Origin of the sequence: Micromonospora sp. NPDC007230 (genome assembly GCF_042869115.1) — a bacterium.
GTDB lineage: Bacteria > Actinomycetota > Actinomycetes > Mycobacteriales > Micromonosporaceae > Micromonospora.
In genome coordinates this window covers 1-46,653 of sequence record NZ_JBIAFE010000041.1, presented here as the reverse complement: position 1 = coordinate 46,653, position 46,653 = coordinate 1, and the positions used below count along the sequence as shown (strand labels likewise).

General features: G+C 72.6%; 38 protein-coding genes and 1 pseudogene. 27 read left to right on the top strand and 12 right to left on the bottom strand.

Features of this window, described 5'->3' with window-relative positions; all coding sequences use genetic code 11:
* Positions 1-146: 146 nt before the first annotated feature.
* From ACFYML_RS34405 to polA, 8 genes are all read left to right on the top strand, one after another.
* Positions 147-1,097: a branched-chain amino acid ABC transporter permease gene (locus ACFYML_RS34405; RefSeq protein WP_357446366.1), complete on the top strand. Its 951-nt coding sequence runs from the start codon at positions 147-149 to the stop codon at positions 1,095-1,097.
* Positions 1,094-2,239 (top strand): branched-chain amino acid ABC transporter permease, encoded by a 1,146-nt coding sequence (locus ACFYML_RS34400; protein ID WP_387424613.1) that lies wholly within the window; start codon positions 1,094-1,096, stop codon positions 2,237-2,239. Before ACFYML_RS34405 ends, ACFYML_RS34400 begins: the two co-directional genes overlap by 4 nt.
* Positions 2,232-3,077, top strand: coding sequence for an ABC transporter ATP-binding protein (locus ACFYML_RS34395; protein WP_387424612.1), 846 nt, complete (start codon positions 2,232-2,234; stop codon positions 3,075-3,077). The genes ACFYML_RS34400 and ACFYML_RS34395 overlap by 8 nt, the downstream gene beginning before the upstream one ends.
* Entirely contained in the window at positions 3,067-3,777 is a 711-nt protein-coding gene (locus tag ACFYML_RS34390; RefSeq protein WP_073833833.1) for an ABC transporter ATP-binding protein, read from the top strand. The genes ACFYML_RS34395 and ACFYML_RS34390 overlap by 11 nt, the downstream gene beginning before the upstream one ends.
* A gap of 29 nt (positions 3,778-3,806) precedes the next feature.
* A complete protein-coding gene (locus ACFYML_RS34385; protein WP_387424611.1) occupies positions 3,807-4,718 on the top strand; it encodes an ABC transporter substrate-binding protein in 912 nt (303 codons plus the stop codon).
* 2 nt (positions 4,719-4,720) lie between these two features.
* Positions 4,721-5,701 carry an amino acid ABC transporter permease gene (locus tag ACFYML_RS34380; protein WP_387424610.1) on the top strand — a complete coding sequence of 327 codons (981 nt, stop codon included), beginning with the start codon at positions 4,721-4,723 and terminating at the stop codon, positions 5,699-5,701.
* A gap of 5 nt (positions 5,702-5,706) precedes the next feature.
* Positions 5,707-6,507 carry an amino acid ABC transporter ATP-binding protein gene (locus ACFYML_RS34375; RefSeq protein WP_387424609.1) on the top strand — a complete coding sequence of 267 codons (801 nt, stop codon included), beginning with the start codon at positions 5,707-5,709 and terminating at the stop codon, positions 6,505-6,507.
* 135 nt (positions 6,508-6,642) lie between these two features.
* Entirely contained in the window at positions 6,643-9,342 is a 2,700-nt protein-coding gene (polA, locus tag ACFYML_RS34370; protein WP_387424608.1) for a DNA polymerase I, read from the top strand.
* Between the two features lie 144 nt (positions 9,343-9,486).
* On the opposite strand, the gene ACFYML_RS34365 is transcribed toward polA, so the two are convergent.
* The 3 genes from ACFYML_RS34365 to ACFYML_RS34355 are packed head-to-tail and all read right to left on the bottom strand — an operon-like array spanning position 9,487 to position 10,969.
* Complete coding sequence (locus ACFYML_RS34365; protein WP_387424607.1) at positions 9,487-9,918, bottom strand: DUF3140 domain-containing protein; 432 nt, start codon at positions 9,916-9,918, stop codon at positions 9,487-9,489.
* A complete protein-coding gene (locus ACFYML_RS34360; RefSeq protein WP_073833827.1) occupies positions 9,905-10,123 on the bottom strand; it encodes a DUF2945 domain-containing protein in 219 nt (72 codons plus the stop codon). The genes ACFYML_RS34365 and ACFYML_RS34360 overlap by 14 nt, the downstream gene beginning before the upstream one ends.
* A gap of 39 nt (positions 10,124-10,162) precedes the next feature.
* Positions 10,163-10,969 (bottom strand): class I SAM-dependent methyltransferase, encoded by an 807-nt coding sequence (locus tag ACFYML_RS34355; protein ID WP_387424606.1) that lies wholly within the window; start codon positions 10,967-10,969, stop codon positions 10,163-10,165.
* 350 nt (positions 10,970-11,319) lie between these two features.
* On the opposite strand from ACFYML_RS34355, the gene rpsA reads away from it, so the two are divergent.
* Positions 11,320-12,807 carry a 30S ribosomal protein S1 gene (gene rpsA / locus ACFYML_RS34350; protein WP_387424605.1) on the top strand — a complete coding sequence of 496 codons (1,488 nt, stop codon included), beginning with the start codon at positions 11,320-11,322 and terminating at the stop codon, positions 12,805-12,807.
* Between the two features lie 352 nt (positions 12,808-13,159).
* Entirely contained in the window at positions 13,160-14,338 is a 1,179-nt protein-coding gene (coaE, locus tag ACFYML_RS34345) for a dephospho-CoA kinase (RefSeq protein WP_387424604.1), read from the top strand.
* A 6-nt stretch (positions 14,339-14,344) separates the two neighbouring features.
* On the opposite strand, the gene ACFYML_RS34340 is transcribed toward coaE, so the two are convergent.
* Complete coding sequence (locus ACFYML_RS34340) at positions 14,345-16,426, bottom strand: hypothetical protein (protein WP_387424603.1); 2,082 nt, start codon at positions 16,424-16,426, stop codon at positions 14,345-14,347.
* A gap of 296 nt (positions 16,427-16,722) precedes the next feature.
* On the opposite strand from ACFYML_RS34340, the gene uvrB reads away from it, so the two are divergent.
* Positions 16,723-18,831, top strand: coding sequence for an excinuclease ABC subunit UvrB (uvrB, locus tag ACFYML_RS34335; protein ID WP_387424602.1), 2,109 nt, complete (start codon positions 16,723-16,725; stop codon positions 18,829-18,831).
* A gap of 118 nt (positions 18,832-18,949) precedes the next feature.
* Positions 18,950-19,864: a DUF5753 domain-containing protein gene (locus ACFYML_RS34330; RefSeq protein ID WP_387424601.1), complete on the top strand. Its 915-nt coding sequence runs from the start codon at positions 18,950-18,952 to the stop codon at positions 19,862-19,864.
* Between the two features lie 273 nt (positions 19,865-20,137).
* Here the strand turns inward: ACFYML_RS34330 and ACFYML_RS34325 are convergent, their stop codons facing one another.
* Positions 20,138-20,431, bottom strand: a complete 294-nt coding sequence (locus tag ACFYML_RS34325) for an antibiotic biosynthesis monooxygenase family protein (RefSeq protein WP_387271899.1) — start codon at positions 20,429-20,431, stop codon at positions 20,138-20,140.
* A 102-nt stretch (positions 20,432-20,533) separates the two neighbouring features.
* Between ACFYML_RS34325 and pnuC the strand changes: the two genes are divergently transcribed.
* The 3 genes from pnuC to ACFYML_RS34310 all read left to right on the top strand — a co-directional run bounded on the left by pnuC (position 20,534) and on the right by ACFYML_RS34310 (position 23,811).
* Positions 20,534-21,187: a nicotinamide riboside transporter PnuC gene (gene pnuC, locus ACFYML_RS34320; protein WP_387424600.1), complete on the top strand. Its 654-nt coding sequence runs from the start codon at positions 20,534-20,536 to the stop codon at positions 21,185-21,187.
* A gap of 55 nt (positions 21,188-21,242) precedes the next feature.
* Positions 21,243-22,361 (top strand): AAA family ATPase, encoded by a 1,119-nt coding sequence (locus ACFYML_RS34315; protein WP_387424599.1) that lies wholly within the window; start codon positions 21,243-21,245, stop codon positions 22,359-22,361.
* Positions 22,362-22,812: 451 nt separating this feature from the next.
* On the top strand, positions 22,813-23,811 hold the full coding sequence (locus tag ACFYML_RS34310) for a TerC family protein (protein ID WP_387424598.1): 999 nt from the start codon (positions 22,813-22,815) through the stop codon (positions 23,809-23,811).
* 61 nt (positions 23,812-23,872) lie between these two features.
* On the opposite strand, the gene ACFYML_RS34305 is transcribed toward ACFYML_RS34310, so the two are convergent.
* Both ACFYML_RS34305 and ACFYML_RS34300 read right to left on the bottom strand, forming a co-directional pair.
* A complete protein-coding gene (locus ACFYML_RS34305) occupies positions 23,873-24,790 on the bottom strand; it encodes an NlpC/P60 family protein (protein WP_387424597.1) in 918 nt (305 codons plus the stop codon).
* A 56-nt stretch (positions 24,791-24,846) separates the two neighbouring features.
* Entirely contained in the window at positions 24,847-25,944 is a 1,098-nt protein-coding gene (locus ACFYML_RS34300) for a mandelate racemase/muconate lactonizing enzyme family protein (protein WP_387424596.1), read from the bottom strand.
* A gap of 44 nt (positions 25,945-25,988) precedes the next feature.
* Here ACFYML_RS34300 and ACFYML_RS34295 point away from each other — a divergent pair, with 44 nt between their 5' ends.
* Entirely contained in the window at positions 25,989-26,786 is a 798-nt protein-coding gene (locus tag ACFYML_RS34295) for a tyrosine-protein phosphatase (protein WP_387424595.1), read from the top strand.
* 44 nt (positions 26,787-26,830) lie between these two features.
* Here the strand turns inward: ACFYML_RS34295 and ACFYML_RS34290 are convergent, their stop codons facing one another.
* Positions 26,831-27,694 carry a serine hydrolase gene (locus ACFYML_RS34290; protein WP_387424594.1) on the bottom strand — a complete coding sequence of 288 codons (864 nt, stop codon included), beginning with the start codon at positions 27,692-27,694 and terminating at the stop codon, positions 26,831-26,833.
* Between the two features lie 65 nt (positions 27,695-27,759).
* On the opposite strand from ACFYML_RS34290, the gene ACFYML_RS34285 reads away from it, so the two are divergent.
* On the top strand, positions 27,760-28,425 hold the full coding sequence (locus ACFYML_RS34285; protein ID WP_387424593.1) for a class I SAM-dependent methyltransferase: 666 nt from the start codon (positions 27,760-27,762) through the stop codon (positions 28,423-28,425).
* A 174-nt stretch (positions 28,426-28,599) separates the two neighbouring features.
* On the opposite strand, the gene typA is transcribed toward ACFYML_RS34285, so the two are convergent.
* Positions 28,600-30,468: a translational GTPase TypA gene (gene typA, locus ACFYML_RS34280; RefSeq protein WP_387424592.1), complete on the bottom strand. Its 1,869-nt coding sequence runs from the start codon at positions 30,466-30,468 to the stop codon at positions 28,600-28,602.
* Between the two features lie 131 nt (positions 30,469-30,599).
* Between typA and ACFYML_RS34275 the strand changes: the two genes are divergently transcribed.
* The 4 genes and pseudogenes from ACFYML_RS34275 (at position 30,600) to ACFYML_RS34260 (ending at position 34,970) form a co-directional block, all read left to right on the top strand.
* Positions 30,600-32,069, top strand: coding sequence for a DedA family protein (locus tag ACFYML_RS34275; RefSeq protein WP_387424591.1), 1,470 nt, complete (start codon positions 30,600-30,602; stop codon positions 32,067-32,069).
* 29 nt (positions 32,070-32,098) lie between these two features.
* Positions 32,099-32,242, top strand: a complete 144-nt coding sequence (locus ACFYML_RS34270; protein ID WP_387424590.1) for a hypothetical protein — start codon at positions 32,099-32,101, stop codon at positions 32,240-32,242.
* A gap of 2 nt (positions 32,243-32,244) precedes the next feature.
* Positions 32,245-33,899 (top strand): annotated as a pseudogene (locus ACFYML_RS34265) (CocE/NonD family hydrolase).
* A gap of 168 nt (positions 33,900-34,067) precedes the next feature.
* Positions 34,068-34,970: a hypothetical protein gene (locus ACFYML_RS34260; RefSeq protein WP_387424589.1), complete on the top strand. Its 903-nt coding sequence runs from the start codon at positions 34,068-34,070 to the stop codon at positions 34,968-34,970.
* A gap of 73 nt (positions 34,971-35,043) precedes the next feature.
* On the opposite strand, the gene ACFYML_RS34255 is transcribed toward ACFYML_RS34260, so the two are convergent.
* Complete coding sequence (locus ACFYML_RS34255; RefSeq protein ID WP_073833810.1) at positions 35,044-35,247, bottom strand: cold-shock protein; 204 nt, start codon at positions 35,245-35,247, stop codon at positions 35,044-35,046.
* Between the two features lie 178 nt (positions 35,248-35,425).
* Between ACFYML_RS34255 and ACFYML_RS34250 the strand changes: the two genes are divergently transcribed.
* Positions 35,426-36,100, top strand: a complete 675-nt coding sequence (locus tag ACFYML_RS34250) for a class I SAM-dependent methyltransferase (RefSeq protein ID WP_387424588.1) — start codon at positions 35,426-35,428, stop codon at positions 36,098-36,100.
* A 100-nt stretch (positions 36,101-36,200) separates the two neighbouring features.
* Positions 36,201-36,824, top strand: a complete 624-nt coding sequence (locus ACFYML_RS34245) for a DedA family protein (RefSeq protein ID WP_387424587.1) — start codon at positions 36,201-36,203, stop codon at positions 36,822-36,824.
* A 63-nt stretch (positions 36,825-36,887) separates the two neighbouring features.
* Here ACFYML_RS34245 and ACFYML_RS34240 read toward each other — a convergent pair whose 3' ends face one another.
* Positions 36,888-37,541: an MBL fold metallo-hydrolase gene (locus tag ACFYML_RS34240; protein WP_357447744.1), complete on the bottom strand. Its 654-nt coding sequence runs from the start codon at positions 37,539-37,541 to the stop codon at positions 36,888-36,890.
* A gap of 7 nt (positions 37,542-37,548) precedes the next feature.
* On the bottom strand, positions 37,549-38,268 hold the full coding sequence (locus tag ACFYML_RS34235; protein WP_387424586.1) for a maleylpyruvate isomerase family mycothiol-dependent enzyme: 720 nt from the start codon (positions 38,266-38,268) through the stop codon (positions 37,549-37,551).
* Between the two features lie 406 nt (positions 38,269-38,674).
* Between ACFYML_RS34235 and rsgA the strand changes: the two genes are divergently transcribed.
* The 4 genes from rsgA (at position 38,675) to uvrC (ending at position 45,615) form a co-directional block, all read left to right on the top strand.
* Positions 38,675-39,754, top strand: coding sequence for a ribosome small subunit-dependent GTPase A (rsgA, locus tag ACFYML_RS34230; RefSeq protein WP_387424585.1), 1,080 nt, complete (start codon positions 38,675-38,677; stop codon positions 39,752-39,754).
* Between the two features lie 204 nt (positions 39,755-39,958).
* Complete coding sequence (gene uvrA, locus ACFYML_RS34225) at positions 39,959-42,901, top strand: excinuclease ABC subunit UvrA (RefSeq protein ID WP_387424584.1); 2,943 nt, start codon at positions 39,959-39,961, stop codon at positions 42,899-42,901.
* Positions 42,902-43,098: 197 nt separating this feature from the next.
* Positions 43,099-43,587: a Rieske (2Fe-2S) protein gene (locus ACFYML_RS34220; protein ID WP_387424583.1), complete on the top strand. Its 489-nt coding sequence runs from the start codon at positions 43,099-43,101 to the stop codon at positions 43,585-43,587.
* Between the two features lie 87 nt (positions 43,588-43,674).
* Positions 43,675-45,615 carry an excinuclease ABC subunit UvrC gene (gene uvrC / locus ACFYML_RS34215; protein WP_387424582.1) on the top strand — a complete coding sequence of 647 codons (1,941 nt, stop codon included), beginning with the start codon at positions 43,675-43,677 and terminating at the stop codon, positions 45,613-45,615.
* Positions 45,616-46,653 lie beyond the last annotated feature (1,038 nt).

Sequence of the window (46,653 nt, the reverse complement as noted above, 5' to 3'; positions counted from 1 at the left end):
GGCTCTTGCGGCCCCCAACCCATAAACCCCCCCGGGGGGGGGGGGGGGGTTTTGTGTTTTTTTTGGTGGGGGGGGGGGGGGGGGGGGCGCCGCCCCCCCCCCCCCCACCCCGTTTTTTTCGCCACACCTGATGGAGCGTCCCTCCCTTGAACTTCGACGGACTGTTCTCCAATTTCGGGGAACTCACCACGACCGGCCTGACACAGGGCGCCATCTACGCCCTGGTCGCGCTCGGCTACACGCTGGTCTACGGCGTGCTGAGACTCATCAACTTCGCCCACTCCGAGGTCTTCATCGCCGGCGCGTTCGCCGCACTGTGGACCTGGAACGGCTTCGGCCTCGACCAGAACTCACAGGTCAGCGGGGTCGGCTCGATCATGTTCTATCTGCTCGTGGCGGTGATCGCCGCGGCCATCGCCTCGGCGGGCACGGCGACCGTGATCGAGCGGGTGGCGTACCGCCCGTTGCGTAAGCGGAACGCTCCGCCGCTGGCCTTCCTCATCACGGCTATCGGCGCCTCGATCGCGATCTCGGAGGCGTTCGGCGTCTACACCCGCCGGCTCCCGCAGGGCGCGCCCGGGCTGGTCAACACCAAGCCGTTGTTCGAGATCGCCGGGGTGCCCATCGACGCGGTGCAGCTGCTCACCGTCGGTGCCGCGCTGGTGATGATGGTCGCGCTGGACCTGTTCATCAACCGCAGCCGGCTCGGCCGCGGCGTCCGGGCGGTGGCCCAGGACGCCAACACCGCCGCGCTGATGGGCGTGAACAAGGACCGCATCATCATGCTGGTCTTCATCGCCGGCGGGTCGATGGCCGGCGTGGCCGGCCTGCTCTACGACGTGAAGATCGGCACGCTGACCTACAGCGTCGGCTTCCTGCTGGGCCTCAAGGCGTTCACCGCCGCGGTGCTCGGTGGCATCGGCAACCTGCGCGGCGCGCTGGTCGGCGGCCTGCTGCTGGGCGTGGTGGAGAACTACGCCTCGGGTCTGTTCGGCTCCCAGTGGAAGGACTTCGCGGCGTTCGCCGTGCTGGTGGTGCTGCTGATGTTCCGGCCGACTGGTCTGCTGGGCGAATCGCTGGGGAGGGCACGGGCATGACGACGACCGTTAATCCGCCGAACCCGGAGCAACGGGACGCGGCAATGGACCGGCTGCGCCACGGCCGCGAGGCGATCGCGCAGCGGTGGCGCGACGCGCCGCGGTGGGTGCGCTGGGCGGTGCTGGCGGCGGTCATCGTGTTCTTCTACGCGTTGCCGAACAAGGAGTTCTACCAGTACCTCGGGCCGATCCCGACCCCGGGCGCGAACTTCACCCAGGTGATGTTCACCGTCTCGATCTACGTGCTGATGGCCGTCGGGCTCAACATCGTGGTCGGCTTCGCCGGCCTGCTGGACCTCGGCTACTTCGGCTTCTTCGCCGTCGGCGCGTACACCGTGGCGGTGCTGACCTCGCCGAGCAGCAACATCAAGACGCTCTGGCCGTGGCTGCTGGTGGTGCCGGTGGCGATCGCGCTGACCATGGTCTCGGGTGTCATGCTGGGCACGCCGACGCTGCGGCTGCGCGGCGACTACCTGGCCCTGGTGACGCTCGGCTTCGCCGAGATGATCCGGATCGCGGCGGTCAGCTCCGACTTCCTCAAGGGGCAGCGGGGCTTCAACCAGATCCCGCACCCGCCGGGCAAGTACGCCGACGGCAAGCCGTTCTTCGGCGTGCTCGACGCCAGGCCGTACTACTGGCTGGTGCTCACGCTGATCATCCTGGTGGTGATCGGGGTGCGGAACCTCACCCACAGCCGGGTGGGCCGGGCGTGGATCTCCATCCGGGAGGACGAGGACGCCGCCCAGCTGATGGGGGTGCCGACGTTCAAGTTCAAGCTCTGGGCGTTCGCGTCGGGCGCGGCGATCGCCGGCCTGGCCGGCGCGCTCTTCGCGGGCAAGCAGAACTTCGTCAACTCGCAGAACTTCGAGCTGCTGAACTCGATCATCATCCTGGCCGCGGTCATCTTCGGTGGCTCCGGCAACATCGTCGGCGCCATCGTCGGCGGTGGCCTGGTGGCGTACATGATCGAGCGGTTCCGCGGCATCGAGCTGTTCGGCCTGGAGCTCTACGAGTACCGGTTCCTCTTCTTCGGCCTGGTGCTCGTGGTGATGATGATCTTCCGGCCGCAGGGCCTCATCCCGAACCGACGACGGGCGGCGGAGTTCAAGGACCGCCGCAAGGAGGTGATCGTCGGTGAGTGACGTCGAGCAGACGCCGGCCGTCCCGGCGCAGGCCGCCGCACCCGCGGTGGAGGCGGTGCCCGCGCGGGAGCCGCTGCTGGAGGTCGACAACGTCACGCTGCGCTTCGGCGGTGTGGTCGCGCTGAACCAGGTGGACTTCACCCTCTACAAGGGCGAGATTCTCGGTCTGATCGGCCCGAACGGCGCCGGCAAGACCACCTGTTTCAACGCGATGACCGGCATCTACCAGCCCACCGAGGGGCAGATCCGGTTCCGCGGCGAGAAGATCAGCGGGAAGAAGCGCCACCAGATCACCAAGATGGGTATGGCGCGGACGTTCCAGAACATCCGCCTCTTCCCCGAGATGACCGCGCTGGAGAACGTCCAGGTCGGTGCCGACGCGCACCACAAGACCAGCGTCATCTCCGCGCTGCTCCGGCTGCCGCGGCACTGGCGGGAGGAGCGGGAGGGTCGCGAGAAGGCCGAGCGCCTGCTGGAGTTCGTCGGCATCCGCAAGCGGATGCACGAGTTCGCCCGCAACCTCTCCTACGGTGAGCAGCGGCGGCTGGAGATCGCCCGCGCGCTGGCCACCGAACCGGTGCTGCTCTGCCTGGACGAGCCGGCCGCCGGCTTCAACCCGGCGGAGAAGGAGGAACTGCTCCAGCTCATCCGGCAGATCCGGGACACCGGCGTGACCGTGCTGCTCATCGAGCACGACATGCGCCTGGTCATGGGGGTCACCGACCGGATCGTGGTGCTGGAGTTCGGAAAGAAGATCGCCGAGGGTCTGCCCGCCGAGGTGCGGGACGACCCGAGGGTGATCGCGGCGTACCTGGGGGTGCCGGACGATGCTGCTTGAGATCGACGATGTGAGCCTGCTGTACGGGCGGATCCAGGCGCTGCACGGCATCAGCCTCACCGTGGACGAGGGTGAGATCGTCGCCCTGATCGGCGCCAACGGGGCCGGCAAGTCGACCACCATGCGGGCCATCTCTGGGATCCGGCCGGTGGCCTCCGGGCGGATCCGGTTCAACGGCGAGGACATCACCAAGCTCCGGGCGGACCTGCGGGTGCGGCGCGGGCTGTGCCAGGCCCCGGAGGGGCGCGGCATCTTCCCGGGCATGACGGTGCTGGAGAACCTGGACATGGGGGCGTACACCCGGCGGGACCGGGCGGGCGTCGCACAGGACCTCAACCGGGTGATGGAGCTCTTCCCCCGGCTGGCGGAGCGGCGCAAGCAGGCCGGGGGTACCCTGTCCGGCGGCGAGCAGCAGATGCTGGCCGTCGGGCGGGCGCTGATGAGCCGACCGAAGCTGCTGCTGCTCGACGAGCCCTCGATGGGTCTCGCACCGATGTTGATCCAGCAGATCTTCAACATCATCACCGAGATCAACGAGCAGGGCACGACGATCCTGCTGGTGGAGCAGAACGCGCAGCAGGCGCTGGCCCGGGCGCATCGCGCGTACGTGTTGGAGACCGGACGGATCGTCAAGAGCGGCACCGGTGCCGAACTGCTGCACGACCCGTCGGTCAAAGAGGCATACCTCGGCGTGGCCTGATCGGCGACCCCCACAGAAGGAGTACAACCATGTTCAACCCCTCTGGTGCTCGGCGGGCGGCGGTCGGGGCCGCCGGCGCGGCCGTGCTGCTGCTTTCGTTGGCCGCCTGCGGCGAGAAGGAGAATTCCGGCGAGCCGGGCGCCGGCCCGTCGGTGACCGCGGCGGCGGACTCCGCTCTCGCCGCCAAGGTGCCGGACGCGATCAAGGCGGACGGTGTGATCAAGGTGGGCACCGACTCCACGTACGCCCCGGCGGAGTTCCTCGACAACGACGGCAAGACCGTCATCGGCTTCGACGTGGAACTGTTCAACGCGGTCGCCCAGAAGCTCGGCCTCAAGGCCGAGTACGAGTCCGCACCGTTCGACTCGATCCTGCCCGGTGTCGACTCCGGCAAGTACGAGGTCGGCGTCTCGTCGTTCACCATCAACGCCGAGCGCCTGAAGAGTGTCAACATGGTCAGCTACTTCTCCGCCGGCACCCAGTGGGCGACCAAGAAGGGCAACCCGGGCGGCGTCGACTCGGAGAACGCGTGCGGCAAGAAGATCGCCGTGCAGACCGGCACCGTGCAGGTCGACGACATCACCGCCCGGTCGAAGAAGTGCACCGACGCCGGCAAGCCGGCCATCACCATCGACCAGTACCAGGCGCAGAGCGACGCCACCGCCGCCGTGGTGAGCGGCAAGGACGACGCCATGCTCGCCGACTCCCCGGTCGGCGCGTACGCGGTGAAGCAGAGCGGCGGCCAGCTGGAGCTGCTCGGTGACATCTACGAGTCGGCCCCGTACGGCTACGCGGTGAAGAAGGACCAGCAGGCCTTCGCCGAGGTGCTCAAGGAGGCCGTCCAGGCGGTCATCACCGACGGCAGCTACAAGACGGCGCTGGAGAAGTGGGGCGTCGAGGGCGGCGCCGTCACGAGCTCCGAACTGAACCCCGCCAGCTGACCATGTCGTCCGACATCGAAACACCCGAACGGGCACGGCCGGAACCCATCCGCGCCGTGCCCGTGCGGCATCCCGGCCGCTGGCTCGCCATCGCGGTGATCGGGGTGCTGGTCGCCATGTTCGTGCACCTGCTGGTGACGAACAAGGCGTTCAACTGGTCGCTCATGGTCGACGAGATGTTCCGGCCGCCGATCATCGCCGGGCTGCGCGGCACCATCGTGCTGCTCGTGTTCTCCATGGTGCTCGGCATCGGGCTCGGCATCGTCATCGCGATCATGCGGCTGTCGCCGAACCCGATCCTGCGCGGCGTCTCCTGGGTCTACACCTGGTTCTTCCGGGCGGTGCCCCGGCTGGTGCTCGGCATCCTCTTCGGCAACCTGGGCATCCTCTGGGCCCGGGTGGAGTTCGGCCTGCCCTTCGACCGGCAGATCGGCGCGCTGTTCGGGGTCCACGACTTCGAGGCCCGGCTGTTCGGCTTCAGCGCCGTGGACATCCTCACCGGGTTCGTGGCCGGCGTGCTGGCGCTCGGCCTGTCCGAGGCCGCGTACATGGCGGAGATCGTCCGGGCCGGGATCCAGTCGGTGGACGAGGGGCAGACCGAGGCAGCGCAGGCGCTCGGGCTGAGCCGGGCGCAGATCCTGCGCCGGATCGTGCTGCCGCAGGCCATGCGGGTGATCATCCCGCCGACCGGCAACGAGACCATCGCGATGCTCAAGGACACCTCGCTGGTCGCCTACGTGCCGGTCAGCGCCGAGCTGTTCTTCCAGCTCAAGGCGGTCGTCACCCGGACGTTCCAGCCCTTTCCGATGTACGTCGCCGCCACCCTCTGGTATCTCTTCCTGACCAGCATCCTGCTGGTCGGGCAGTACTACCTGGAGCGGCACTTCTCGAAGGGCTTCGGGCGCAGCGAGCGGGCCCGGCAGCGGCTGCGTGACATCACCGCCGAGAGCGGTGGCACCACGAGCGGGACGGCGGAACGATGACTGAGATGGCCATTCCCCGGCAGGCGGGTTCGGCGGAAGGGAAGCCGGGCCCGATGGTCCGGGCCGAGCAGGTGCACAAGTCGTTCGGGCCCCTCGAAGTGCTCAAGGGCATCGACCTGGAGGTCCGCGCCGGGGAGGTGTGCTGCCTGCTCGGGCCGTCCGGCTCCGGCAAGTCCACCTTCCTGCGCTGCATCAACCACTTGGAGAAGATCAACGCCGGCCGGATCTGGGTGGACGGCGACCTGATCGGCTACCGGGAGCGCGGCGGGAAGCTGCACGAGCTGCGGGACAAGGAGGTGGCCGCGCAGCGCCGGGCGATCGGCATGGTGTTCCAGCGGTTCAACCTGTTCCCGCACATGACCGTGCTGCAGAACGTCGTCGAGGCGCCGGTGCTGCTGCGCCGGGCCAAGAAGGCCGAGGCCCGGGACCGGGCGGCGCAGCTGCTGGACCGGGTCGGGCTGGGGGACAAGCTCGGGGCGTACCCGGGTCAGCTCTCCGGCGGGCAGCAGCAGCGGGTGGCGATCGCCCGGGCGCTGGCCATGCAGCCGAAGCTGATGCTCTTCGACGAGCCGACCAGCGCGCTGGACCCGGAGTTGGTCGGCGAGGTCCTGGACGTGATGAAGGACCTGGCCCGTGACGGCATGACGATGATCGTGGTGACCCACGAGATCGGCTTCGCCCGGGAGGTCGGCGACTCGCTGGTCTTCATGGACGGCGGCGTGGTGGTCGAGCAGGGCAACCCGCGCGAGGTGATCGCCGCCCCGAAGCACGACCGGACGAAGGCGTTCCTGGCCAAGGTCCTCTGATCGTCGGGTCCGGTGCGGCAGGCGCCGCACCGGACCCCGACAGACCGGGCATCGCCGCCGATGTCCGGCGGATCGCGGCCGTTCGGGCCGCGCCGCGGGTCGGGCTTGTCGGCGGTACGGACTAGAGTCGCTGCCGTGACAGCTACGACGCCGCGCCTGCTCCTCGTCGACGGACACTCCCTGGCATACCGGGCCTTCTTCGCCCTGCCGGTGGAGAACTTCTCCACCACCACGGGGCAGCCGACCAACGCCGTCTACGGCTTCACCTCGATGCTGATCAACGTGCTCCGCGACGAGCAGCCCACCCACATCGTGGTCGCCTTCGACGTCTCCCGCCGTTCCTTCCGCACGGAGAAATACGCCGAGTACAAGGCCGGCCGCAGCGAGACCCCGACCGACTTCAAGGGCCAGGTCAGCCTGGTCAAGGAGGTGCTGGCCGCGCTGCGCGTCCCGGTGGTGGAGAAGGAGGGATACGAGGCGGACGACGTCATCGCCACCCTCGCCTGCCAGGCCCGCGACCAGGGCATGGAGGTGCTGATCACCACGGGCGACCGGGACGCGTTCCAGCTGGTCGGCGACCAGATCACCGTGCTCTACCCGCGCAAGGGCGTCTCCGACCTGGCCCGGATGGACCCGGCCGCGGTCGAGGCGAAGTACGGCGTCGGCCCGGACCGCTACCGCGACCTGGCCGCCCTGGTCGGCGAGAGCAGCGACAACCTGCCCGGCGTCCCGGGCGTCGGCCCGAAGACCGCCGCCAAGTGGATCAACACCTACGGTGGGGTCGACGGCGTGGTGGCCCGGGCCGACGAGATCAAGGGCAAGGCCGGCGACAGCCTGCGCGAGCGGCTCGCCGACGTGATCCGCAACTACGAGATCAACTGCCTGGTCGCCGACCTGGAGCTGCCGGTGCGCCCGGAGGACGCCCGCTGGCAGGGCTGGGACCGGGAGGCCGTGCACCAGGTCTTCGACACCCTCCAGTTCCGCATCCTGCGCGACCGGCTCTACCAGTACCTGGAGGCCGTCGAGCCGGAGGCCGAGGCGGGCTTCGAGCTGGCCGGGCAGCTGCTCGCCGAGCCGGGCGCCCTCGCCGGCTGGCTGGAGACGCACGCCCCGGCCGGCGCCCCGGTGGGCCTGGCGGTCAAGCTCGACACCGGCCCGAACCGGCGGCACACCGCCTCGGTGACCGGGATGGCCCTGGCCACCAACGGCGGCGCGGCCGCCTGGTTCGACCCGGCCACGCTCGACCCGGCCGACGAGACGGCCCTCGCGGGCTGGCTGGCCGACGCCGCCCGCCCCAAGGTGCTGCACGACAGCAAGCCGGCCGTGCTCGCCTTCGCCGCGCACGGCTGGGACCTGCAGGGCATCTCCCGCGACACCCAGATCGCCGCCTACCTGGCCCGCCCCGACCAGCGCTCGTACGACCTGACCGACCTGGCGCTGCGCTACCTGCACCGGGAGCTGCGGGTCGACGCGCCGGAGACCGGCCAGCTCACCCTGGAAGGGCTGGGCAACGACGGCGAGGCCGAGCAGAACCTCATGCTCCAGGCCCGGGCCACCCTCGACCTGGCTGACGCGATCGACGCCGAGCTGTCCCGCGACGGCGAGCAGTCGGCCCGGCTGATGGCCGGCGTGGAGCTGCCGCTCATGCGGGTGCTCGCCACCATGGAGCGCACCGGCATCGCCGCCGACACCGAATACCTGTCCGAGCTGGAGGCGCACTTCGCCGCCGAGGTGAAGGCCGCCGCGCAGGGCGCGTACGCGGAGATCGGGCGGGAGTTCAACCTGGGCTCGCCCAAGCAGCTCCAGGAGATCCTCTTCGGCGAGCTGGGCCTGCCCAAGACCAAGAAGATCAAGACCGGCTACACCACCGACGCGGACGCCCTCCAGTGGCTCTACGCCCAGCAGCCGCACCCGGTGCTGGCGCACCTGCTGCGCCACCGGGACGTCGCCAAGCTCAAGTCGACCGTCGACGGGCTGCTCAAGTCCGTCTCCGACGACGGCCGGATCCACACCACGTTCAACCAGACCGTGGCGGCCACCGGCCGGCTCTCCTCGACCGAGCCCAACCTGCAGAACATCCCGATCCGCACCGAGGAGGGGCGGCGGATCCGCCGGGCCTTCGTCGTCGGCCAGGGCTACGAGTGCCTGCTCACCGCCGACTACAGCCAGATCGAGATGCGGATCATGGCGCACCTGTCGTCGGACGACGCGCTCATCGAGGCGTTCAACTCCGGGCACGACTTCCACGCGGCCACCGCCTCCTCGGTCTTCGGCGTACCGGTGGACCAGGTCACCGCCGACCAGCGGCGCAAGATCAAGGCGATGAACTACGGCCTGGCCTACGGGCTGAGCGCGTTCGGCCTCTCCCAGCAGCTCGGGATCAGCGCCGAGGAGGCGCGCGGGCTGATGGAGAACTACTTCGCCGGCTTCGGCGGCGTCCGCGACTACCTCCAGGAGGTGGTGGCCCGAGCTCGGCAGGACGGCTACACCTCCACCATCCTGGGCCGCCGCCGCTACCTGCCCGACCTGGTCAGCGACAACCGGCAGCGCCGGGAGATGGCCGAGCGGATGGCGCTCAACGCCCCGATCCAGGGCTCGGCGGCCGACATCATCAAGGTCGCCATGCTGCACGTCGACACCGCGCTGCGCGAGGCCGGGCTGCGCTCCCGGATGCTGCTCCAGGTGCACGACGAGCTGGTCTTCGAGGTCGCCTCCGGCGAGCGTGCCACCCTGGAGGCCCTGGTCCGCAAGGAGATGGGCGAGGCGTACCCGCTGTCGGTGCCGCTGGAGGTCTCCGTCGGCGAGGGCCGCGACTGGAACAGCGCCGACCACTGACCGGAGCCCGGGGCGGAATCTGTCGCTGCTCGCTGCGGTTGATCATGAGGTTGACGGCGGTTGCCAGATCCACGTCTCCGGCAACCTCATGATCAACAGGATGCGTCGGGCCGGCGGAGTGAGGCGGGTTGGGGGCCGGCCGGGTCAGCGGCCGGGGCCGCGGCGTGCCCTGGGCGGGGCGCCGTGCCGTTCCAGGGCCTTGCGGGACGGGCCGCCCGGCGGGGGCAGCGGGGCCTTGACGGGGTCGTGCCCCCAGTTCATCAGGGAGTACCGCCACCGGGTCGCGCGGACGTCGCCGCTCGGTCGCTGCGCCATGTGCCGCCGGACGTATCCGACCACCTTGCGCATGTGCCGGTAGTCGCTCTCGGAGAGCTCGTCGCGCCGGCGGCGCAGCAGCTCGACGATCTTCCGGCCGGACTCGTGGCCGACCGACTCACCGCCCCTGCTGCCCTTCTTCCGCCAGCCGACATGCTTCGACTCGTCCGTCTCCAGCCACTTCTGGAGTTCGCCGGGTTTCATGTTCACCGCCTCGGTGAACTCCCGATAGGTGTCCCGCCCATCGTCACTTCGACTCACGGCGGAGCGCCTCCGGTCGGTGCGCGACATCCCGGCCCGAGTGGTCGTTGCGGATCCGGTACTGCGGGTCCTCCGGCGAGGCGTTCACCGGGTGCCCGCGGACGTGCGTCCGGTCGACCAGCTTCTCCTTCACCACGCCGTACGCCCGGCCACTGTGGGCGGCCCAGGAGACGTGGTCGCCTTCGCGGAACTCCTTCTCGGCCATGCCCTCCGGGTACCCGGGGCCGCCGGGCGGAAACGACGGCTACCCGGCGGTCGGCTTCTCCGCGACGAAGATCGCGGTGCCGGGGAAGAGCCGGCCGCGCAGCGGGCTCCACTGCCCCCAGATCCCCTCGTACCCCTCCGGCCACTCCGGCTCCACCAGGTCCAGCAGGCGGAACCCGGCGCCGACCAGCTCCCGGATCCGGTCGCCGAGGGTGCGGTGCTGCTCGACGTACGTGGCCACCCCGTGCTCGTCCTGCTCGACGTACGGGGAGCGGTCGAAGTACGAATGCACGGCGGCCAGTCCGCCCGGACCGGGGTCGTCGAGGAAGATCCACCGCATCGGGTGGGTGACCGAGAAGACCCAGCGACCGCCGGGTCGCAGCACCCGGGACACCTCCCGCATCACCGCCGCCGAGTCGGCCACGAACGGGATCGCGCCGAACGCCGTGCAGACCGTGTCGAAGGCGGCGTCGGCGAACGGCAACGCGAGCGCGTCGGCCTGCACCAGCGGTACGCGTACCCCGGTGCGCGCGGCGGTCTGCGCGGCGTGCCGCAACATGCCCGCGGAGAGGTCCAGGGCGACCGGCCGGGCCCCCTGGGTGGCCAGCCAGCGGGCGGCGGCCGCCGCCCCGCAGCCGAGTTCGAGGATCCGCCGCCCGGCCACCTCGCCGAGCAGCCGGGCGTCGGCCTCGCGCAGCCCCTCGGGGCACCAGACGAAGTCCACGTCGCCCAGGAACGCGCCGTGCTCGGCCTGGTACTCGTCGGCGTCGGCGTCCCACCAGCCGCGGTTGGCCTGGCGAACCTCCGCGGCGCCCACCCGGCGCCGGGTCACCCTGTCCTCGTTCATTGGAGTCACGCTAGCTTCAACCCGGCGGGTCGCCGTCATGGGTGGGGTGGGGCCGATGTGACGGATGAGACAGCTACCGGACCTTACCGCGCGAAATCTCCGCTTTCGCAGCTGACGAGGTCGTCAGGACCGGGGAGGGCTTGCACGCTGTGGTAATGCACCGGGTAGGCTAGAGGATGCGCTCGCGGATCGTGTGCCTCGGCAGGGAGCAGGTGTGCGGTCACCGGAGCCACTAATGATCTTCCTACGGTGATCGTTCGGTGTGCCCGGCGACGGATCTGCTGGCGCGGACGAGTCACCGCGACGCCACGCCTGCTGTGACAACCCATCCGACCGGAGCAACCGCCCACATGACGAGCAGCATCGAGGCCCCCTCGAGCGCCAACAAGGTCACCCACGACGATCTCGGTTCCGAGGAGGCTTTCCTCGCCGCGATCGACGAGACCATCAAGTACTTCAACGACGGCGACATTGTCGAAGGCACCGTCGTCAAGGTCGATCGGGACGAGGTCCTGCTCGACATCGGCTACAAGACCGAGGGTGTCATTCCCTCGCGCGAGTTGTCGATCAAGCACGACGTGGACCCGGCCGAGGTGGTTTCGGTCGGCGACCACATCGAGGCCCTTGTTCTCCAGAAGGAGGACAAGGAGGGGCGTCTGATCCTCTCGAAGAAGCGGGCGCAGTACGAGCGGGCCTGGGGCACGATCGAGAAGATCAAGGACGAGGACGGGGTCGTCCGCGGCTCGGTCATCGAGGTCGTCAAGGGTGGTCTCATCCTCGACATCGGCCTGCGCGGCTTCCTGCCCGCCTCGCTCGTCGAGATGCGGCGGGTGCGCGACCTGCAGCCGTACGTCGGCCGTGAGCTCGAGGCCAAGATCATCGAGCTGGACAAGAACCGCAACAACGTGGTTCTGTCCCGCCGGGCCTGGCTGGAGCAGACGCAGTCCGAGGTGCGCACCGAGTTCCTCAACAAGCTGCAGAAGGGCCAGGTCCGCAAGGGCGTCGTCTCCTCGATCGTCAACTTCGGCGCGTTCGTCGACCTGGGCGGCGTGGACGGTCTGGTGCACGTCTCCGAGCTGTCCTGGAAGCACATCGACCACCCGTCCGAGGTCGTCGAGGTCGGCCAGGAGGTCGAGGTCGAGGTCCTGGACGTCGACCTGGACCGCGAGCGGGTCTCGCTGTCGCTGAAGGCGACCCAGGAGGACCCGTGGCGTCAGTTCGCCCGTACCCACGCGATCCAGCAGATCGTGCCGGGTAAGGTCACCAAGCTGGTGCCGTTCGGCGCGTTCGTCCGGGTGGACGACGGCATCGAGGGCCTGGTCCACATCTCCGAGCTGGCCGAGCGCCACGTGGAGATCCCGGAGCAGGTCGTCCAGGTCGGCTCCGAGGTCATGGTCAAGGTCATCGACATCGACCTGGAGCGTCGCCGGATCTCGCTGTCGCTCAAGCAGGCCAACGAGGGCTTCGTCGAGGGCGAGGAGCACTTCGACCCGACCCTCTACGGCATGGCCGCGACCTACGACGAGCAGGGCAACTACATCTACCCGGAGGGCTTCGACCCGGAGACGGGCGAGTGGCTCGAGGGCTACGACAAGCAGCGCGAGACCTGGGAGCAGCAGTACGCCGAGGCGCGCCAGCGCTGGGAGGCCCACACCAAGCAGGTGCAGACCTCCCGGGCCGCCGACGCCGAGGCTGCCGCCCACCCGGCTCCGGCTGCGGCCGGCGGCACCACCACCTCGACCGCGGCCCCGAGCCGTCAGGCCGAGGAGCCGGCCGGCACCCTGGCCACCGACGAGGCGCTCGCCGCGCTGCGGGAGAAGCTCGCCGGCGGCAAGTGACCCTCCTGCGACGGCACCTCCAGGTCGGCGCGTCTGACGCCATGTCGATCTGGAGCCGTCGCTGACGACGACGGGCCCCGTCCCCGCGATCCGGTCTCACCGGGCCGCCGGGGGCGGGGCCCTCGCGTATCTCCGCCCGACCCCGTCGTCCGCCGGCCCCGCCGGGCTGGGCTTGATCGACTCGGTGTTGCGGCGGATGTTTGCCTTCCCGCCGACCGCGCGGGCAACCGCCTGGCGCACGGCGCGCATCGGCCGCGGACACCCCGCCATCCCGCATCTCGCGTCGACCGCGCGGCCCGTCTGGGTTGGCGTCCGGTTTGGCACCGACCCAGTGATCGGGTTGACTGGGCGGGTGCTGATGGTGGGGTTGACCGGTGGTATCGGGTCCGGCAAGAGCGCGGTGGCCAGCCGGCTGGCCGCGCTCGGCGCGGTGATCATCGACGCGGACCGGGTCGCCCGCGACGTGGTCGCCCCGGGCACCGAGGGATTGGCCGAGATCGTCGCCGCCTTCTCCGACCGGGTGCTCGACGCACAGGGCGCGCTCGACCGGGCGGCGCTGGGCGCCGTCGTCTTCGCCGACGCGGCGGCCCGCCGCCGGCTGGAGGCGATCACCCATCCCCGGGTACGCGCGCGTACCGCCGAACTGGCCGCCGCCGCGCCCCCGGACGCGGTCGTGGTCAACGACGTACCGCTGCTGGTGGAGGTGGGGCTCGCGCCGACGTACCACCTGGTGGTCGTGGTGCAGACGGCGGTGGCCACCCGGCTGGCGCGGCTGGCGCACGACCGGGGCATGGACCGCGCGGAGGCCGAGCGGCGGATCGCCGCGCAGGCCGACGACGCTCGCCGGCAGGCGGCGGCCGACGTGGTGCTGACCAACGACGGCCCGCTGGACGAGCTGCATGCGGCGGTGGACGCGCTCTGGCACGAGCGGCTGGTGCCCTACGAGCGCAACGTCCGCGAACGCCACGCGGTGCGGCCGGAACAGGTGGTGCTCACCGGGCCGGACCCGTCCTGGCCCCAGCAGTACGCCCGACTGGCCGCCCGGATCCGGCGCGCGGCCGGGGCCGACGTGCGCGTGGACCACATCGGCTCCACCGCGGTGCCCGGGCTGGCCGCCAAGGACGTCATCGACATCCAGCTCACCGTCTCGTCGCTGGCGGAGGCGGACGGGGCGCTCGCCGAGCGGCTCGCCGACGCCGGGTTCCCCCGGCTGCCCGGCGACTGGTGGGACAACCCTCGCCCACCGGGCAGTGCCCGGTGGGAGAAGCGGCTGCACGGCAGCGCCGACCCGGGCCGCCCGGTCTACCTGCACCTGCGGGTGGCCGGCTCGCCCGGCTGGCGGTACGCGCTGCTGATGCGGGACCACCTGCGCGCCGACCCGGGCCAGCGGGCCGCCTACCTCCAGCTGAAGCGGGAGTTGGTCGCGTCGGCCCCGGACAGCGCCACGTACGGGACGTTGAAGGACCCCTGGTTCGACGAGGAGCACCTGCGGGCCGAGGAGTGGGCCGCGCAGACCGGCTGGCGGCCCTGACCGGGCTCAGCGTGTGGCCGGTCCGGGCGCGGCCACGGGCAGCGCCGGCACCCTGCCGGGGGTGAGGTCGAGCTGGGCCCAGACGCCCCGCCCGGTCCGCAGCTCCAACCGGCGCGGCAGACCGCTCCGGTCGATCCACCAGCGCAGCGCGGTCGCGCCGGACCGCACCTCGATGACGTCCACCGCGCGGTCGGCCACCCGGTCGTCCCGGACTCGCACCGTCGTCCCCGCCGGCCCGGAGCCGCTGCCGGCCCGCAGCGCCGCCTCCAGCAGCCGGTCCAGGTCGTCCCCCGGCGGCTGGTCGGCCGGCCAGGTCACCCCGGTGGGCGGCGGTAGCGGCGGTGCCGCCGGGAGCTCCGTCGCCGCGCCGTCGCCCGGGACCTCCACCCGGGCCACCTGCCCGGACCGCCACCGCAGGAGGGTCCGGCGTCCCGGGGTGTCGACCTCGACCAGCGCCAGGTACGCGGCGGACTGCGCCCAGCTCAGCCAGCCGGCGGCCCGCAGGTTGGCGGTCGGGCCGAGCGGGGCGGTCAGGGTCAGCGTCGCGCCTCCGCTCGCCCGCAGCCGGTCGGGCAGCCGGACCAGCCGGTCGGTCTCGCCGTCGGCGAGCGCGCGGGGCAGGCCCGGTCGGCCGCCGAGCGCGTCCACCGGGCGGAGCGTGGGGCGGTCGCTGCGGGCCAGCTCGACGGTGACCGGGGTGTCGTCCGACAGCCGCCCCTCCAGCCGATGCAGCCGCGCGTCCCGGTCCAGCCAGAGACGCGGCCGCCAGCTCGGCCCGCCGCCGGTTGCCGGCCCGCTGGTGCCTCCTCCGGCGCCGCTGCTCGTGCCGGCGGCGGTCGGTGCGGCGGTGGTCGGTGCGGTCGGGGCCGGGGCCGTCGGCAGGGATGCCTGGAGGATGTCGACCGGGCTGCCCTCGGCGGTGTCCTGGCCCAGCCAGCGGGCCTCGGTGGAGGTGGGGTCGGTCCGGTTCGCGCTCAGCCCGAGGAGCAGGTCCCGGACGGCAGCCACGGCACGCCCGGCGGGCGGCTCCCGCAGCCGCCAGCGGTCGGCCGGGGGCACCAGCGGGGGCGGGGCGGGGCTGGGCGTCGCGGCCGGATCGGGCCGGACCACCAGCGCCGACCGGTTGGCCTGGACCAGCCCGCGTTCGGTGCCGGCACCCGGTCCGCCGACGTCCAGGTAGACCAGCGGCCGGGCCCAGTCGACCCAGCCGACGAACTCGGTGCGCGCGTCGCCCGTCCCGACCGAGCCACGTACGCCGGCGCGGACGTCGCGCTGGTTGGTGACCCGCATCGCCGCCAGCAGCTCGGCCTCCGGCGCGGTGAGCGGCCGGGCCGGATCGGCCGGCTCGGGCGACCAGCTCAGCAGCCCGGCGACCAGCGCCGCCGCCGAGGCCGCCGCGGTGACGCCGAGCGCGACCAGCACCGCTCGGCGCCGGGCCGACCGCTCCGGCGGGTCGTCGGTACCGTCCGCGTCGGTGTCGGGCGGTGGTCCGGCCTCCCTGCCCGGCGGCAGCGGGCCCGTGGCGGCTGCCGGGTCGGCCCGCCGACGGCGGAACGGGAGGGCCAGGAGTCGGTCACCGGCCGTCGAGCGGGCGCGACGGTGGCGGCGGCCCGGTTCGCGGGGCACGGCGGTCGGCGCCGGTCCCCCGTCCGGGCTGGTGCTGCCTGGCTCGACGCGGGTGCCGGGGGTGGGGGTGGTGCGGCGTGGGGCCCTGCCGGCGGTGCCTGGTGGCGGCGGGTCGGCGCCGTGCCGGCCGGCGGTGCGTGGGGGCGCTGTGCCGGCGCCGGGCTGGTCGATCGCGCGGGGCGCCGGCGGGTCGGCGCCGGGCCGGCCGGCGGTGCGGGCGAGCGGTGCGCTGACGCGTTGCCGGTCGGCTGCGTGCGGGCGTGGCGGGTCGAGGTGCGGCTGGTCGGTCGACTGCGGGGGAGGGGTGCCGGTGCCGGGCTGGTCGGCGGCGCGCGGGGTCCGGGTGCCGGGGGTCGGCTCGTCGGCGCCATCGGTGGTCGGCTCCGCGGGACCGTCGGCGGGGGGCGGGCTGACGTCGGGCGACGGAGCGGGCCGGGACCGGCGGCCGGGGGAGGTCTCCACGAGTGGACAACGCGGCTGTCGGGATCCGGTGACGAGCAGGGGCGCTCGCGGCGGCCGGTCAGCGCCTCCAGCGCGACCACCTGGGTGCGCACGCCGGTCGTCCCGGGTGCTGCGACCCTGTGCCGGGGGCGGCCGCGCCCTTGACGGGCGGCCACCGGGCCCGGTCGGCCGCCGCGAGCGGCCTACGGTACGAGGGTAGTCGGGTGTGCTGGGGCACACAATGGGAATATCGAAGCCAATCACGGACGGTCCGTGGTCGGCCCGAAGTGTCGGACCGCGGGCGTACCGTTGGGGTCATGGCGCTCGACATTCCCCGGCTCGACGGCCGCTTCCAGGTCGTGAGCGAGTTCCAGCCGGCCGGCGACCAGCCGGCAGCCATCGACGAGCTTGAGCGTCGCGTGCGGCGTGGCGACCGTAACACGGTGCTGCTCGGCGCGACCGGCACCGGCAAGAGCGCCACCACGGCGTGGCTGGTCGAGCGGCTGCAACGGCCGACCCTGGTGCTCGCCCCCAACAAGACCCTCGCCGCCCAGCTCGCCAAGGAGTTCAGCGAGCTGCTCCCGCACAACGCGGTGGAATACTTCGTCTCCTACTACGACTACTACCAGCCCGAGGCGTACATCCCGCAGACCGACACCTACATCGAGAAGGACTCCTCGATCAACGAGGAGGTCGAGCGGTTGCGTCACTCGGCGACCATGTCGCTGCTCACCCGCCGCGACGTCATCGTGGTGGCGACCGTCTCGGCGATCTACGGTCTGGGCACCCCGGAGGAATACCTGGACCGCGCGGTCCGGGTGGCCGTCGGCCAGGAGCTCGACCGTGACCAGTTGCTGCGCCGGCTGGTCGACATCCAGTACACCCGCAACGACATGGCGTTCCAGCGGGGCACCTTCCGGGTCCGCGGGGACACGCTGGAGATCATCCCGGCCTACGAGGAACTGGCCGTCCGGATCGAGCTGTTCGGTGACGAGATCGAGAAGCTCTACTACCTCAATCCGCTCACCGGGGACGTGGTCCGCGAGGTCGACCAGTTGATGATCTTCCCGGCCACGCACTACGCGGCCGGGCCGGAGCGGATGGAGCGGGCGATCCGCGACATCGAGACCGAGCTGGGCGAGCGGCTGGCCGAGCTGGAGCGGCAGGGCAAGCTGCTGGAGGCGCAGCGGCTGCGGATGCGCACCACCTACGACATCGAGATGATGCGGCAGGTCGGCTTCTGCTCCGGCATCGAGAACTACTCCATGCACATCGACGGCCGGTTGCCCGGCAGCCCGCCGCACTGCCTGCTCGACTACTTCCCCGACGACTTCCTCACCGTGGTGGACGAGTCGCACGTGACCATCCCGCAGATCGGCGGCATGTACGAGGGCGACGCCTCCCGCAAGCGGATGCTGATCGACCACGGCTTCCGGCTGCCCAGCGCGGCCGACAACCGGCCGCTGCGCTTCGACGAATACCTGGAGCGGGTCGGCCAGATGGTGTTCCTCTCCGCCACCCCGGGCCCGTGGGAGTTGGAGCAGGCCCAGGGCGAGTTCGTCGAGCAGGTGATCCGCCCCACCGGCCTGATCGACCCCGAGGTGGTGGTGAAGCCCACCAAGGGGCAGATCGACGACCTGATGCACGAGATCAAGCTGCGGACCGAGCGGGACGAGCGGGTCCTGGTCACCACCCTGACCAAGAAGATGGCCGAGGACCTGTCGGACTACCTCCTGGAGAACGGCATCCGGGTGCGCTACCTGCACTCGGAGGTCGACACGCTGCGCCGGGTGGAGCTGCTGCGCGAGCTGCGCAAGGGCGAGTACGACGTGCTGGTCGGCATCAACCTGCTCCGGGAGGGGCTCGACCTGCCCGAGGTGTCCCTGGTGGCGATCCTCGACGCCGACAAGGAGGGCTTCCTGCGCAGCGGCCGGTCGCTCATCCAGACCATCGGCCGGGCGGCGCGTAACGTGTCCGGCCAGGTCCACATGTACGCCGACAAGATCACTCCGTCGATGGCGGACGCGATCGAGGAGACCGACCGGCGCCGGGCCAAGCAGATCGCGCACAACGAGGCGCACGGGATCAGCCCCGAGCCGCTGCGGAAGAAGATCCACGACATCCTCGACGACATCTACCGCGAGGCGGAGGACACCGAGAACACCCGCGTCGGCGGGGCGGTCCGGCAACTGTCCCGGGGTAAGGCCCCGGTCAAGGAGACCCGTAGCCGCGGCCGGGGCGGTGCCGCCACCCCGTCGCGGGAGGGCATGGCCCGGGCCGACCTGGCCAACCTCATCCAGGAGCTCAACGACCAGATGCTCGCCGCCGCGCGGGAGTTGCAGTTCGAGCTGGCGGCCCGGATCCGGGACGAGGTGGCTGACCTCAAGAAGGAACTGCGCGGCATGGACGCGGCCGGCGTGAAGTGAGCGGGCCGGGCGGCGGTGGACGTGCCCCCGGGATGGACTCCAGGCCGGTTGCACTGCGCGAGTGAGGTATTGCCGTGAGTGACGGCAATGCGTACTCTCCCACGGTGGGGAGGCTGGTATGCGGCTGTCAGCAAGTCCTGTCGTCCGGCGGGTGCGCCTCGGCGCGGAGCTGCGCCGGCTGCGTCGCCGCGAGGCGCTCACCCTGGAGCAGGTCTGTGTCCGGCTCGGGTGGGCGTCCACCTCGAAGCTGTCCCGCATCGAGCTGGGCCAGAGTCGGCCCGACCTGGCCGATGTGCTCGACCTGCTCGACGCCTACCAGGTGCCTGCCGACCAGCGCAACGAGCTGATCGTCATCGCCCGGGACGCCGCCACCGGGCGGGGCCTGTCCAAGGCCCTGGGCGAGATGGGCGAGCGGCAGCGGGCGTACGCGGAACTGGAGGCGGGCGCCGCCCGCATCGTGGAGTATCAACCGGCCCTCGTGCCCGGCCTGCTGCAGACCCCGGCCTACGCCCGCCTGCGGGTGAGCGCCGGGGCGTTGCTCGGCGACGACGTGGACGTGGAGTCCGACGTACGGGGCCGGACGGTGCGCCAGGAGGTGCTGCGCCGCCCGGATCCGCCGCACTACACGGCGCTGGTCGACGAGCGGGTCTGCGACTCGGGTGGCACGCCGGCCGACGTCTGGCGGGACCAGTTGCGGCACCTGGTCGCCCTCGCCGAGTGGCCGCACATCACCATCCGGGTGGTGCCGAGCGACGCCGCCCCGGACGGCGGCGTCCGCCCGCTGACCGCCTTCTCCTACTACGCGTACCCGGACCCGGCCGACCCCCGCACGGTGCTGGTGGAGACCCTCACCACCGACCTGCGGCTGGTCGCCGAGGCGGACATCGCCCGCTACGAGCTGCTGGTCGACCGACTGCTGGCGGCGGCGCTGCCCGAGGAGGAGACGGTCGAGCTGCTGGCCCGGCGGCTCGGCCCGGTGCACGTGCCGCGGCCCCGCGAGCCCCGCGACGCCCCGGTCCCCGAACTGCACTGAACGCGACGTCCCCGCGGCCGGACGGCGTCCTCCGGGGTGCGCGCGTGCTGGCCGGACCGGGTCCTCCCGGCTGCGCATGTGCTGGCCGCCCACATCCGGCCGGGGCGGGCGGCCACGAGCCCTGCCGCGGGCAGTAGGGGCGCCCGGAAGTTGATCAATCGGGCGCGGCTGGCCGCAGCCTTGCCCGCGCCGCCACCGGGCCCGGCGCCCCCGATGCCCGTCGGGATCGGTGGCCGGCGCGTCCCCCGCAGGCTATGCGAGGGGTATGACAGCTCAGGCCGGCACGTCCACGAAGTGCTCGACCAGCGGCGGGTTGGCGAAATGCGGACCGATCAGCGCCCGCCACTGCGGGAACCGCTCGCTCTGCCGGAAGTTGACGTCGTGTGCCTCGACCGAGTCCCACTCCACCAGCAGCACGAACCGGGACGGCGACTCCACGCCCCGGGTCATCCGCACCGAGCGGCAGCCCTCCGCGCCGCTGAGAAGGGGGTACGCCTGCGCGTAGGCGGCGGCGAAGGCGTCCTCTTGCCCGGGTGTCACGTCGATCAGCGCGACCTCAAGAACCATGCCCGAAGCCTCGCACGCCGGCCGTCGGCCCGTCCGCCCCGGGGGCTGTTCCGGCCGCCACACTCCCCTTAGGGTGAGCGCGCGGAACGCGGGGAGGGACACATGCTCGACTGGCTCACCGCTACGGCGTTCACCGTCGCGGGCGTCGGCACCACCTGGGCGGAGGTGCTCGGCTTCGCCACCGGGGTGGTCAACGTCTGGCTGGTGGCGCGGCAACACATCGCGAACTGGCCAGTCGGCATCGCCAACGTGCTGCTGCTCATGCTGCTGTTCTGGGCCGCCGGCCTGTACGCCGACGCCGGCCTGCAGGTGGTCTACGTCGCCCTCGGCCTGTACGGGTGGTGGCACTGGCTCTTCGGCGGGCAGCGGCGCAGCCGGCTCACCGTGAGCCGGACCGGGCGCCGGGAGTGGTGGGCGCTGGCGGTTGCCGGGGTGCTGCTCACGGGCGGGCTCTGGGCGCTGCTGGATCGGGCCACCGACTCCACGGTGCCCCTCGCCGACGCGGTCACCACCGCGCTGTCGCTGCTCGCCACCTACGGCCAGACCCGCAAGCTGGTGGAGAGCTGGTGGCTGTGGATCGCCGCCGACCTGATCTACCTCCCGCTCTACGCGTACAAAGGGCTCTGGCTGACCGGCGGCCTGTACCTGGTCTTCCTGGCGCTCTGCGTGCTGGGGCTGCGGGAGTGGCGGGCGGACCTGCGGCAGCGGTCGGCGGCGGCGCCGGTGCCGCCCGGCCCGGCACCGGTGGTCGCGTGAGCGCGCGACGTGAGCCGGTCCGGCGAGCCCCGCGGCCGCGAACCGAGGAGTCGTGGTGACCGGTGGCGCCGGCGAGGCGGCCGGCGACCCGACGGGCGACGGTGCGTGCCGGCCGGTGCCGGAGTTCCGGCACGGGCTGGTGGTCGGGAAGTTCTATCCGCCGCACGCCGGGCACCACGCGCTGATCGCGGCGGCGGCGGCCCGCTGCGCGGCGGTCACCGTGGTGGTCGCCCCGTCCCGGCGGGAGTCGATCCCGCTCCCGGACCGGGTGGCCTGGCTGCGCGAGGTGCACGCCGCCACCCCGTGGGTGCGGGTCGTCGGCCGGTACGACGACCATCCGGTCGACTACGCCGACCCGGCGATCTGGGACCTGCACTGCGCGGTGTTCCGGGAGGCGCTCGGCGGACAGCCGGTGGACGCGGTCTTCTCCTCGGAGGCGTACGGGGCGGAGTTGGCCCGCCGGTTCGACGCGGTGCCGGTCTGCGTGGACCTGGACCGGCGCACCGTGCCCGTCTCCGGCACAGCGGTCCGCGCGGACCCGGTGGGGCACTGGCGCTGGCTGAGCCCACCGGTGCGGGCCTGGCTGGTCCGCCGGGTCGTGGTGGTGGGCGCGGAATCCACCGGCACCACGACGATGGCCGAGGCGCTGGCCGCCCACTACGGCACCGCCTGGGTCCCCGAGTACGGGCGCGAATTGACCGCGCGCAAGCTCGCGGAGCTGCGGCGCCGCCGGCCGGCGGCAACCGTCTTCGACGTCACCTGGGACCGGGCCGACTTCGCCGAGGTGGTACGCGAGCAGCAGGCCGCGGAGGACGCGGCGGCCCGGGTCAGCGGCCCCCTGTTGTTCTGTGACACCGACGTCCGCGCCACCTCGATCTGGGAGGAGCGCTACCTCGGCTCGGCGTCCGCGCAGGTGCGGGCGGTCGCCCGCCGGCCGGCGCTGTACCTGCTGACCGACCACGAGGGAGTGCCGTTCGCCGACGACGGGCTGCGCGACGGCGAGCACCTGAGGACCTGGATGACCGGGCGGTTCCGTGCGGAACTCGCCGGTTGCGGGGTGCCCGTGCTGGAGCTGCGCGGGCCGCACGAGGCCCGGCTGGCCAGCGCCGTGGCCGCCTGCGACGCTCTGCTCGCCGCCGGTTGGTCGTTCGCCGACCCGCTGCTCCCCACCTGAGCATCCGCCAGGGGCGAGATCGGGCTTTCCCGACAGCCGATACCGGGTCTCGTCGACCTGGCGGTATTCCACCGGCCGGGCATGCCGCCAGGCCTGGGATGCCGACGGGCAGCGGGTCCAGCTAGCCTCCTAGGAAGCCCGGGCGGAGGAGATCCACCTCGCAGGGTGACGTAATTCCCTCATCGATCCGGGCACCCGGAGATGCGCCGAGCCGCCTTCATGGTGAACAATGGCGCCCGAGGAGGGGAGTATTCCCCCGCAACGGAGTCGTCAGCACGGAAGAGCGCCGGCCCCCCGGTGGCACGACCCGGCTCCGTTGGTCAGCGATCCGGCACCCCCGGTCGGTGGCGGAAGAGACCTCCGACAGTCACCAGAGTCAGCGTCGACGCACCTTGGCCCCGCACGGGGCGTACGGTGTGCCCGACGCTGTGTGTCTGCCGGAGGTTAGATCTTGAACGTGTCCGGATGGGTGTGGGCGACGACCCTCGTCGCATTGACCGCCGTCCTGCTCGTCGACCTGCTCATCATCGGTCGGCGCCCGCACGAGCCCAGCGTCCGTGAGTCGAGCATCTGGGTCGGCTTCTACGTCGGGCTGGCCCTGCTCTTCGGCGTGGGGCTGTGGCTCGCCGCCGGGCCCAGCGTGGCCGGCCAGTTCTACACCGGGTGGCTCACCGAGTACAGCCTCTCGGTGGACAACCTCTTCGTCTTCGTGATCATCATGGGTCGCTTCGCGGTGCCCCGGCAGTACCAGCAAAAGGTGCTGCTCATCGGCATCCTGCTGGCGCTGGCGATGCGGGGTGGCTTCATCGCCGCCGGCGCCGCCCTGCTCGCCCAGTTCACCTGGGTCTTCTACATCTTCGGCGCGTTCCTGATCTACACGGCGATCAACCTGGCCCGGCAGGGCGAGCCGGACGAGGACGAGTTCAGCGAGAACGTGCTGATCCGGTGGAGCCGCAAGGCGCTGCCGCTGTCCCGGGACTTCGACGGCGCGAAGCTGACCACCCACGAGAAGGGGCGGCGGCTCTTCACCCCGATGCTGATCGTGATGATCGCGATCGGCACCACCGACCTGATCTTCGCGCTCGACTCGATCCCGGCGATCTTCGGCATCACCCAGGAGCCGTACCTGGTCTTCACCGCGAACGTCTTCGCGCTGATGGGGCTCCGGCAGCTCTACTTCCTGCTCGGCGGGCTGCTGGACCGGCTGATCTACCTCAGCTACGGGCTCGCCGTGGTGCTCGGCTTCATCGGGGTCAAGCTGGTCCTGGAGGCCCTCGCCGACAACAACCTGCCGTTCATCAACAACGGCGAGCACGTGGCCTGGGCCCCGCACATCCCGATCTGGCTGTCGCTGGCCGTCATCCTGGGCACCCTGGGGATCGCCACCGCGGCCAGCCTGGTCAAGTCGTCCCGGGACCGGCGCCGCGAGCTGGCCGCGGCGCGACACTGACCGGACCCACACGCGACTGGGGCGCTCCCGACCGCGGGAGCGCCCCAGTCGCGTACGGAGGTCAGACGCGGTGGGCCGCGACCAGGGTGGCCTCCCGGTAATCGGGAAGCCGCTGCTCGATCACCACGCGCTGGATGTAGCAGGCGTGCAGCATCCGCCGGACCTCACCCTGCGGCTCGCTGCTCACGATGCCGATGTGGTGGATCCGGCGGCCGGGCCGGGCGAAGAAGTAGAGGTCGCCGGGGCGCTCCTCGCCCAGCGCCAGGGGGGTGGTCGCCCCGGCCTGGTCGTCGGCGTCCCGGGGCAGCGTCACCCCGTACCGCCGCCAGGCCAGGTGCACCAGACCGGAGCAGTCGATCCCGTGGCTGGAGACCCCGCCCCAGACGTAGACCAGGTCGTGCAGCCGCTCCGCCACGGCGAGCACCTCCTTGGCCTCCGGCCGCTCGGTGGGCAGCGGGACCACGTCGGCCTCGGGCACCCAGAGCGGGTCCACCCGGCCGGGTACGTGCACGGGCCGCCATCCGTCCACCGTCCGGCCCGCCGGTGCGAGACGGGTGCCGAGGACCACGTCGGGCAGGGCCACCGGGCCGTCCGGGGCGGTGCGCAGCGCGGTGAGCGTGGCGTCCACCACCAGCGGGCCCGCCGACGCGTCGGTCTCTGCCGGGGCGGTGAGCTGGGCGGTGGGCAGCCAGCCGGGGTAGCCCCGGGGGTCGAGCTTGGCGGCGGGCTGTTCGAGGGCGACGACCTGCGCCCAGCCGTCCGCGCGCAGCTCGGTGACGAGCACCCGCTCGCCGAGCAGCAGCTGGCTCAGCACGCACTCGCCGACCTGCTGGTCGCGGTCCATGCCGGCGACCCAGGCGGCGGTGTCCGGCGTGTCGCCGAGTGCGGCACCGTCGATCGGGCGGACGGCCTCGGGGGCGCTCCATAGGGTCGCGACCGGGACCCGGACGACGGCCTCGCGGCCCGGCTGCAGCTCCACGTCCACTCCCACCTCGCGGTTCTCTCCGGCGACCCTATGAAAAATTTCACCAGCCATCAACCGCGGGCGTGCACATTGACTTCACGTACGGCCGAGATGCCGAGGCCGGGCTCGTCGGGCAGCAGGACGCTCGCGCCGTCGTACCGGATCCCGCCGCCCACCGGCGACCAGGCGAGCCACCAGGCGGCGTCGAGGTCGGAGACGGCCGTGGTGCCGTAGGCGGCGACCAGGCTGGCCGCGGCGCCCACGCCCACCGGGCTCTCCATCATCGAGCCGACGATGGTGCCCATCCCGTGCGCGGCGGCCAGGTCGAGCAGCGTCCGCGCGGTGTGCAGGCCGCCGCACTTGGCCAGCTTGACGTTGACCATGTCGGCCGCCCGCCGGCGGATCACCTCGACCAGGTCGCGGACGTCGAAGACCGACTCGTCGGCGAGGATCGGCAGGTCGACCCGGTCGCTGACCCAGGCCAGCCCGTCCAGGTCCCGCCGGTGGACCGGCTGCTCGACCAGTTCGACGTCCAGCCCGGCGTCCTCGATGCCCCGGATGACCCGGACCGCCTCGCGCGGGGTCCAACCCTGGTTGGCGTCCAGCCGGATGCGCACGTCCGGGCCGACCGCCGCGCGGACCGCGCGGACCCGGTCCAGGTCGCCCCGGGCGTCGGTGCCGACCTTCAGCTTGAGCACGGTGAACCCCTCGGCCCGGCGCTGCTTCGCGGCGGCGGCCAGGTCCACGGCGTCGCCGGCGGCCAGCGTGACGTCCGTCGGGACCCGCAGGTTGGTGCCGCCGAGCAGCCGCACCAGCGGTACGCCGAGCCGCCGCGCGGCCAGGTCGTGCAGGGCGACGTCGACGGCCGCCTTGGCGGACTCGTTGCCGACCACCGTCCGGCGCACCTCGGCGCAGCGGGCCTGGAGGTCGTCGGCGTCCCGTCCGGTCAGCGTGGGGGCGAGGAGATCCCGGACGCACGCCTCGGCGCCGGCGATCGACGCCCCGGTGACCTGCCAGACCTGCGGGGCTTCGCCGAACCCGGACCGCCCGTCGCTGTCGACGACCTCGACGACCAGGGTGTCCACCGTGGTCGTGCGGCGCAGCGCGGTGACGAACGGGGTGTGCAAGGGGGCGGAGAGCCGGTGGGTGCGTACCGCGGCGATCGTCATGTGCGGCACCCTATACGGAGGTTGCCGGCGACTGGGGAGGGCCGATGGCGGAACGGGACTGGGCACTGGTGGGCGCACCGAACGCGCGTGATCTCGGCGGTCTGGCGACATCCGACGGGCGGCGGGTCCGCCCGGGTCGGCTGATCCGCACCGCCGCGCTGGGCCGGCTCACCGACGAGGACCTGCCGGTGCTGGGCAAGCTGGCGCCCGCCTGCGTGGTGGACCTGCGGCACGTCAGCGAGCAGGAGGTCGCCCCGCCGGACCGCCTGGCCGGTGAGCCGCGGGTGGTGCACCTGCCGGTCTACGATTCGGCCCACCCCGTCTTCACGTACGTCTCGGCGGTGCTGCTCGGCCACGACCTGAGCGCGTACGAGCAGTTGGCCCGGGAGGGTATGCCGGCGGCGATGGCGGCGATCTACCGGTGGTTCGTCACCGGGGAGTCCGCCCGCGCCGGGTTCGGGGCGGCGGTGCGGCTGGCGGCCGAGGGGGCGAACCTGCCGCTGCTGTTCCACTGCTCGGCCGGCAAGGACCGGACCGGCTGGCTGTCGGTGGTGCTGCTGACCGCGCTCGGCGTGGACGAGGCGGCGATCCGGGCCGACTACCTGCGGCACAACGAGTTGACCGAGAGCTTGCGCGAGGTGCTGCTGGCGGCGATGGCCCGGGGTCGGTCGAATCTGGACCCGGCGAGCGCGCGCCCGCTGCTGGAGGTGCGGCCGGAATACCTGGATGCCGCGTACGACGAGGTCCGGCGGGTGCACGGCTCGTTCGGGGCGTATCTGCGCGACGGGTTGGGGGTGACCGACGAGACGGTCGCCGCGCTGCGCGCGCAGCTGCTGGAGTGAGCCCGGGCCGCCGGCCCGCCCGTGGGCGGGCCGGCGGGGTGCGGTCAGTCGGCCAGGTCGTGCCGGGACGCCCAGACGTGCGCGGAGACGTGCGCGATCAGGCGGCAGGCGTCGTCGTCCTCCTCGCCGCTCGGGCCGCCGTCGGCCAGGTCGGTGGTGGTGCAGACGACGATCGCGTACGGCGGCGCGTCGGCCGGGAAGACCACTCCGGCGCCGTGCCGGATGCCGTGCACCCAGCCGTTCTTGTGCGCGATCCGGGTTCCCGCGGGCAGCCCGGCGGCGAGGTCCTCGCGGTGTTCCTGGGCGAACAGGACGTCCAGCATGGACGCGCAGCCGGCCGGGGAGGCCAGCGGGCCGGGCTCCCGGGCGCCGCGGGCCAGCCCGCCGAGCAGGGCGGCGAGGTCGGCTGCGGTGACCAGGTTGTCGATGCCCGCCTCCCGGGCGGCGGAGTCCTCGATGCCGCGGCCGGTGACGCTGTGCCGCGCCCCGCCCAGCGCCCACGCCTCGGCCACCGCCGGCAGTCCGACCGCGCCGATGACGATGTTGGTGGCCAGGTTGCTGGATCGGACGATCATGCGTTCGGCGAGCCAGCGCAGCGACGCGGTGCTGCCGACCTGGTCCCAGACCGCGTCGTCGTTGTCGTAGTCCCGGGCGTTGGCGAACCGGGGTGCGCCCGGCAGGGCGGAGTCGAAGGCGTTGTGCACCGGCACCGGCGCGTCCAGGTCCAGCCGGCCGGCCTCGGCGGCGCGGTGCAGCGCCACCAGCACCCCGATCTTCATCGTGCTGGCCGCGTAGTGGGTGGCGTCGGGCAGGCGGGTCCAGGTGGGCGGGGCACCCAGCCGCCCCGCGTACGCGGAGATGGTGCCGGGCGCCTTGTCGAGGTACGAGTCGAGATCCTCCCAGGTCATGCCGGTGACCGTAGCCGATCACCGGCGGGGCTGCGGCCCGCCCGACGGCCGTCTAGCGTGCGGGGATGACGACCGCCGCGTACGACGCCATCGCCGACTGGTACGAGCAGTTCGCCACCGACACCTCGGCGGACTACCAGCACCGGGCCCGTCGCCAGCTCGCCGACCTGCTCGGCAACGGTCCGGGTCGTTGTCTCGACGTCTGCTGCGGCACCGGGGTGCACGCCGCCGAGCTGCGCCGGCTGGGCTGGCAGCCGGTCGGGGTCGACCTCTCCGGCGGGCAGCTGCGGTACGCCCGTACCCGGCTGCCGGTGGCTCGGGGCGACGCGGCCCGGCTCCCGGTCGCCGACGCGAGCGTCTGTGCCGTCACCTGTGTACTCGGGCACACCGACCTGCCCGTCTACCCGGCGGTGGTCGCGGAGGCCGCCCGGGTGCTCGCTCCCGGCGGGCGCTTCGTCCACATCGGCGTGCACCCCTGTTTCGTCGGCCCGTTCGCGGACCGTTCCGACCCGGCGCGCATCGTCATCGACGGCGGGTACGGCGAGCGGGAGCGCAGCCTCCGGTCGTGGAACTCCAGTGGTGTCCGGGCCCGGGTGGGCGCCTGGCACCTGCCGCTGGCGGACCTGCTCAACGCGGTCACTGCGGCCGGCCTGACCCTCGCCCGCGTCCAGGAGTCCGGCGCCACCCCCATCCCCGACATCCTGGCCTTCCAGGCCACCAAACCCGCCTGACCTACCCACGCCCCGCGATGACCTGCGTTGATCATGAGGTTGGCGGCGATTTCGCGTTGCAGGACTGCCGCCAACTCCATTATCGACGCTGGGGCTGGGGCGGGGCCCGGGGCAGGGGGGAAACGGCGGAGCCCGGGCCGCTGGGGGCGGTCCGGGCTCCGGGGTGGGCTGGGGTCAGCCGGCGTGCTTGCGGCGGGCGGCCATCCGGCCGCGCTGGGTCTGGTCGAGGAGCACCTTGCGGATGCGGACCGCGGCCGGGGTCACCTCGACGCACTCGTCCTCGCGGCAGAACTCGAGGGCCTGCTCCAGCGACAGCTTGCGCGGCGGGATCAGCTTCTCGGTCTCCTCTGAGGTCGAGGAGCGCATGTTGGTGAGCTTCTTCTCCTTGGTGATGTTCACGTCCATGTCGTCGGAGCGGGAGTTCTCCCCGACGATCATGCCCTCGTACACCTCGGTGCCCGGGTCGACGAAGAGCTGGCCGCGCTCCTGCAGGTTGGTCATGGCGAACGCGGTGACCGCGCCCGAGCGGTCGGCGACGAGCGAGCCGGTGGCCCGGGTCCGCAGCTCGCCGAACCACGGCTCGTACGACTCGAAGACGTGGTGGAGGATGCCGGTGCCGCGGGTCTCGGTGAGGAACTCGGTGCGGAAGCCGATCAGGCCCCGGGCCGGGACGAGCCATTCCATCCGGATCCAGCCGGTGCCGTGGTTGACCAGCTGCTCCATCCGGCCCTTGCGGGTGGCCAGCAGCTGGGTGATCGCGCCGAGGTACTCGTCGGGGGCGTCGATGGTCAGCCGCTCGACCGGCTCGCAGGTCTTCCCGTCGATCTCCCGGGTGACCACCTGCGGCTTGCCGACGGTCAGCTCGTACTGCTCGCGGCGCATCTGCTCGACCAGGATCGCCAGCGCCAGCTCGCCGCGGCCCTGCACCTCCCAGGCGTCGGGCCGCTCGGTGGGCAGCACCCGCAGCGAGACGTTGCCGATCAGCTCCTTGTCGAGGCGGTCCTTGACCATCCGGGCGGTGACCTTGGCGCCCTTGACCCGGCCGACCAGCGGCGAGGTGTTGGTGCCGATGGTCATCGAGATGGCCGGTTCGTCGACGGTGATCAGCGGCAGCGGGACCGGGTTCTCCGCGTCGGCCAGGGTCTCGCCGATCATGATCTCGGGGATGCCGGCGACCGCGATGATGTCGCCGGGGCCGGCGGTCTCCGCCGGCTTGCGCTCCAGGCCCTCGGTCATCAGCAGCTCGGAGATGCGGACCCGCTGGGTGCTGCCGTCGGTGCGGCACCAGGCCACGGTCTGGCCCTTGCTGATGGTGCCCTGCCGGACCCGGCACAGCGCCAGCCGGCCCAGGAACGGCGAGGCGTCGAGGTTGGTGACGTGCGCCTGCAGCGGCGCGTCCTCGTCGTACGCGGGCGGCGGGATGGTGTCCAGCAGGGTGCGGAACAGCGGCTCCAGGTTGTGGCTGTCGTCCGGCACCGCGCCGTCGGCCGGCTGGGTCAGCGAGGCGATGCCGTCGCGGGCGCAGGCGTAGACGATCGGGAAGTCGATCTGCTCCTCGTCGGCGTCCAGGTCGAGGAAGAGCTCGTAGGTGTCGTCCACGACCTCCTTGATCCGGGCGTCGGGGCGGTCCACCTTGTTGATCACCAGGATGATCGGCAGCCGGGCCTTGAGGGCCTTGCGGAGCACGAACCGGGTCTGCGGCAGCGGGCCCTCGCTGGCGTCGACCAGCAGCACCACCCCGTCGACCATGGTCAGGCCGCGCTCGACCTCGCCGCCGAAGTCGGCGTGGCCCGGGGTGTCGATGATGTTGATGGTGACCGGGTCGGACCCGTCCGCCGGCAGGTAGTGCACGCCGGTGTTCTTGGCCAGGATGGTGATGCCCTTTTCCCGCTCGAGGTCCATCGAGTCCATGACCCGTTCGGTGACCTCACCGCGGGCGCCGTAGGCGCCGGCCTGCCGCAACATGGCGTCGACCAGGGTTGTCTTGCCGTGGTCGACGTGGGCGATGATGGCGACGTTGCGGAGGTCGGTGCGAAGCTGCATACCCTCCATACTCCTGTCTGCGGTTGCCGGGGCGCGTGTCGGGGTCACCCCGAGATCGCCCGGATCTCTGCCGAAACTGCTGTCCCGACCGTTCCAGTGACTGGCATGCTGGTCCTCGTGCGGGGGACCGGATGCCTGACCTGCTGACGTGGCTGCAGGATCTGCCGGCCCTGCTGATCTACCTGGTCGCCGCGATGATCGTCGCGGGCGAGACCGCGGTGATCTTCGGACTGCTGGTGCCGGGCGAGGCGACCCTGCTGCTGGTCGGCTTCCTAGCGTACGCGGGGACGCTACGGCTCGTCCCGACGCTGCTGGCCATGACAGCCGCCGCCGTGATCGGTGACACACTCGCCTTCCGGGCCGGCCGCCGGTACGGGCCCCGGCTGCGCGCCTCCGGCCTCGGTGCCCGGATCGGCGCCGACCGGTGGCAGCGGGCCGACTCGCTGCTCGACCGGCTCGGCGGTCGCGGTGTGCTGGCCGCCCGCTGGGTGGCCTTCGCCCGTACCCTGGCGCCCCGGCTGGCCGGCGCGGCGGGCCTGCCGTACCGGCGGTTCGCGCCGTGGAACCTGGCCGGGGTGGTGAGCTGGGTCGGCGCGTCCGTGCTGGCCGGGTACGCCGCCGGCGAGTCGTACGCGCAGGTGTCCCGGCTGCTCGGCCGGGCCACCGGGGCGGTGCTGGTGCTGCTGCTCTGCCTGGTCGGGGTGGTGCTGGCCGGTCGCTGGCTCGGCCGCAACCCGGACCCGGCCCGGGCCCTGGCCGCCCGGGCGGCCGCCGTGCCCCCGCTGCGCTGGCTGCGCGCCCGGTACGGGGTGCTGTTCTTCCTGGTCGCCATGCGGATCGGGCCGGCCTGGACGCTGCTGCTCAACCTCGCTGCCGGCCTGCTGCTGCTCTTCACCGCCGGGCTGGCCGTCGCCGCGGTGCTGGAGGCGGTGGTCCGGCACAGCGGGCTCGGGGTGGTCGACGGCCTCATCGCGGAGTGGTTCGCCGCCCGGCGTACCCCCGGGGTGGCCGACGCGGCGCTGGCCGCCGTCTCGGTGCTGCGCGGGTCGTCCCTGATCGCCGCGGTGGCGGTCGTCGCGGCGGTGCTGGCCTGGCGGAGCCGCCCCTGGCGGGCCGACCTGCTCAGCGTGGTCGGCACGGTGGGGGCGTTCGTGCCGCTGGTCGTGCTGGCCGTGGTCGCCGACCTGACCGGCCCGGGCGGCCCTGGCGACACGCCGGTGCTCCTGCCCACCCAGATCACGGTGGTGACGGCGAGCTTCGGCACGCTGGCCTGGCTGCTGTCCCGCGGGGCGCGCTGGCCGGTCGCCGTGGCGGTGTGGACGGGTGCCGTGGCCGGGGTGTTCGCCGTCGGCGGCGCCCGGCTCTACCTGGGCTGGAGTACGGCCAGCGGCACCGCCACGTCCGTCCTGCTCGGCGCCGCCTGGACCACGGTGTTCATGGTCGCCTGGGCCACCCGGGACCGGGCCGTCGGCGTGGCCGATCCGCCGTCCACAGCGGAGCCCGACGGCCCGGCGGAGTGGCTGGGCGCGGGGCATCCGCCCCGACCGCGCCCGTCCGGAGCGGCGTCGCACGCCCCCCGGGGCCCCGCCGATCCTGGTTAGGGTGCGGCGGACGATCACGGGGAGGACTGATGCGTCGAAGCACCGGCCGGTGGGCCACGTCGTTGATGACCCCGATGCGGGAGCACCGGGACGCCGTCCGCGCGGCCCGGGGCGAACCGGCCCGACGGGCGGCGGGCGCCGACCCGGCCGCCGCGGGATCGCCCGCGGACTGAACATGGACGGGCTGCTCACCCGGCTCGCCGCCGCCGCGCTGCGGCTGCCCGCCGCCCGGACACGGCGGGTCGCGGTGAGGCGGGACATCCCGGTCCGGGTGCGGGACGGGGTCACGCTGCGCACCGATCACTACGCCCCGGATCTGCCGGGCGCGCCAACCGTGCTCATCCGGACCCCGTACGGGCGCGGTGGGCCGATCCGGCTGCTGGGCCGGCTCGTCGCCGAGCGCGGCTACCACGTGGTGATCCAGTCCTGCCGGGGGACCTACGGCTCCGGCGGTGCCTTCGTCCCGCTGGTGCACGAGCGCGACGACGGCCTGGACACCCTCGACTGGCTGCGCCGGCAGCGCTGGTGGTCCGGGTCGTTCGGCACGTTCGGCGCCAGCTACCAGGGCTTCGTGCAGTGGGCGCTCGCCGCCGAGGCGGCCGACGAGCTGCGCGCGATGGTCACGGTGGTGACCGCCTCGGCCACCCGGGACTCGACGTACGCGGGGGAGTCGTTCGCCCTGGACACCGTGCTCACCTGGGCGGAGCTGCTGCAGGCGCAGACCGTGCCGTGGCTGGCCCGGCAGTGGGAGCTCCGGCGGGGGCAACCCAGGTTGGCCCGCGCGCTGGCCCACCTGCCGCTGGCCGAGGCGGATCACATCGCCACCGGGGTGACCGTGCCGTTCTTCCAGGAGTGGTTGCGCCACCACACTCCCGACGCCGACTACTGGCGGCTGCGGGTCTTCGGTGACCGGATCGCCGAGGTGCGGGCGCCGGTGGCGATGATCAGTGGCTGGCACGACATCTTCCTCCCCGCCCAGCTCGACGACTACGCCCGGCTCCGGTCGGCCGGGACCCGGCCCCGGCTGACCGTCGGCCCGTGGACCCACGGCAGCCCGGGCTCCTGGTGGCGGCCCTCAGGGAGGGGCTGGACTGGCTCGACGCGCACCTGGCCGGCCGCCCGGCGGTCCGGCGTGCACCGGTGCGGGTGCACGTCGGGGGCGTCGGCGGCGGCTGGCGTGACCTGCCCGACTGGCCCCCGCCGGCCGTGCCGACCCGGTGGCACCTGCACGCCGGCCGGGCCCTCGACCGGGCCGCGCCGGCGTCGTCCCCGCCCGACCGGATCTGGTACGACCCGGTCGACCCCACCCCGTCGCTCGGTGGCCCGCTGCTGGTCGCCCAGCGGGCCGGCGCCGTGGACAACCGGCCGGTGGAGGCCCGGCCCGACGTGCTGACCTACACCAGTGAGCCGCTGGACGGCCCGGTCGAGTTGGTCGGCCCGGTCCAGGCCGAGATCCACGTGCGCAGTGAACTCTCCCACCTGGACGTCTTCGTACGCCTCTGCGACGTGGACTATCGCGGTCGGTCCTGGAACGTCTGCGACGGTCTGGTCCGGGTGGCGCCGGGGCGTTTCCCGGTCGATCCGTCCGGCGTGGTCCGGGTGCCGGTCACCCTCTGGCCGACGGCGTACCGCTTCGCGCCGGGGCACCGGCTGCGCGTGCAGGTGTCCGGCGGTGCGCACCCGCGCTACGCGCGCAACCCCGGCACCGGGGAACCGCTGGGCACAGCCGTCACCCTCCGTGCTGGATGGCGGGAGGTGCTGCATGACCCCGCGCACCCGTCCGCCCTGGTGCTGCCGCAGGCCGCGGCGGCGCCCGCGGCCTGTTCATAGTTGCAGATAGTGCCTCTGAGCTGGGCAATTGCCTGTCGGCGTGGATATTCTCGGTTCAGTTGCCCGGCGCCGTGCACCGTACCGACCGGGTGCGTCCCCGGATCGTCCGCATCACGCGGAGTGATTGTCGTGCCCGGCCGGCTGACGATCCACAAGGGGGGGAATCCGATGACGCGGGCCCCGAACAACCTGTTGGCCGTCCGCAATTTGCTGCTCACCTATCTCAACGTCGACAAGAAGGCCGTGCGGCCGGAGGATCTCGAACCCGGCGAGGTCGGCATCGTCGGCGACGCCAACCACCGGGGCGGATATCACTGCGGCTCGGACCGGGTCGTGCAGAACGACTACTCCGTGGTGGAGTCCACCCGGGACTCCTCCGGCCTGACCCTCGACGCGTCCGCCCTGGACGTGGGGATGTTCACGGTCCGCTCCGGCAGCCGAACCCACAACCTGCGCACCTTCTCCGCCTGGTGCGTCGCGCAGTGCGTCGCCAACGCGGCGGACGCCCGGGACATCAGAGAGATCATCTACTCGCCCGACGGCAAGGTGGTGAAGCGGTGGGACCGGCTGCGGAAGCGCACCACCGGCGGCTCCAGCCACCTGACGCACACCCACTTCAGCTTCTTCCGCGACTCCACCAAGGCGGGCCGGGACCAGACCCCGCTGTTCCGCCGCTACCTGACCGGCATCGGACTTCTGGAGGACCCCATGGCCCAGTTCACCGACGCACACGCCGCTGTCCTCAACCAGCTCGCCGCGGTGCTGCCCACCCTGGTCAGCCAGTCCGGGTACACCGACGGGCGGATGGAGGCCATCGCCAACGGCCGCACCAAGATACGGAGCGACCTGAAGGGGGCCGGCGGGCCCGTGTGGCTCGTCGACCAGGTGAACGGCATCCGCGCCGACCTGGCCACGGTCGCCGGCCGGCCGCCGGTCGACGTGCCAGCGTTGGCCGCCGCGCTCGCGCCGCTGCTGCTGGCGCAGCTCACCCCGGAGGCGATCGCCGCCGCGTTGTCGCCGGAGATCGCCCGGCAGGTCGCCGACGAGCTGGCCCGGCGGCTGGCCGCCTGACCGGCCGGCGCGCCTGGCTGGGGATGCGCTTCGGCGGGGGGGGGGGGCGCCCCCCCCCCCCCGCCGGCACGAACTACATCGGGTGGACGTTGTCCGCCTGCGGGCCCTTCTGCCCCTGGGTCACCTCGAACTCGACCTTCTGACCCTCCTGCAGCTCGCGGTAGCCGCTGCTCTGGATGGCCGAGTAGTGGACGAACACGTCCGGACCCCCGCCGTCCTGCTCGATGAAGCCGAAGCCCTTTTCCGAGTTGAACCACTTGACCGTGCCGGTTGCCATGCGTCTCTCCCTGTTCAAAGCGGGTGAGCACCGGCCGCGGCCGATGATCGCCCTGTACCTTCCCGACAGTAACCGGCCGAACCGGGATCTGCTGGCGGAAGTGCCGGCGTGCCTCGCGAATACGCGTCGAGCGGAAAAATCCCTCCGCGTGGAGTCGGTACGCGGCATGCTTGGCCCGATGAGGGCACAGACCGCGCTGGCCGACCTGGAACGGGAGATCGCCGCGCCCGGCGGCGGCCTGGACCGGCTCCAGCTGGTCGCCACGCCGTTCGTGCCCGAGGTACGGCTGCACGTCGCCGAGGACGCGATCCTCTGGTGGGCCCGGATGGAGGCGGCCGCCGGACAGCCGCTGCCGCCGCCGTACTGGGCCTCGGTCTGGGCCGGTGGCCAGGCGCTGGCCCGCCACCTGCTCGACCATCCCGAGCTGGCCGCCGGCCGGCGGGTGCTCGACCTGGCCGCCGGGTCCGGGCTGGTGGCCATCGCCGCCGCGCTCGCCGGGGCGGCGCGGGTGGTCGCCAACGACGTCGACCCGTACGCGGTCGCCGCCGTCACGGTCAACGCCCGGGCCAACCGGGTGGCCGTGGCCGCCACCGCCGGCGACCTGCTGGACGGCAGCGTCCGCACCGACCTGCTGCTGGCCGGGGACATCCTCTACGACGCCGCGCTGGCCGAGCGGGTGCTGCCGTTCCTGCAGCGGGCCGCCGACCGGGGTGTCCAGGTGCTGGTCGGTGACCCCGACCGGGGACACCTGCCGCCGGACCGGCTGGAGGTGGTCGCCAGCTACCCGGTGCCGACCACCGAGCCCTCGGTCGACTCCCCGGTACGCCGGGTGCAGGTGCTGCGTCCCCGCTGACCGGTGCGGGCCGGTTCGGGGCGACCCCGAGCCGAAATCAGGGGAGGGTGGGGGATCCGGCCGGATGTGCGCCCCTAGCGGGGGCCATAGCGTACGCGGCATGACGGATCTGCTGGCCCAGGTCGGGGAGCTGCCCACCACCCTGCTGATGGGGATGCTGGGCATCGTCATGCTCGCCGACGCCGTACCCCTGATCGGGGTGCTGGTGCCCGGCGACGCCGCGGTGCTCGCCGCGGTCGGCGCGGGCCGGCCGGCGACCGGGCTGGCCACCGTGGCGGCGGTGGTGGCCGGCTGCCTCGCCGGCTGGTCGCTGAGCTTCCTGGCCGGGCGGCGCTGGGGCGAGCGGCTGCGGCGCAGCCGGCTGGGTGACTGGATCGGTGAGTCGCGCTGGGTGGCCGCCGAGGCGCTCCTGCACCGCGGCGGCGGCCGGATGGTGCTGGTCGCTCCGTTCCTGCCGGTGTTCAACGCGTTGCTGCCGCTGGCCGCCGGCGGACTGCGGATGCCGTACCGGAGGTTCGTGGCCTGCGCGGCGCTCGGTGCGACGCTCTGGGCCGGTGCCTACGTGGCGCTGGGCATCACCGCCCGGGCGCTGACCGGGCTGCTGCCCGGGGTGCCGAACCCGACGGTGCTCACCATGGCGGTCGGCCTGCTGCTCGCCGCTCCGGTGCTGCTCGGCACCCGGCGCCGGCTCCGCGCGGTGACCGGCGCGGGCGCGCCGTCCTGAGTGGGCCGGCCGGAAACCTGACGCCGTCGGCGCCGACCCGCCGGGCCGGCGCCGACGGGCGGCTCACCAGCCTCGGGCCCGCCACTGCGGCAGGGCAGGGCGCTCGGCGCCCAGCGTGCTGTCCTTGCCGTGCCCCGGGTAGAACCAGGTCTCGTCCGGCAGCCGGTCGAACAGCTTGTGCTCGACGTCGTCGATGAGCTGCCCGAACCGCTCCGGGTCCCGGTCGGTGTTGCCGACGCCGCCCGGGAAGAGGCTGTCGCCGGTGAACAGGTGCGGGATGCCGGACGGGTCGCGGTAGAGCAGCGCGATCGAGCCCGGGGTGTGGCCCTTGAGGTGGATCACCTGCAGGCCGCAGCCACCGACCGCGACGGTGTCGCCCTCGCGGAGCGGCTCGGCGGGGATCGGCAGCCCCTCGGCGTCGTCGGCGTGCACCAGCGGGCGGGCGCCGGTCTTGGCGACCACCTCCTCCAGGGCCACCCAGTGGTCCATGTGCCGGTGCGTGGTGACCACCGCGGTGAGCCCGCCGTCGCCGACCAGGTCGAGCAGGCGCGGCGCCTCGTTCGCGGCGTCGATCAGCAGCTGCTCGCCGGTGTCCCGGCAGCGCAGCAGGTAGGCGTTGTTGTCCATCGGACCCACCGACACCTTGGTGATGGTGAGCCGGTCGAGCTCGCGGACGGCCGGCTCGCCGCCGGGCGTGACGTCTCCGGTGTAGGTCATGGGACAGCTATATCCATTCCGGTGGGTTCGGCAGGGGACCGTCGGGGATGACGGTGAGCACCTCGCCCGCGGTGCGGCCGATCAGCCAGGCGGCGAGGTCCGGCCCGGCGCCGGAGACCGTGGGCGCGCCGGCCCGGTCGCCGATGCCCAACTCGTGGCAGCCGCTGCCGGGGAAGCGCAGCACCATCGCGGGCGCGGCGGCCCGGTCGGCCAGGTCGGCGGCGACCTCGTGCAGCAGCCGGTGGCTGAACGCCTCCGGCCAGTCCGCGGGCCGGTAGCCGGCGGCCAGATCCACGTGGTGCACCTCCACCTCGCGCAGCCGGCCCCAGACCAGCAGGGCGGCCACCCGCGGGCCGCGCGGTGTCCGCACCGTCGCGGTCCACGCCTCGGGCGGCATGGCGGCGACCGCCGCCGCGAACCGGTCCGCGGACCGGCGCAGGTCGTCCAGGTGGGCGGCCGGCGGCCGGGCGGCGCCGGCCTCGATGTCGGCGACCCGGGCCGCCGGGCTGGCGTACATCGGGACGGCCTCGCCGGTGCGGGCGGCGGTGAGCAGGTTGACGAAGCCGTCGGCGTTGCGGGCCAGGTGGGTCAGCACATGCCCGCGGGTCCAGCGCGGCAGCAGCGAGGCGGCGGCGACGTCCGCGGCGTCGAAGGCGGCCACGGTACGCAGCAACCGGGCGGTGGCGTCGGCCACCTCGCCGGTCAACAGCAGCGGATCGTTGCTCACGGCGTCACCTCGGTTCGCGACTGCGGGGCTCGCAAACCCGGCTCACTCCTCGCGCTCACGGCGCCACCTCGGTTCGCGACTGCGGGGCTCGCAAACCCGGCTCACTCCTCGCGCTCACGAACCGACCCTAACGGTCGGGCGTCGCCGCGTCGTCGGGGAAATCGCTTTCGGCGCGTCGGCCCGCGCCCTTACCGTCGGTCCGACGGCTTCAGGTCGCGGCGCGGCGTCAGACCGGCCTGCATTCGGTCCGGAGCGCCGCCTGGCGGCGCGCAGGCCGAATTACGGCCGCCGGCCGAGCTGAAGTCGTCGCAGAACGCGGCACCGGGAGTCGGGACGGAGGTGGTGAGCATGCCGGTCCTAGCACGCGTGTTCCGCCATGAACCCCCTCGACACCGATGAGGACACCATGACACTCGATCTGACCGCCCTCGGCTGGGACGCCGACTGGGCGGCACACGTACGACGGCGCACCGACCAGCGTCCGGGCCGGGTGGCCCGGGTCGACCGGGGGATCTGCACCGTGCTGTGCCCGGAGGGCCCGGTCCGGGCCAGCCTGGGCGGCGCGGTGCTGGCCGCCGCCGCCCGCGACCTGACCGTGCTGCCCTGCGCCGGTGACTGGGTGCTGCTGGCCACCTGGCCGGACGGGCCGGTGACCGTCGAGACGGTGCTGCCCCGCCGCACCGCGCTGGTCCGCCGTACCGCCGGCAAGGACGCCAGCGGCCAGGTGCTCGCCGCCAACCTGGACGCCGCCGCGGTGGTGGAACCGGTGCACCCCGAGCCGGACACCGCGCGGATCGAGCGGCTGCTCTCCCTGGCCCACGAGTCCGGGGCCGAGCCGCTGCTCGTACTCACCAAGACGGACCTGGCCGCCGACCCGGCGGCGGTCGCCCGGCAGCTCGAAGCCGTCGCACCCGGGGTGCCGGTGCTGCCGGTCAGCGCCGAGCGCGGCGCCGGCCTGGACCCGCTGCGCCGCTACGTCGCGCCGGGGCGGACGCTCGGGCTGCTCGGGCCCTCCGGCGCGGGCAAGTCGAGCCTGGTCAACGCGCTCGCCGGGGCGGACGTGATGCGGACCCAGGCGATCCGCCGGGTGGACGGCAAGGGCCGGCACACCACCACCTGGCGGGCGCTGGTGCCGATCCCCGGTGGGGGCGCGGTGCTGGACACCCCGGGCGTCCGGGCGGTCGGCCTGCTGGACGGCTCGGCCGGGCTGGACCGGGCCTTCGCCGAGCTCGCCGAGCTCGCCGCCGGCTGCCGCTACGCCGACTGCGCACACGAGGCCGAGCCGGCCTGCGCGGTGCGGGCGGCGCTGGAGAGCGGGGAGCTGTCCGTCCTGCGCTGGGAGAGCTGGCGCCGGCTCCAGCGGGAGGTGGCGTACGAGAGCCGGCGCCGGCAGGCCCGGCTGGCCGCCGAGCGGCGGGGAAGCTGGCGGGGCGAGCGGCGGCGGACGGCGCGTCCGGCGTCGCCGCCGTCTCCCGGCGGATACTGAGTCGAGCACCGGTCGCGCCGGCCCATCGGAGCCGGCGCGACCGGGCCGACCTGGGGGAATGTGCGCACGACGAAAGTTGTCGTACCTCGGGGCTAGAGTTGCTCGGGCGTCTCCCCTGCGCCTTGACAACCTCGAAAAACCGCTCAGACCACGCTCCGAGCGGACAGATCCGCCTCACATTCTTTCTCCGGGAGCACACGCACCGTGGCCGACCGACTGATCATCCGTGGCGCGCGCGAGCACAACCTCCGTGACGTCAGTCTCGACCTGCCCCGGGACGCCCTGATCGTCTTCACCGGCCTCTCCGGGTCGGGCAAGTCGAGCCTGGCGTTCGACACCATCTTCGCCGAGGGCCAGCGCCGCTACGTCGAGTCACTGTCGTCGTACGCCCGGCAGTTCCTCGGTCAGATGGACAAGCCCGACGTCGACTTCATCGAGGGGCTCAGCCCCGCGGTCTCCATCGACCAGAAGTCCACCTCGCGCAACCCGCGCTCGACCGTCGGCACCATCACCGAGGTCTACGACTACCTCCGGCTGCTGTTCGCCCGCATCGGCGAGCCGCACTGCCCGATCTGCGGCGAGCGGATCTCCCGGCAGACCCCGCAGCAGATCGTCGACCGGGTGCTCGGCATGGCCGAGGGCACCCGGTTCATGGTGCTCGCCCCGGTGGTGCGCGGCCGCAAGGGCGAGTACGTCGACCTCTTCGCCGAGCTGCAGGCCAAGGGCTACGCCCGGGCCCGGGTCGACGGCGTGGTGCACCCGCTGACCGAGCCGCCGAAGCTCAAGAAGCAGGAGAAGCACACCATCGAGGTGGTCATCGACCGGCTCAGCGTCAAGGCCAGCGCCAAGCAGCGGTTGACCGACTCGGTCGAGGCGGCGCTCGGCCTCTCCGGCGGCCTGGTGCTGCTCGACTTCGTCGACCTGCCCGAGGACGACCCGGCCCGGGAGCGCCGCTACTCCGAGCACCTGGCCTGCCCCAACGACCACCCCCTCGCCATCGAGGACCTGGAGCCCCGGGTCTTCTCCTTCAACGCCCCGTACGGCGCCTGCCCGGAATGCACCGGCCTCGGCACCAAGAAGGAGGTCGACCCGGAGCTGGTGATCCCGGACCCGGAGCGCACCCTGCGCGACGGCGCGATCCAGCCCTGGTCGACCGGGCACAACCTGGAATACTTCCTCCGCCTGCTGGAGGCCCTCGGCGAGGCCGAGCACTTCGACATCGACACGCCGTGGCGGGCGCTGCCGTCCCGGGCGCAGAAGACGATCCTGCACGGCTCCGACGACCAGGTGCACGTCCGCTACCGCAACAAGTACGGCCGCGAGCGCTCCTACTACACCGGCTTCGAGGGCGTGGTGCAGTGGATCGAGCGCCGGCACACCGACACCGACTCGGAGTGGTCGCGGGAGAAGTACGAGGGCTACATGCGGGACGTGCCCTGCGCGGCCTGCGGGGGCGCCCGGCTCAAGCCGGAGGTGCTCGCGGTCACCCTGGCCGGCAAGAGCATCGCCGAGGTCTGCAACCTCTCCGTCGGCGAGGCGGCCGACCTGCTGGCCGGCATCGAGCTCACCGACCGGCAGAAGATGATCGCCGAGCGGGTGCTCAAGGAGATCAACGCCCGGCTGAAGTTCCTGCTCGACGTGGGGCTGGACTACCTCTCCCTGGACCGCCCGGCGGGCACCCTCTCCGGCGGTGAGGCGCAGCGCATCCGGCTCGCCACCCAGATCGGGTCCGGCCTGGTCGGCGTCCTCTACGTGCTGGACGAGCCGTCCATCGGCCTGCACCAGCGGGACAACCACCGGCTGATCGAGACCCTGCTGCGACTGCGCGGGCTCGGCAACACGCTGATCGTGGTGGAGCACGACGAGGACACCATCCGGGTCGCCGACTGGATCGTCGACATCGGCCCGGGCGCCGGCGAGCACGGCGGCAAGATCGTGCACAGCGGGTCGGTGCCGGCGCTGCTGGAAAACGCGGAGTCGGTCACCGGGGCGTACCTGTCCGGGCGGAAGGTGATCCCGACGCCGGGCCATCGCCGGCCGCAGACCGCCGGTCGTGAGCTGGTGGTGCACGGGGCGCGCGAGCACAACCTGCGCAACCTCACGGTGAACTTCCCGCTCGGCCAGCTCATCGCGGTCACCGGGGTCAGCGGCTCGGGCAAGTCCACGCTGGTCAACGACATCCTGTACGCGGTCCTGGCCAACCAGATCAACGGCGCCCGGCTGGTCCCCGGCCGGCACACCCGGATCAGCGGTCTGGAGCACGTGGACAAGGTGGTGGGTGTCGACCAGTCGCCGATCGGGCGGACGCCGCGGTCGAACCCGGCCACCTACACCGGGGTCTGGGATCACATCCGCAAGCTGTTCGCCGAGACCACCGAGGCCAAGGTCCGGGGGTACGGGCCGGGCCGGTTCTCGTTCAACGTCAAGGGCGGCCGCTGCGAGGCGTGCTCCGGCGACGGCACCATCAAGATCGAGATGAACTTTCTCCCGGACGTCTACGTCCCCTGCGAGGTGTGCAAGGGCGCCCGGTACAACCGGGAGACCCTCGAGGTGCACTACAAGGGCAAGACGGTCGCCGAGGTGCTGGACATGCCGATCGAGGAGGCGGCCGAGTTCTTCTCCGCCATCCCGGCCATCCACCGGCACCTCAAGACCCTGGTCGACGTGGGTCTCGGGTACGTCCGGCTGGGCCAGCCCGCCCCGACGCTCTCCGGCGGTGAGGCGCAGCGCGTCAAGCTTGCCTCGGAACTGCAGAAGCGCTCCACCGGCCGGACCGTCTACGTGCTGGACGAGCCCACCACTGGCCTGCACTTCGAGGACATCCGCAAGCTGCTGATGGTGCTGGAGGGTCTGGTCGACAAGGGCAACACCGTGATCACCATCGAGCACAACCTCGACGTGATCAAGACGGCCGACTGGATCATCGACATGGGCCCCGAAGGCGGTCACCGGGGCGGCACGGTGCTCGCCACCGGCACGCCCGAGGAGGTCGCCGAGGTGCCGGAGAGCCACACCGGCCAGTTCCTGCGTCCGATGCTCAAACTCGACGGCGAGGCCAAGGGCGCCACGGCGGCCACCACCCGGGCGGCGCGGGCCAACGGCACCGCCAAGTCGCGTGCCCGTAAGGTGCCAGCCGGAGCCCGCTGAGCCGAGCGGTGCGGCGGCGCCCGGCGCACCCGCCGGCCCGCCGCACGGCCCGTCCGCGCAGTCGGGTGGAGCCGGGGCGTTCTGGGTTTCGGTACCCATTTCGTGACGCGCTCGTATGAACCGCGCGGCACAGTCATCCGTGTCCAGAAATGGACACGGATCATGATGGGTGGCGGCAGTCGAGAGAGAGGCCGGACATGAGTGACGATCAGGTGGGAACCGAGCCGGGTACGCAGACGCGCCGGGCCCTGCTGGCGGGCGCCGGCGCGGTCGGTGCGGCAGTGGTGCTCGCCGCCTGCGGCGACAACGAGGGCTCGGGTTCGGGGACCCCGGCGCCGACCAGCGGCGGCCCGGGCGCGACCGGCGCCGGCGACGCCGGAGGCGGCAACCGGGACAGCATCGGCCCGCTGACCCGGACCACCGACATCCCGGTCGGCGGCGGCGCGGTGTTCGCCAGCAAGGGCGTCGTGATCACCCAGCCGGAGCCGGGCCAGTTCAAGGGTTTCGACCCGATCTGCACCCACCAGGGCTGCCCGGTGTCGAACGTCGACGGCGGCACCATCAACTGCACCTGCCACAACAGCAGGTTCTCGATCGTCGACGGATCGGTGAAGCAGGGCCCGGCCACCCGGCCCCTGGCCCCGAAGAACATCAAGGTCACCGGCGACCAGATCACCCTCGCCTGAGTGCTCGGCGGCGTCCCCCGCCCGCGGGTCCGGGTGGGGGACGCGTGGCGGCGGTGGGGTGTCGGGGGTGCGGACTAGGCTTGCGGCGTGGCTGACCCCTCGACCTATCGTCCCGCACCCGGCACCATCCCGGAGTCGCCAGGGGTCTACCGCTTTCGTGACGGCACCGGCCGGGTGATCTACGTCGGCAAGGCGCGAAGCCTGCGCAGCCGGCTCAACTCCTACTTCGCCGACCCGGTCAACCTGCACCAGCGCACCCGGCAGATGGTCTTCACCGCCGAGTCGGTGGACTGGATCACCGTCGCCACCGAGGTCGAGGCGCTCCAGCAGGAATACACCTGGATCAAGCAGTACGACCCGAGGTTCAACGTCCGCTACCGCGACGACAAGTCGTACCCGTACCTGGCGGTGACCCTGGACGAGGAGTATCCGCGGCTGCAGGTGATGCGCGGCGCCAAGCGCAAGGGGGTCCGCTACTTCGGGCCGTACTCGCACGCCTGGGCGATCCGCGAGACGCTGGACCTGCTGCTCCGGGTCTTCCCGGCGCGGACCTGCTCCTCCGGCGTGTTCAAGCGGGCCGGCCAGGTCGGCCGCCCCTGCCTGCTGGGCTACATCGGCAAGTGTTCGGCGCCCTGCGTCGGCAGCGTCACCGCCGAGCGGCATCGGGAGATCGTCAACGGCTTCTGCGACTTCATGGCCGGCCGCACCGACACCATGGTCCGGCGGCTTGAACGCGAGATGCAGGAGGCAAGCGAGGAGCTCGAGTTCGAGCGGGCCGCCCGGCTGCGTGACGACCTGGCCGCGCTGCGCCGGGCCATGGAGAAGCAGACGGTGGTGCTCGGCGACGGCACCGACGCCGACGTGGTGGCCTTCGCCGACGACCCGCTCGAAGCCGCGGTCCAGGTCTTCCACATCCGCGACGGCCGGGTACGCGGCCAGCGCGGCTGGGTGGTGGAGAAGACCGAAGATCTGAGCACCGGCGATCTGGTGCACCACTTCTGCACGCAGGTCTACGGCGGCGAGCAGGGCGAGGCGGACGTCCCCCGCGAGCTGCTGGTCCCGGAGTTGCCCAGCGACGTGGACGCGCTCGCCGACTGGCTCTCCACGCGCCGGGGCAGCCGGGTGTCGTTGCGGGTCCCACAGCGAGGCGACAAGCGGTCGCTGCTGGAGACCGTGGAACGCAACGCCAAGGACGCGCTGGCCCGGCACAAGCTCAAGCGGGCCGGCGACCTGACCACCCGCAGCAAGGCCCTCGACGAGATCGCCGAGACGCTCGGCATGCGGACATCGCCGCTACGCATCGAGTGCTTCGACGTCTCGCAGATCCAGGGCACCGACGTGGTCGCCAGCATGGTCGTCTTCGAGGACGGGCTGCCCCGCAAGAGCGAGTACCGGCGGTTCATCATCCGGGGCGCCAGCGACGACCTCTCCGCGATGTCCGAGGTGCTCCGCCGGCGTTTCGCCCGCTACCTCGACGCGCGCGCCGAGACCGGGGAGATCGGCGAGGAGACCGCCGGCGATCCGGACCGACCCGGCATCGATCCCACCACCGGGCGTCCGCGCCGGTTCGCGTACCCGCCTCAACTGGTCGTGGTCGACGGCGGCGCGCCACAGGTGGCGGCGGCTGCGGAGGCGCTCGCCGAGCTGGGCATCGACGACGTGGCGCTCTGCGGGCTGGCCAAGCGGCTGGAGGAGGTCTGGCTGCCCGACGACGAGTTCCCGGTCATCCTCCCGCGCACCTCGGAGGCGCTCTACCTGCTGCAACGTGTCCGTGACGAGGCGCACCGGTTCGCCATCACCTTCCACCGGCAGCGGCGCTCGAAGCGGATGACCGAGTCGGCGCTCGACAACATCCCCGGCCTGGGCGAGGTACGCCGGAAGGCCCTCCTGCGCCACTTCGGCTCGCTCAAGCGCCTCTCCGCCGCCACGGTCGAAGAGATCACCGAGGTGCCCGGGGTGGGGAAGCGGACGGCGGAGGCGATCCTGGCCGCCCTCGACGAGGGCGCCAAGCCGACTCCCACCCCCTGACTCGCCCCAGCCCGCCGCGCGTCCCAGGTCTTTGCGAGAAACGGTGCCGCGCCGGTCGGTGCCGAGTCAGCGGGAGGCCCCTGCCGAGCCTTTCCACGCACGCCCGCCGCTGACCGTGGGTTGGGCCCTCTCGCTGTGACTCTTGGCGGCTTGCCCTCCGGCCGAACGGGATGGCGGGGGCCACCACGAAGAGGAAGCCGCGAGCGGAAAGCTCCAACGTCCGGGTCTCGCGCGCTGCCCGAACCCGCGCATGTGCCCGGTCTGGCCGTCACGAGGGTGTGCGGGCGACGACGTGCGGGGCGTCAACATCGCCCCGCCTGCCATCGAAGTGGTTTGACGGAACGTGACGGCTGGCTGATTCGGCCCTGAGGCACGCACGGTAACTGAGGGGCGTTCTTGACAAATACCCACGCCAGCCATCGGATGGGGGCTGAGCAGGTGTTTCCTCCGCCGGCTTCGCAAAGGGGGACTGTCCCCGTCCTCGCTTTGCTCTGCAGCCGGATACGCAGCCCTGCCACGTTCTGTGAGTGTTGCGTATGTGGCTGCAGAGCAAAGCAGGGTGCGGGTGGGTCTGGTCCACGGCGGGTTGTGACGGTGGGTGAAGGTCGACCCGTGCGTGTGGCCCCTCGGCTGTTCGTGCCGGAGGTCCGTCGAGGTCCGTTCGGTCCGGCCCTGTGCGGGATGGGCTGTCTGGTGCGGTGTGGCTGGGCGCGATGTGTCCGGTTCGGGGCCCGGCTGTCCGGTTCGTGGGCGGGTGTTCCGGTGGCCCAGGCCCGGCGGCGGAATGTTGGCCGGGCCGGGGGCGTTGAACATGGCTGACCGCGCCGGATCTGCGACCCGATGGCGGCCCCGGCCGCGGCGGGAATGATCGGCCCCCGGCCGTCGTTACATCCCCGGGCCGCCGAGCAGGCCGCGAGGCCTCGGCCAGGCCCCCCGGGAGCCCGGTGGAATGATCCCCAGCCCCCGGTCGTTACACCCCCCGGCCGCCCGAGCAGCACCCCAGGGCCGGCCCCCGAGAGCCCGGGTGGAATGATCCCC

Excerpts from the sequence above, each read along its gene's own strand:
- ACFYML_RS34270 (WP_387424590.1), top strand. The coding sequence starts at position 32,099 with ATGCGTCGAAGCACCGGCCGGTGGGCCACGTCGTTGATGACCCCGATG.
- ACFYML_RS34400 (WP_387424613.1), top strand. The coding sequence starts at position 1,094 with ATGACGACGACCGTTAATCCGCCGAACCCGGAGCAACGGGACGCGGCA.
- pnuC (WP_387424600.1), top strand. The coding sequence starts at position 20,534 with ATGCTCGACTGGCTCACCGCTACGGCGTTCACCGTCGCGGGCGTCGGC.
- ACFYML_RS34295 (WP_387424595.1), top strand. The coding sequence starts at position 25,989 with ATGGCGGAACGGGACTGGGCACTGGTGGGCGCACCGAACGCGCGTGAT.
- ACFYML_RS34330 (WP_387424601.1), top strand. The coding sequence starts at position 18,950 with ATGCGGCTGTCAGCAAGTCCTGTCGTCCGGCGGGTGCGCCTCGGCGCG.
- ACFYML_RS34255 (WP_073833810.1), bottom strand. The coding sequence starts at position 35,247 with ATGGCAACCGGCACGGTCAAGTGGTTCAACTCGGAAAAGGGCTTCGGC.
- ACFYML_RS34250 (WP_387424588.1), top strand. The coding sequence starts at position 35,426 with ATGAGGGCACAGACCGCGCTGGCCGACCTGGAACGGGAGATCGCCGCG.
- ACFYML_RS34385 (WP_387424611.1), top strand. The coding sequence starts at position 3,807 with ATGTTCAACCCCTCTGGTGCTCGGCGGGCGGCGGTCGGGGCCGCCGGC.
- ACFYML_RS34325 (WP_387271899.1), bottom strand. The coding sequence starts at position 20,431 with ATGGTTCTTGAGGTCGCGCTGATCGACGTGACACCCGGGCAAGAGGAC.
- rpsA (WP_387424605.1), top strand. The coding sequence starts at position 11,320 with ATGACGAGCAGCATCGAGGCCCCCTCGAGCGCCAACAAGGTCACCCAC.
- ACFYML_RS34245 (WP_387424587.1), top strand. The coding sequence starts at position 36,201 with ATGACGGATCTGCTGGCCCAGGTCGGGGAGCTGCCCACCACCCTGCTG.
- ACFYML_RS34285 (WP_387424593.1), top strand. The coding sequence starts at position 27,760 with ATGACGACCGCCGCGTACGACGCCATCGCCGACTGGTACGAGCAGTTC.
- ACFYML_RS34355 (WP_387424606.1), bottom strand. The coding sequence starts at position 10,969 with ATGAACGAGGACAGGGTGACCCGGCGCCGGGTGGGCGCCGCGGAGGTT.
- ACFYML_RS34390 (WP_073833833.1), top strand. The coding sequence starts at position 3,067 with ATGCTGCTTGAGATCGACGATGTGAGCCTGCTGTACGGGCGGATCCAG.
- ACFYML_RS34375 (WP_387424609.1), top strand. The coding sequence starts at position 5,707 with ATGGCCATTCCCCGGCAGGCGGGTTCGGCGGAAGGGAAGCCGGGCCCG.
- ACFYML_RS34360 (WP_073833827.1), bottom strand. The coding sequence starts at position 10,123 with ATGGCCGAGAAGGAGTTCCGCGAAGGCGACCACGTCTCCTGGGCCGCC.
- ACFYML_RS34260 (WP_387424589.1), top strand. The coding sequence starts at position 34,068 with ATGACGCGGGCCCCGAACAACCTGTTGGCCGTCCGCAATTTGCTGCTC.
- ACFYML_RS34380 (WP_387424610.1), top strand. The coding sequence starts at position 4,721 with ATGTCGTCCGACATCGAAACACCCGAACGGGCACGGCCGGAACCCATC.
- ACFYML_RS34300 (WP_387424596.1), bottom strand. The coding sequence starts at position 25,944 with ATGACGATCGCCGCGGTACGCACCCACCGGCTCTCCGCCCCCTTGCAC.
- ACFYML_RS34220 (WP_387424583.1), top strand. The coding sequence starts at position 43,099 with ATGAGTGACGATCAGGTGGGAACCGAGCCGGGTACGCAGACGCGCCGG.
- ACFYML_RS34240 (WP_357447744.1), bottom strand. The coding sequence starts at position 37,541 with ATGACCTACACCGGAGACGTCACGCCCGGCGGCGAGCCGGCCGTCCGC.
- uvrB (WP_387424602.1), top strand. The coding sequence starts at position 16,723 with ATGGCGCTCGACATTCCCCGGCTCGACGGCCGCTTCCAGGTCGTGAGC.
- ACFYML_RS34275 (WP_387424591.1), top strand. The coding sequence starts at position 30,600 with ATGCCTGACCTGCTGACGTGGCTGCAGGATCTGCCGGCCCTGCTGATC.
- ACFYML_RS34290 (WP_387424594.1), bottom strand. The coding sequence starts at position 27,694 with ATGACCTGGGAGGATCTCGACTCGTACCTCGACAAGGCGCCCGGCACC.
- typA (WP_387424592.1), bottom strand. The coding sequence starts at position 30,468 with ATGCAGCTTCGCACCGACCTCCGCAACGTCGCCATCATCGCCCACGTC.
- rsgA (WP_387424585.1), top strand. The coding sequence starts at position 38,675 with ATGACACTCGATCTGACCGCCCTCGGCTGGGACGCCGACTGGGCGGCA.